The following is a 57,671-nucleotide window of genomic DNA, read 5'->3' as shown; positions in this document are numbered from 1 at the left end:
GCTATTTTTGCGGATGGTGTTCTACAACTTCTGTGTGAGGCGGCTAAAGAAGAAGAGCTAGAGCAATCTACTCTAGTAGCACAAATTCAGCAAATTTTGGCTTCTATCACACCCCGTAATATTCGGCGAGTCAATATCAACAGTCGTATCGTTCGGGAGCAGCAATTGCTTTGGTTAACGGAAATTTATCGCGATTGCGAAAACCAATTGCTTTGGTCGCAAGAAATTACACTAGCTCAACCACATATTTTCCAGCAATTAATTACAGATTTTAAAGAAGCCCAAAAAGAAGTAAAAACTAATTTACCCAAGACCCAATTTTCTCGTTCTTCAGTACTTATTAAAAAATCACCCAAAAAAAGGATACTAGCCACAGTTGGTGTATGCTCGCTGTTATTGCTAGGTTGGGTTGTCTATGCCCAGTTAGGTCATAAATTAACTAACCTAATGCAATCAAAAAACTTGAATTTGTTGACGACAAACACGAAGGAGAGTTCACCCCGTGTTGCGGTAAATAGCCTTTCTACCCCTGTTGAAGACGCATTTGGAGAAGCTGTGCGAATTGCTAACCTAGCCTCAGATGGAGGCAAAGTAGCTAAAACTTCAACTCAGTGGTTAGAATTAGCTGCTCAGTGGCAACGAGCTTCAGATTTAATGAGTATGGTACCACTCGATCATAGTCGTTATGAAGAAGCTAAAATTCGCACTCAACTATACAAAGAATATAGTGACATAGCTAAAGCAGAAGCGGAGAAAAAGAAAATTTAGTGTTTGGGGTTGGCTAGATTTTTAGTAAAACAAAATTACATGTAGAAATTAAGGAGTCATTACTGAAATAAGGTGAGTTAAGTAGTGTGCAAGTTAAACATGTTGCTTGGTTGGGTTGAGCAAAACTAAACCCAACCTACAAAACATCGTAATTTTACTGGATTTTATAAAAATTAAATACAGCCATTGTCATATTCTGGTTTATCTGAAAATAAATTGACCCCATTTTTTGCTAACTCCCCTCCAGCATAACCAGCAGCTAAAACTATGCCATAAAAAGCGACTCCAGGAACAGCTAGGGGTAGAGCTGCTGCTGCAACTCCTCCTGCTATCGCACCTCCTAAAATTCCCCCTGTATTTTCCATCAAATTATGTAATTGTCCACATCTTTTTCTACCTGCTTTACACCAATGTGCAAAGTGTTCGCAATTATTTCCAAATAAATTATAATCAGGTTCACCTAGCTTACTTATAGCTCTTTTGAGGACTACATCATCAGAAAAACAAGCATTTTTTTTATATTGAGCAAAGTTATCAAATGATAATCCTCTAATCTGTCCTCTTTTAAATTTTCCTTCAAAGTGAATCACCACATTTTGGTAAATTCTATTTTTATATGGAATTTCTCCGCAATATATTCCATGATGTTCATGAGTCCCACAATAATATAAAATATGGTCGCCTGGAACAATGTTCACTGGATTCATATAAAAACATTCCAAGTATATTCTTAATACTTAGATTGCCCATTTGTTCCAGGAATATAAAATAAATTTTAAAGTTTAAAACAAGAAATTAAGTTTTCATTTAAAGTTTCCATGTAACCTACATTTGTTTAATTTCCAATCTTCTCTTAAAATAGTTTCTTTAGATAACAAATATTATTTCAAAAACTCCTATCGAATTAGATTGTGTAGAGACGCAAAATTTTACGCCTCTACAAAGATCAAAAACCTATTTTAAAAACTCATTTCTAACATGCGTTGAATTGGTCGTAGTGCCGCAATCCGTATTTCTTCTGACATGGTAATTTCAGGAGTGCGATTCTTCATTGCTAAATAGAGTTTTTCTAAAGTATTTAACCGCATAAATGGACACTCGTTACAATTGCAGTTATTCAACGGTGGGGCGGGAATAAAGCGTTTATTAGGAGCCAGTTTTTGCATTTGGTGGATGATACCTGGCTCTGTAGCCACAATAAATTCATTTGTAGGACTATTTTGACAATATTTAAGTAAAGCTGCTGTAGAGCCGATAAAACTGGCGTGGCGCAATACACTACTTTCACATTCTGGGTGAGCGATCGCCTCTGCCTCTGGATGAGCAATTTTTAATTGGACAATTTTCTTTTCGGAAAAGGTTTCATGGACGATACAGCTACCTTGCCACAGTAGTAAATCGCGTCCAGTCTGCTCCATGACATACCTGCCCAAATTTCTGTCTGGAGCAAAAATAATCGGTTGTGACTGGGGTATTTGCTGCACAATCTTGACGGCGTTGGAACTCGTGCAGATAATATCGCTCATGGCTTTAATTTCCGCAGAACAGTTGATGTAAGAAACCACCAAATGATTTGGATGTGCTGCTTTAAATGCGGCAAACTCTTGTGGTGGACAACTATCTGCTAACGAACAACCAGCATCTAAATCTGGTAAAAGCACCAATTTATCAGGATTGAGTATCTTTGCCGTCTCTGCCATGAAGTGAACACCAGCAAAGACAATGACATCTGCATTGGTTTTCTCTGCGGCTTTGGCTAATTGTAATGAATCCCCAATAAAGTCAGCGATATCTTGAATATCTGGGTCTTGATAGTAATGCGCCAGGATCACCGCGTTGAGTTCTTTTTTGAGAGTCTCTATGGCAGCAAATAAATCTAGCGGTAGTCCACCCGGTTGGGTTTTGTTTCGTTGAGGTAGTGCAGTGGTAAACACAGTTAAGGGGTGCTTTAAGTTGCAAGTTTTTGTCCTGTGGATTCAATTATAGTAGTTTTTACCAAAAATAGTAGATGGTGGATGTCCCTACAGTTGTGTCCAAATCCGGCGGAGTTTCATATGCTGGAGATAGACGGCAAGGAAAGTGGCATGACCAGTCAGAAAACTCAATCAAAAACCCTAAAAATTGCTGTAGTTGGAGATGTTCACGATCAATGGGAATTAGAAGATGGCATGGCACTCAAGCATCTGGGTGTTGACTTAGTGCTGTTTGTGGGTGATTTTGGCAATGAGTCGGTGGAAGTAGTCAAAGCGATCGCCTCCCTCGACATTCCCAAAGCAGCAGTAATGGGAAACCACGATGCCTGGTACACTGCTACGGAATGGGGTCGGAGGAAATGTCCCTACGATCGCTCTCAGGAAGATTGGGTACAGCAACAACTCGATTTATTGGGCCCTGCCCATGTTGGTTACGGTAAGCTAGATTTTCCCGCGTGGAATTTAACGGTGGTGGGGGGTCGTCCTTTTACGTGGGGTGGCCCAGAGTGGAAATTTGCGGACATCGTGCAAGAACGTTATGGTGTCACGAGTCTGGAAGAATCGGCTGATCGCATCGTTCAAGCGGTAAAAAGTGCGGCTCATGAGACGATTATTTTTCTCGGTCATAATGGGCCCAGTGGATTAGGCGATCGCCCAGAAGATCCCTGCGGTAAAGACTGGCATCCCATCGGCGGTGACTTTGGTGATCCAGACTTAGGTGAGGCCATTTCTCAGAGCCTCACGGCTGGTAAAACTATTCCTCTAGTGACATTCGGTCACATGCACCGCACCCTCAGACATACCAAAAAAATGCAGCGTAAAGCTGTCTTTAGAAGTCCCGAAGGAACAATTTACTTGAACGCGGCAACTGTACCCAGGATTTTGGAAAATCAGGGCGATAAGCTGCGTAATTTTTCGATTGTTTCCCTAGAAGCGGGTGAGGTTTCCCAAGTCTCTCTAGTGTGGGTAGGACATGATTTCCAGGTGACTTCAGAGGAAATTTTGTACGAGCGTTCGCTTAGTGTGTCGTAGATAGTTGCCTTCAATAGTGCAATCTGCGTAGATGATGAGATATAGTATTATCTGTCAGCTTGTTAATGGTCGGCAAAAGCGCTATGATAGCTTACTGTCGTCGGTTCATTAAGAGCTAGACAGTTTTATTGGAGAGGTGGCAGAGTGGTCGATTGCGTCCGACTTGAAATCGGATGAGGCTAAAACCTCCGGGAGTTCGAATCTCCCCCTCTCCGTTGAAAAAATATTGTGTTTTGTTTGGTTAATTAATATCCTCAGCAATCAATAATTTCTTTTTGAATTAATTGAAAGCCTGTGAGTGCGATCGCTATTGCTTCTACAGCAGAATTTCGCTGCCGAATAGTGAGTGTAAATATTTATATGACGAGTATTTATTCTTGCACTTGTTCAAATTTAAATCCACTTTCTTTGGGGCCGCCACCACCTCTAACTACTCTCACAAGCACAGGTTCTTGTTGGCGATCGCCTTGCTCATCAAATTGTAGTGGATATCCAGAAGTTTCACTCTGTGCAAGACTCAGAGATTTGAGGTTTTCTAAAACACTTTGACGAGTTGGATTGCTAGACATAGATATAGCCTGAATAAAAGCTCGAGTCGCATCATAAGTTGTAGCTGTACGCCAACTAATCTGCCCTCCCCATCTCTGGCTAGCTTGATCTGCAAATTTTTGGGAATTTTCTTCCCCTGCAAACCAGGGTACAGCTAAAACTAAACCTTCACCAGCTTCACCGGCTTGTCTTAAAGTCTCTGTATTATATAAAGCATCTGCGCCCAGTACAGGTAATTTTTTACTGCCTTGATTTTCTAATTGTTTTTGAGCGCGCATAATTTCCATTGCCACAGAAATTGATTCTGGTTCTGGGAACAAAATCATGGCGTCGGCTTGATACCGATACGAACTACGTAAGACTTCAGCATCAGCATCTAACGGATGATGGCTCATATTTATCGTTCTGACAACTTTACCACCATTTTTTTGGAATTTTTTTTCAAACTCTTGATATAAGCTCTGACTATATTCATTTTCAGGATTATGGAAAATTACAACTTTTTCATAGCCTTTATTTAGAGAATGTTCTGCTAATTTTCCACCAATTTTTGTGTTAGAAGTTACTGTTCTAAAAAAGACCGGACTATTCAGGAAGGTACTTGTGCTGGATGGAGAAACCATAGCTATGTTAGCCTTTTCATACACAGGTATTGCCGCTTGACTATTTGTACTGGTGTAGTGTCCAATAACTCCTAAAATCTCTAGGTTTGTCGTTACATCTTGAGCAATTTTTTCAGATTGAATAGAATTATTATTATCATCAGCCATGATTATATTTAATAACCTATTATTAACTCCACCTGAAATGTTAAACTCATCTTGTGCTTGGGCAACCCCTCGCAAAAATTCAGCAGCAATATCTCTCCTAGTAGACACAGGTAAAGCTACTACTAAACTCAGGGGATTACCATTTTGATATGCTTTAGCATTATTATAAAATATATGTAATTCTGGATCTGTAGGAAAAGCTTGTATAGCTCTTTGGAAAGAATTAACAGCTTCAGTATAATTTTGAGTTTTAAAAGCATCAAAACCCCGATCACGACTGATATTCTCATTACCTCCAAAGAGGGTACGCTCTCCTTGATTAAATAGTGTTGCTTCTATTTGCTCAGTAACGAATAAAGGCGTAATCAGTCTCCGATATTGCCACACGACTAATGGCATTAGTAGTAATGGTATAGCCAGAATTAAGATAAATAGCTGGTGTCTTTGTGTTGCCAATTTTTGGCTAGCATAAAGAAATTGGTAATCTAGAGCAGTCAATTCATTAGCTTTTGCCCATGCTTGAGCTTGTCTTAATTTCTGTCCACTTAAAAGTTTAGAATTATCCTGACAAGAAGAACTTTTCCATGCTATGAGTTCCTGCCGATAAGGTCGTAAATCTGTTAATGTTTTATTAATCCATTCTTTGTTAAAAACTTCTTTATAAATAGGGTTGTATATCTTTAATTTACCTTGTTTTTCAACTACTAATCCTGAAAGGCGTAATTCCATTTGTTCAGGACTATCATCAGCAATAATTTCTCCATGTTGCAAAATTTGATGATAAAGTCCTACTAACTTAACTGTAAATTTTTCATTCCGCACAATGCGATCACTGATTGTTCTCAAATGCTCTGGATCATCTTGATCTTGCCAATTTTCGATAATCCGCGACTTTACTAATTCTTCTACGCCAGATACCTCCATTTCATCGGCAATGATGTTACACAGCTTTTGGGTAAGAAATGGTTGTCCACCTGTCCAAGTTAAAATTTCCTTCAGTACGTTTTCGGGATCGCTAACTTTTCCCTCCAAACCTTTAGCTAATAGCTTGGATTTAATAAATTGAAATCCATTTAATTCAATTGCCCTACCGATATTAAATGGTGTACGTCTTTTTTCTCTCATTAAATACGATGGTGTCGCCACTCCCAATAAACAAAATGTCAGGCGGTTATAGTTTGGATTATCAGCACGCTGGTTATAGCAAAATCTGATTAAGGCAAAAAAGTCATCAGGAGAAAAATTTTTTAAACTAAGAACGCTATCTATTTCATCGATAAAAATCACAATTTTTCCAGAAATCTTCGTGAGCAATACTTCTTCAATAAATTTGCTCAAGCGTCCCACTGGGGATAAAAGATTGCGTCGATGCCACCAACTAGTTAAATCAAAATGTTCCGATAAATTTAAATTTTTGACTAGACTATCTATCACCCCTGCATACCATTGTCCTGGTGTTATATCTGTCCCAATTTCGTTGAGGTCTATAGCTGCACAAGTAATTTTATCTGCCTGCAATCGTTCCATAATTCTCACCCGCAGGCTAGATTTGCCCATCTGTCGGGAATTGAGAACGTAACAAAACACACCTTCTTTTAAACCGTAATACAAGTCATCATCTGCCTGTCGTGTGACATAAGTAGGGGCATCAGCAGGTAAGCTGCCTCCCACGTGGTATTCATAGTTTGGCAAAGAAGCTGGATTCATAAAATTACCACAACCCCAAGCGATCGCTAAAATATAAGTGATATAAATCACACAAAGACTGTACAGAATTGCCTGTATATTTTACTAGTCTCATACTCCGCAGTTTGTATGCTTTGTCTGGATCTATTCTGACGGGGACATTGGCACTAACTACCTGCTGCATCGCTGCTAGTAGTTCTGGATTGTCCTGTAATGTTGACCAATAACGCAGTAAATGATCGCTATATAAACCTTCTTCTGTAGGAGCAATGTGTAAAAATTTCTCTAACGTTAATTCGCGTTGCGCTATTTTATACAATGCTTTTTTTACCAACCAAGGATGTCCGCCCACCATTGCCATAAGTTGAGTAATTTGCTCTTCATGCCAATAAAGTTTGAGGTGTTGTGCAAATTTCTGGATTTGCTCCTGGTTTAATTCTGGTATTTCTACGGGTTTACCGACATTAAATGGTGACCTATTTCTATCTATAGGAATGTAATCTTCTTGAGCATAGGCAATTACCAAGCGTAGCTTTTGCCAAAGAGGCTGAGTCCTCCCCTTCTCATACCAAGCTCGCAGCAAGGGCAAAAAATCACAGGCGATCGCCGGATATGAAAAAATCACATCAGTATTATCCAAGCCTAAAACTAAGGGACTAGGAATTACTGCCAACAGTCTTTCCAAATAGTTGGTACAGTTACTATTGGCACTTAACGTACCGCCCCAATGTTGAGCTAAGTTGTTTGGTAAATTTAACCCCTTAGCTATGCTGCTACAGAACCACTGCAAGAACCTTTCTAGACTATTGAATACTTCTTGTTCTGGCTCCTGAAAGTCCACTCTGACAGCTTGATAGCCTTGCTGAGTTGCATAATTGAGAATTTGGATCATTAAGTAAGTTTTGCCCCATTGCAAAGGAGCCTTAACTCGAATTAATGAGCCTGGACGCTCAATTTCTCGATAGCAACCAGCATAAAAAGCTGAATCGAAAAATAATAATTCTTGTTTGGAGACTAATTCTGAATGTAGTAAATCTGCCAAATCCCACCAATTTTTCTGTACTGTTTGTAGGGGTACAGCAAGTCCTCCCTGGGTATTGTCGTAAGCAGCAATAATCCCCACTACAGCTTGAGCTTCGGTATCAAACACAGGGGAACCACTGTAGCCACCAATAATTTGTTGTGAGTCTGCCATGACTCGTAACCGTAACATACATAAATTATTAAAATCGGCATGGGGGTTAGCATCGGTAATACTACCCTCAATAGTTCCACCGCAGGGGAAGTCTAGCCTGCCATAACCAATGGAGCGAAATTGTTTCCCCGGTTCAAAAGTCAATAACAAAGGTGCAGCTTCGCCTTGATATCCAGGTAATTGCAATACAGCAAAGTCGTCATGGGAGCTACTTCCCAAATAAACTAACTCAACTTTTTGCCCATTAACTCTGACATTTTCCCAACCATCGGCATCTTCAACTACATGGGCGCAGGTAAGTAAATGTCCTGTGGATGAGATAAAAAAGCCTGTGCCTCGGATAATATCTTCAGGCGTGGCGATCGCAACGGTACAAGCTTTAACTAAATCCCAACTCATGTAAGTTTTTTTATTTACGGTTTATTTTCTTCTGGTGCTAGTTTCCAAGTGATTTTCACCTTCAATGATGCTTGTGCAGAGGATTCCACCACATACACCGAGCCTTTGGCAGTAAAATTTAAACCAAATTCCACTTCACCACTCACAGGCTGTGATTCTTGCTGCAAGGTGCGGAATGCCCTGGTAATTGGACGACAGCCGTTCACAATCAAATCCTGAACTGCATCAAAGCTGGCTTCTACTTTTTCTATGGGTAAATCACTAGGAGCCGATACACGACCCACTGATACATCTGGTATCTCAACTGCTACCAAAATTGTGCTGCCATCTGCTGTATCTAATTCTAAAAGTTTACGGGCCATGATTTAATGAGCTTGTGAATAAATATCAACAACGTAGTAAATTTAACTACTTTTTACAATAAATTGATATAAATTTTTTGGTAAAAAATGTTCTGGGTAGAAAATTTACCTAAGGACAATATCTAGAAAAATTATACTAATAAATCAATTTTCCCGCAGAATTAGCTTATAACTACACCTTGCTACCCCATGAGTTCCCTATCTTCTCGATTTGACAAAATTCTAGTTGTGGATGATTCTCCTGATAATGTGTTTTTGATCAAAACGATTTTGGAGGAGGAAGGCTACACGATTAGTACCGCAGAGAATGGTGTCTCGGCCTTGACACAACTGGAAACATCGCCTTGCGACTTGGTATTACTGGATCTAATGATGCCAGGTATGGATGGATACGAAGTTACTAGGCGCATTCGTGAAGATATGAAGTTGCAAGCATATATTCCCATCCTGCTGATTACTGCCCACGATGCGCCCAATGTAGCGCAAGGATTAGACTTGGGTGCTGATGATTTTATCCGCAAACCTGTGACTGTAGACGAATTACTCGCAAGGGTGCGATCGCTCTTACGTTTAAAGCGCAGTATAGATGAACGTGATGAAATTGCCCGCCAGCGTGAAGATTTTGTCTCCCGCCTCACTCACGACTTACGCACGCCTTTAGTAGCAGCCGATCGCATGTTAATGCTATTTCAGCAGGGTGCTTTGGGAAATTTATCACCACAAATGGCAGAAGTTATCACCATCATGGCGCGGAGTAATCTCAACCTGCTGTCTATGGTGAATACCTTATTGGAAGTTTATCGCTTTGAAGCCGGACGCAAAACCCTGGCATTTCAACCTGTTGATCTCAGTCAGTTGCTAGAAGAATTAGTTGGCGAACTGACACCTCTAGCACAAGACAAAAAACTATCTCTGAAACTGGAGTTGTCTGAGGATGCTACCAATACTATAGTGATGGGCGATCGCTTAGAACTACATCGTTTATTCACTAATTTAATCGGTAATGCCATCAAATTTACAGAATCTGGTTCAGTGGCTATTCGTCTTACTAGTGTACTTTGGAGTAGCAAAATTAGTGCCTCTGAGTTTACTGCCTCTGCTAGTATCAAGGACTACGTTACCATTGAAATAGCAGACACAGGCACAGGTATTTCCCCTGAAGAACAAGCCAATTTGTTTGAAAGATTTCGTCAGGGAAGCCATAAAAGCTCTGGTAGCGGCTTAGGATTATATCTTTCTCGTCGCATAGTCGATGCACATCACGGTAGTATTCTGGTAAGTTCTGAGTTAAATAAAGGTAGTGTATTCATGGTTAATCTACCCATTAAACAGTGAAAAGTCACAATGATAAGTTATGAGTTATAAACATACAAAGTTACATAATTCGTAATTTATCATGTATTTAATATAAATGCTTGAGCATCGATATAAGATAAATATCTTGTTATAGTAAAACTAACAATTTAAAAGTCCAAAAAAGAAAATATGATTACTAAGAAATTATCAAACTTAACGGCAATTATCGACAAACAACGTGATTTTTTTCAGACTGGTCAAACGAAAAATGTAGATTTCCGTCTTACACAACTTAAAACTCTTAAGCAAGCAATTCTGGAAAATAAACCAGCAATAGTTCAAGCACTGCAAGCAGATTTATCTAAACCAGAATTTGAAACTTATATTTCTGAAATCAGTGTTACCAAGGAAATTGACGCTGCTATTAAAAATCTTAAAAATTGGTCTAAGCCACAAAAAGCAGCAGTTTCATGGGACTTCTTTTCCTACTCAGCCAGAGTGCATCCAGAACCTTTAGGAGTTGTTTTAATTATTGGGCCTTGGAACTATCCTTTTCAACTAATTATCTCACCCTTAATAGGTGCGATCGCTGCTGGAAACTGTACAATTATCAAACCTTCAGAAATTGCCCCTCATACTTCTAGTTTGTTAGCTGAGATAATTGGCAAATATTTTGACCCAGCATATATTGCCGTAGTAGAAGGAGGGGCGGAAATCAGCCAACAACTACTAGCAGAAAAATTTGACCATATATTTTTTACTGGTGGTACAGCCGTTGGTAAAATTGTGATGGCAGCAGCAGCCAAACATCTCACACCAGTGACCTTGGAATTAGGTGGTAAAAGTCCTTGTATTGTCGATACTGAGATTAATTTAGAATATACAGCTAGACGTATTACTTGGGGAAAATTTCTCAACGCCGGACAAACTTGTATTGCACCTGACTATCTTTTAGTTAATCAAAAAATTAAACCAGATTTAATCAAGTCCATAAAAAAATGCCTCACAGAATTTTATGGAAATAATCCCGCTAACAGTCCAGATTACTCTAGGATTATTAGCCAAAATCATTTTGAGAGATTAAATAAATTGCTCAAAGATGGTGAAATCATTACTGGTGGAGAAACAGACCAATCAACACGTTATATTGCCCCTACAGTAATTGATCATGTCTCCTTGACAGATCCCATCATGCAGGAGGAAATTTTTGGCCCCATCTTGCCTGTAATTGAATACACTGATATTACAGAAGCGATCGCCTTAATTAACTCTAGGCCAAAACCCTTGGCGTTATACTTATTCACGCAGAATAAAAACCTGCAAAAGCAAGTCTTACAGGAAACTTCATCTGGTGGAGTTTGTATTAACGACACAATTATGCAAGTGGGAGTTTCATCTTTACCATTTGGTGGTGTAGGCGAAAGCGGTATAGGCAGTTATCACGGTAAGGCAAGTTTTGACACCTTTTCCCATCGCAAAAGTGTATTAAAAAATTCCTTCTGGCTGGATTTAAAATGGCGATACGCTCCCTACAAAGACAAATTATCCACAATCAAGCGGATGATGGGTATTTAAGCCAAACTGCTACTATAACGCTCTTCCGCCCAAGGTTCACCCCGCCGATGGTAGCCATTACGCTCCCAAAACCCAAGTTCTTCTTCACCTAAAAATTCCAAACCATTAATCCATTTGGCACTTTTCCAGGCGTAGAGGTGGGGTACAACCAGCCGCATTGGGCCACCGTGTTCTGCGGGTAACGGTTCATCAAATAATTGCCAGGCAAAGAAATTTTCTGCGCGCACAAAGTCTGCCATAGCAATATTGGTAGTGTAACCGCCATAGCAGTGTTCCATCACATGCACTGCTTGGGGATCTACCTCAATTAAATTCATGAAATCGGTTACCTTGATGCCAGTCCACTTCACATCCAGTTTTGACCAGCGCGTTACACAATGAAAGTCGGCTGTAAACTCGGATTGAGGCAGTTTCATCAAATCTGACCACGTAAATACCGCAGGTTTTACCAAACCCGAAACCCGAAACTCCCAGTCTTCTGTACTAACTTGGGGTGTTGCACCGTAGGTTAACACGGGAAAACCCTTAGCCAAATGTTGACCTGGGGGAACGCGTTTTTGCTCTTCTTCGTTTGGTTTATGAAAAAATTTTCCTGGCATATTCTCAAAAAAATAAGTCTTGTGATTGGCAAGTCGCTGATTCATGGGTGACGGGTAATGGGTAATGGGCAGCCCCAATTACTCATTACCAATTTTCTTTTAACCCAATTAGCTTTTGCAGACTACTTATTATTGATAATGCAATCAGAAAAGCAACGAAAAAGCGCTCATACACTATTAAAAAATTTGAACGGTAGCTTTTACCGCTCAAATCTTCGGTGCTGTCCCTGCTTTTACTCAATAGGGAATTATTATTCTTCGTCCTCTTCTTCAGTGGTTGGATAGACAAAGGTAGAACGTCCAGTCAAAATTGACTTGCCCAGAGACAGGGCTTTTTGAGCTTCCACAACAGCTTTGTGTCTCCAAGTAGCTCGACGTTTATCTCGTTTGGATTTGGATGTTTTCTTCTTAGGAACAGCCATAATAGCGGATATCGCAATTCTTGACAACCTTTTTATTCTAAGCGATCAAATTGACATTTATTTAGGGATTAGAGACTAGGGGCTAGGGACTAGATACTAGAAACTTTTTTCCTCCTTTTCCCGCAGCCCCGCATCTCCCTCTACTTCTGCGCCTCATCAGCAGGGGAATTAGTCACATTTGCGGGACTAGCAGTTGGAGGAACAATAGTGGCTGCTTGGCCTACATTGGGTCTGTCCGGCTGGTTGTCAAAGAATAAGAGCGATCGCGCTGTTTTGAAGTATGTTGCCCAACGTTGGGCATCGGGGCGTGTGCGCCATTGCTGGCGACTGACATCTAAAGCCAATATGGGCGCGATCGCTCCATAACTTTGTACGGTGACGATAATTGAAACATCTGTTACTAAAATATCTTGGTCTAAGCTACGTTGAGCTGCTGCTCTGGCAACCGCTTCTGCCCTCCGCAGTATGGTTTCATAAGCTTCATCTTCCATACGGTCAATACTCAGGTCAACTCTGGCGGTATAAGCGCGCACTACCTGGGGTGTGATCGCTTCTGTCAACATCCACACTGAAACTGGTGAAAAAAGTAAAACCATTAACGGAAATATCCGGATTTTTTTGGCAATTTGGCCAATAAATAGAGAGGGGATGATCGATGATGGTTGGTGAGCAACACTCCTGTGCATAACCTGAAAACTCCTAATTAATCAATTGATAATTTGAATTTGTGTAAGCAATATTTGCTAGAGAAGATGTAACTAATTTAACTTAGAAAACGGTAATTTGATAATAATCTCCTAGACCATAAGACATAGGTTAGCTTTGTTTTTTCAGCAAAGCCAACCGCAATTTTAGGCAAACAAACGACCACCTACAAACAGCGGGATGGCAAATTACTGGGCGATCGCCATAGGCATCAATCAATATCAGTTATTTCAACCGTTACGTTGCGCTCAAGCAGATGCCGAGGCGCTAAATGATTTTTTAGTTCAAGAAGGAAGTTTTGTCAGGCAACGCTGCTTGTTAATGACAGAGACTTCGCCACCAATTGGAGACAGATCCACCTATCCCACCAAGGAAAATATTCTGCTGTTGCTTGAGGATTTGGCAGCCGCCTGTTGGCAACCACAAGACCATCTGTGGTTATTCTTTTGCGGTTATGGGATTAATTACAAGGGTCAAGATTACTTAATGCCAGTGGCAGGAAATCCAGAATTAGTAGAGGAAACTGGCATCGAAGTGCGATCGCTGATGCAAAGTCTGCAAATGACTGGACTGAATACATTGCTACTGCTGGATATCCACCGTGCTTTTGGCACTCAAACCGATACTCTTGTGGGCCAAGAAACCATAGAACTGGCTGAAGAACTACAACTGGCTACAATTCTTTCTTGTCAACCAGAGCAATTCTCCCATGAAAGTAGCGAACTAGGCCACGGTTTTTTTACAGCAGCAATTTTAGAGGCTTTGCGTTCCGGTAATGCCAGCAATTTGGCTGATCTAGAAAGCTATCTGAGTGTTCTCACTCCAGAATTATGTCAACACTACTGGCGTCCTACACAAAACCCTGTAACCGTAATTCCCTTTAATCAGCTAGCAATCTTGCCGCAATTGGAGATGCAAAAAAATAGTAAAGTTATCCCCAGCACCATAGAACCTAGCGCCGCAGAATCAGTGATTTTTCCTGAAGAATCCTTCGCTGTTGCATTAGCCACACCTTCTTTGGGAGCAAAACCCACCGTAAATTCTCCCCAACCGCCAAAAACGAATATTTGGCAAGCAGCCCCAGTAGTCGAAACAACCCTTGGGAAAATATCTCAGCCGGTGAGTTGGAGAAACTTGATTCCAGAGTTCAATAAATTAGAAACACCACAATTTTCTGGTGTAGCAACTGATTTGAGCAAAGGACAATATGGCAACCAGCCAGTCCAATTGGTCACATCATCTCCAGAAATGGCTACAGGCGGTCGGTTCATCCCCAATACACCTAAACCTAATATTTCTCGTTTGCCACAAAATAAGTCAGCTACTCCAATTTGGCAACAGTTTTTATTTTGGGGTGGCGGCACTATGTTGATAGTGGCTTTAATTTTTGTCGTTATTCTTCGCAATCAGGCACAATTTTTATCAGTCAAACATACACCACCAGCATCACCCTCTGCACCCACTGCTGTGATCCCTGAGTCTGAGACACCCCCCGTAACGCCTCCTCCGAACAACCAATCTAGCGCCCAAATAGCCTCTATTTCTGAGTCTAAAAAGCGAAATCAAGCAGTATTAGACCTAGCAAAAATGTCTCTGAGGCAAACTCAAGCTAGTGATCTCAGCTTGGCCATCGCTACTGCACGCAAAATTCAACCAGGTGAACCGCTTTACGAACAAGCCCAAGAAAATATTAAAATTTGGACTCGTATGATTCTTGATTTAGCAGAGGGTCGTGCCCAGCAAAAACAATATACTAATGCCATTGCAGCCGCTAAATTAATTGCCAAAGATCAGTCACTTTATCCCCAAGCACAAACAGCAATTAATCAATGGCAGTTAGAAGCTAAACAATTTGTAGGTAACAAAACTGTTTTAGATGCGGCCAAGTCCTTAATTAGGCCAGGACAGGCATCAACATATAATCGTGCCATTGAAGTTGCCAAAAGAGTCCCAGCAGCACAGCCAGGCTTTGATCTCGCGGAAAAATCTATTAATGACTGGAGTGAGAAAATTTTAGAGTTGGCTAAAAATCGAGCTAATCAGGGCAATCTCAAAGCGGCTATTGAAACGGCTACTTTAGTTCCAGAGGTGACAGCAATTTACGAAGATGCTCAAGAAGCCATCCAAAAATGGCGGGCAAGAATAGATAAAAAATAAAAAAGCTAGGAGTTAATTGCTAACTCCTAACTCTCTTCACTGAAGACTCAACACTGGTATTTAGCAGTACTGAGAAATATCCTCGCCACATTCGTCAGCAAGATAACACAGTGCGCGGAAGCGTAAACCAACCACTTCTTCATATAAGGGATTGAGTTTACACATGGGGGGGATGTGAAACAGGGTTTTGCCGAATAATTTAACATCACGCTCAAAGGGACATTGAGCAGGAATCAGTTTGCACAAACGATGAGCTAATTGGCGATTGTTAACCGGAATACTTTCTATTCGCTGCCTTAGGGGCCGGAGAATATCACCGTAAGACTTAGAAGCCGAATGGTTGGGCTGGGTTACAGGAGCCTTACTCGTCTGTGTTGGGTTAATCGATACCCAGCTTGTGAGAAAAATATTTTTTTTGGTATCATCAAATACCTTCATGGTTATTCCTCTGTATTAATGAGGTTATTCACCTTTCTGATGAATATATACAATGTGGCAATGACCTGTCCCGGAGAAATCTTTTCCTGACTGAGTTACAATAGGATGTTACAGTAGCTACTTAAGTCAGAATCCAATTTATTACTACGTCAAGTTAATCGCAGTTTATGCGGGATCGGTAGTGTAAAAATGTAATCTTCTTCGTAACTTGACACAGATTAAATTTTAATAAAGACATCTGTCATTGGACAGGTTTTATTGTAACATTTACAAAATTTAATATAAGCAAATCTGAAAATTATTTTTGCTAAGTATAAATATCAGCAATACAAATAGTGGATTGAGAGGCTGAACATTGTAGGGATCAAGCAGCCTGTGGTCATATATGGCCCTTGGCAATGCCTCAGAAAAAACAGTGTTTGTCTGGGAATTGGCAATTTACGGAGTGCTGGGGCTAACTTAATTATAGTCCTCGTAGTCCTCTAGGCTAGTTAATTGCGTTGACCTTTGGCAGTGTCATTTTGTCAGCCTTTTTTCTCAATGACATGCTGGCGCCGATTTTTACACTGTGGCTACCATGAGTGGCAATGGGGGAATTTATCTGGATTCAACAAAAAAAGCCTGCGTAGGCAGGCTTCGTCTATATAGCCGTATCCTTCAGGGTGACGGCAATGTTTGATTGATTATGATGCTACTTGAGCTGTAGTGCGAGTCCGCCGTCTTCTACCATCAGCAACCTTTACAGGTGGTTCATCAGGAATTTGCATCAACAAAGTCACCGTTGGTTGACATTGCAGTTCTCGACGGATGGAACGTTGCAATTCTCGTTCTAATGTGCCTTGCAACCCACCCCAGTCTACTTCTGTTTTTTCGCCTTCAGAGGGTTGGGCAAATTCTGACCAACGCACACTGAGCATTTCTTCGATACGTTGTTGTACCCACTTTTGGACAAGCGATCGCTCTACACTGGTAACTACGCCACGCATATGTATTTCTGGTTTGGCCATAAGTTTGCCGTTCCAATCAATGGCCGCGGCAATGGTAACCAGTCCTTCTTCTGACATACGTTGCCGTTCTTGCAAGACTTTGGCACTTACCATACCAGAACTTGTCGTATCCACAAGTTCGATACCGGACGGTACTTTACCAGCAACACGAATCGCTTCTTGAGTCAGTTCTATGACATCACCATTCTGGATGAGTACCATGTTTTCGGCAGGGATACCCATACTCTGTGCCGTTTGTGAGTGCTTGACTAGCATCCGGTGTTCACCGTGAACAGGTACGAAGAACTTGGGACGAGTTAAGGCAATCATCAGTTTTTGTTCTTCCTGACAGCCGTGTCCTGAGACGTGAATACCTTTGTCTCGACCATAGACTACATTGGCGCCCTGAATCATCAATTTATCGATGGTATTGACTACAGCAATGGTGTTGCCAGGAATCGGGTTGGCGGAGAATACTACTGTATCTCCTTGACGGATTTTAATGTGGGGATGTTCTTTGTTGGCAATGCGGGTCATGGCTGCCATTAGTTCACCCTGGGAACCAGTAGTCAAAATTAATACGCTTTCGTCTGGTAAGTTACGGGCTGCGTTCAAGGGTTGGAAAATTTTATCTTCACACTTGATGTAACCTAAGTTACGAGCATGAGCAATCAAGTTCAGCATGGAACGACCCACAACCGATACGACACGGTTATGCTTCTGTGCTAACTGCAAAATCATGTTGATGCGATGCACACTTGAAGCGAAGGTGGTGACAAATAATCTGCCGGTGGCTTGACCAAATACCCTGTCAAGGTTGGGATAAACTGAACGTTCCGAAGGAGTGAATCCTGGTACTTCTGAGTTGGTGGAATCGCTCAATAAGCACAGTACACCTTGTTCACCGTGTTCTGCTAGCCTTTGTAAGTCAAAGTTTTCGCCATCAACTGGTGTATGGTCAATTTTAAAATCACCTGTGTGGATGACTATTCCTAAAGGCGTATGGATAGCCAGAGTAAAGCTATCAGCCATAGAGTGGGTGTTACGGATGTATTCTACAAAGAAGTGTTGTCCAATCCGCACAACATCACGGGGTGCGACCGTTCTTAACTCGGTGCGATCGCGTACTCCTGCTTCTTCCAATTTACCTTCTAGCAAGGCCATTGCTAGTCTGGGCCCATAAATCACAGGGATATCAAATTGCTTGAGGTGAAAAGCAATACCGCCAATATGGTCTTCATGACCGTGGGTCACGACCATGCCTTTAATTTTGTGACGATTTTCCCTGAGATAAGTGGTATCTGGTAGGACAATATTCACTCCCAGCATTCCTTTTGTGGGGAAAGCCAAACCCGCATCTAATAAGATGATTTCGTCTTCATACTCGAAAACACAAGTGTTTTTACCAATTTCATGCAAACCGCCCAAAGGAATAATTTTGAGGGCAGAATTAATTTCGTTATTTACCATTTTCTCCTGAGATTGTTGTTGGTTTTTCGGTGTTAATAAATTCAAATTTAGCGATCTTGTATGAAAAAAATACTAGCTTTCTATCTAAAAGCAGCTAAATTTTATTTGAGATGTTCAGTTGTTTGTTCAATAAAATGGACTCGAAATTAAAGGATTCAACATATATCTATGACAGTCTTAGCACAGGCATTTAAAGTGTAGATTATTTAAAATTATGCTCATTTATTGATATAGCATTTCTCACTTTGGTGCAGTATAGTTTCACAGGCTAGAGTGGTTTACTCCATCGATATAAAAAGTGTTGTCTGCGTTTTTGGCAACTATTTCAGTTAGCAAGCATTCCACAAGCTGCTATCTAGATTAAGTCTAGTTTTTCCAAAACTGCTTTTAATTTGTCACTCACATCTGAATCAGCTTCGCCTAGCGGTAGACGAGATGAACCCACCTCCCAACCTTGAAGTTTCAGCGCTTTTTTAACTGGAATGGGATTTGTAGTTAAAAATAAAGCTTTAAACAACGGAAACAGTTGCAAATGAATCTCGCTAGCCAGTGCAACTTTCCCTGCACTAAAAGCTTGGATCATCTGCTGTAGTTGGTTTCCTACCAGATGAGAAGCTACACTAACTACACCCTTGGCCCCAATGGCTAACAAGGGTAGGGTTAAAGAATCATCTCCAGAGTAAATCTGAAATTCTTGTGGTGTCAACCGCCGGATTTCACTTGCTTGGTCTAAATTTCCACTAGCTTCTTTGATGCCAACAATATTGCTAATTTCCGCTAACCGGGCAACTGTTTCTGGACTGAGGTTTTGACCAGTACGTCCAGGGACATTGTATAACAGTAATGGTAGGTCGGGACAAGCTTGGGCGATTGCTTGAAAGTGCTGGTAGAGACCTGTTTGTGGCGGTTTGTTGTAATAAGGTACAACTTGTAAGGAACCATGTACTCCTATTTTAGCTGCTTTTTCGGTGGCCGCGATCGCTTCTTTGGTGGAATTAGAACCACATCCTGCTATCACCTTAGCCTTGCCTGCCACAGCTTGCAATACTTCCACAAATAGCTGATATTCTTCCTCCCAACTAAGAGTGGGGGATTCTCCTGTCGTTCCACATACTACCAACGTATCTGTACCGTTGTTAGCTAGATTTGCTGCTAGTTCGGCCGCTACATCATAGTTGACACTACCGTCTGTTTTGAACGGTGTAATCATAGCGGTTAAAACTCTGCCAAATTCTCCCACCCTGTTTTCACTCCTGATTACCCTTTTGGTTTTTTGTATCTTGGTGGTTTTCTATTTTAATAACCTATTCATCAATTTGTTTCAAGCGTATTTTGCACATTATATTTGATGTTTCTGTATCTTAATTAGCGCCTACTGCTAGAAATCTTATTTCTTATTTCTTTAGCTAGAAGCATATACCTTCGCTGGTTGTAGGAGATTTTTTTCTACTAATAATTCAGCAATTTGGACTGCATTCAAGGCTGCGCCTTTACGAATTTGGTCACCACAAAGCCACAATTCCAAACCGCATGGATGAGAAATATCCTGGCGAATCCTCCCTACCAATACTTCATCCCGCCCAGTGGCTTCCATTGGCATGGGAAAATAATTGTTTTCCCAATCTTCTAATAATTTTACTCCAGGAGCGCGGCTTAAAATTTCTCTAGCCGTATCTGGATTAAATGGTTGGGAAAATTCTAGATTAATTGCTTCTGAATGAGCGCGTAGTACGGGAACCCGTATACAAGTAGCAGTAATTCTAATTTCTTGATTATCAAAAATTTTCCGAGTCTCGTTGACCATTTTCATTTCTTCCTCACAATATCCCGCATCATTTAAGGGGGAGTTATGGGGGAATAAATTAAATGCCAATGGGTAAGGCAATACTTCAGCTACTGGCTGCTGTCCTTGTAAAATCGCACTAGCTTGGGTTTTGACTTCTGCCATTGCTTTGGCGCCTGCACCACTAGCTGACTGATAAGTTGAGGCGACAATACGTTTTATGGGACTGATTTGATGCAAAGGCCAGATTGCCACTGTCATCAAAATTGTCGTGCAGTTGGGGTTAGCAATAATACCTTGGTGATCAGCCGCTGCTAAGGGATTCACTTCTGGCACTACTAAAGGCACTTGGGGGTTCATCCGAAAAGCACTGGAGTTATCTATAACTACTGCACCCTTGTTTACAGCTACGGGGGCCCAGGTTTTGGATATAGAACCACCTGCACTAGCTAGCACCAAATCGATATTTTCTAAGGCGCGATCGCTTACGGCTTCTACTGGTAAATTTTCCCCTTGAAACGGCAGCGATCGTCCGACACTTTGCGGCGATGCCAACAACTTCAAATCGGCAACCGGAAAATTCCGACTTTCTAGTAATTCCAGCAACTCCGTGCCTACAGCACCAGTTGCTCCCAAAATAGCTACACGATAGGATTTTGACAAACTAGCTCCCTCCTTCGAGAGGTTATGTTATGTGCGATGTTTTAAAACAATTCAGAATATATGCTGAGTTAATTTAAAGATAGCTATAGCAAACTTTGAATAAAAATTTTTTCTAATTTTAATTCTTTTCTGAAGACGGTAGTTTGATTTTTTATTTTACATTCATATTAGGTAACGGTAACATTTTTTTATAAATTATAAAAATACTATATATATCACTATTATACAGCAACCTGGGGTCGATGTATATTCCCCGAATCAAATTCAGGGGCTTTACACATCACGTCTGTTGACAGGCGAGGATTCTTGGGCTAATCACCGCCCTTTGAGGATTCCTCCCTACTAAGGTCTTACACGATTATGTCTAATCCGTTCGCGCAGCGTCTCCGTAGGAGATACATACTAGAATATCAAGTGCTATCTAGTTACCCTTTTTACCCTTTTAATGGATTACTCCTCAAGCGTTTACCTATTCCAAGGTACGTTCCCGTATGCCCTACGGTACGTGGATTACTCCAAATTGTTTTCTGAAAATCATTCAGCCTTGTTGAAGACTGACTGCGCTGTTTTAAGAGTTTTCGCTGCTCGTGGTCTTTATTGTTTTCTAGACTTTCGTGTGGCACTGTTTCAGCCATATTTGTCGGACACGTTCTAGCGGCTTTTCAGCCTGAAACCATTTATATTTTACCAAAATTCGCCCTACAAGGGCGAGGCTTTAAACCCAATTTTTCGGTAAAGTGTCAAGACCTTTGCCATTGGCAGTAAACTGTATATCTACATGAAGAGCGGCTAGATCAGTCGTGTCAGCTTGTGGACTGGTGAGGCAGGCTCCCCATGAGCGCAGGTCAAACCCCGAAGGATTAGCGCCGACGCTTCCAGGTTTTTCCCACAGAGTACCAGGAAGAAAATGTGATATTTTGTTAGCATTTTTGGATTGGCGCTCATCCATATAATATGGAATTTTAAAACATCCCTTGTGGGTACCTCCCATCTCCAGCCAAAAAACATTAACCCACAGAAGCGTTAAATTGCTTCTTGTGCGTCATTGGAGCCAAACATACCGGAAATATAGAGACGAAGCATGAAAGTTACCCAGGAAAAACTTCCCGCCAGCCAAATTGGCTTGGAAATCGAGATTACGCCAGAAATTACCAAGCAAACTTACGAACAGGTAATTAAAAATTTAGCTAGTACTACCAATATTCCTGGGTTTCGTAAAGGCAAGGTGCCTCGGCAGATATTGCTCCAGCGCCTAGGCGTAACTCGTATCAAAGCAGCAGCATTGGAAGAACTGGTTCAAGATGGTGTCGAGCAAGCACTCAAACAAGAAGAAATTCCGGCAATTGGTCAGCCACAATTGCGGACTTCGTTTGAGGAATTGATTAATAATTATGAACCTGGAAAACCTCTAACTTTTTCTGCGGCCGTAGATGTAGAACCAGAAGTTAATCTGGTACAGTACACCGACTTACAAGCCAAAGCCGAAGAAATCAAGCATGATTCCAGTCGAGTCGAAGAAGTCCTGCAAAAAGAACGAGAAGAATTAGCCACATTGATTCCCGTAGAAGGACGTGCAGCCCAAATTGGTGATGTCGCCGTAGTTGATTTTAAAGGTGTACTGGCTAAAGGCGAAGGCGAAGATGAAACAGCCGAACCCACCCCAATTCCGGGAGCCGAAGCCACCGATTTTCAACTAGAGTTGCAAGAAGATAAATTTATTCCTGGCTTTGTTTCTGGCATGATAGGCATGAATCCTGGAGAAACCAGAGAAGTTTCTGCTCAGTTCCCAGATCCTTATGCTGACGAAGAATTGGCAGGGAAACCGGCAGTTTTTACGGTGACACTACACGAATTAAAAGAAAAAGAACTCCCAGAGTTGAATGATGACTTTGCTCAGGAAGTCAGTGACTTTGATACATTGGCTGAATTACGGGCGTCTTTAGAAGAGCGATATCAAAAAGAAGCCGAGGAAAAAACCAAATCAAACCAGCAGGAAGCATTGTTAGGCGAACTGCTGAAGTACGTAGAAGTTGACTTGCCAGAAACGCTAATCGATCAAGAAATTGATGCCATGCTGACGCAAACAGCAATGCGACTGTCTCAGCAGGGATTAGATGTGAGAAAGTTGTTTACCCAAGATATTATTCCGCAATTACGCGAGCGATCGCGCGATGAGGCCATTGAACGCCTCAAACGTTCTTTGGGATTACGGGAAGTCGGTAAACGTGAGTCCATCGAATTGACACCTGACGAAATTGAAGCCAGAGTCAAGGAACTCTTGGAACAGTATGCAGACCAAGACATTGACCCAGTAAGAGTGCGTTCAGTGGTAGAAAACGAACTGTTAACTGAAAAAATCGTCGATTGGCTGCTCGCACATTCAACCGTCGAACTTGTTCCTGAAGGCTCTTTAAGCCCCGCAGAAGAGGAAACAGCAGCAGAATCAGCAACAACTGAGCCTCAGACTGAGGAAGTAAGCGCCGAAACTAATACTTGATTCAGGCTGAGTTATGGAAGTTGTCTCCCAGGAAAACCCCCGCAGTGGCTCTTCTTAGCAACTTCTCGCTGAGTAAAACTTTTTCCTACTCAGCACTCAGCACTGACTGGAAGTGCAAGATGTAAAGAATCTGCAACAAAAAGTGCCATGTGCGATCGCCTTAGCTGGATGCGGCTTTACACGAGAGCAATATAGATGAGGCATAATGGTTAACACATGGCTCAAATTAAATTGCATCCGTTAAGCAGGCAGCCATCAACGCTGCCAAACCTGTCCTAAATTATTGTCAAATGTTCTTATATGCTTTTATCGCAGTCGGGAAATGACCCCATTAGCAGTGTTAGTCAAATAAAAATACACTCCCACTTGAGCGGCCCTACTAATATTGTGCCTATGGTGGTAGAACAGTCAGGAATGGGAGAAAGAGCTTTTGACATCTACTCCCGCTTGTTGAGAGAGCGGATTATATTTTTAGGCACTCCCATAGACGATGCTGTGGCCAATTCAATTGTGGCTCAATTGCTCTTTCTAGATGCCGAAGATCCAGAAAAGGACATCCAGCTGTACATTAATTCTCCTGGTGGCTCCGTCTACGCAGGCATGGCAATCTATGATACAATACAACAAATCCGTCCCGATGTTGTTACTATATGTTTTGGATTAGCCGCCAGCATGGGGGCATTCCTACTGGCAGCAGGCTCTGCTGGCAAACGTATGTCTCTACCAGACTCCCGGATCATGATCCACCAACCATTGGGGGGCGCTCAAGGTCAAGCGATTGACATTGAGATTCAGGCAAGAGAAATTCTTTACGTTAAGGCTAAACTGAATCAGTTACTGGCTCATCATACTGGTCAAGGTTTAGAAAGACTTGAGGCAGATACTGAACGCGACTTTTTTATGTCGGCAGAAGAGGCGAAAAATTACGGTTTGATTGATCAAGTCATCTCCAGACAAAATCTTCCCACCGCTGGGGAAAACGTCACCATTCTGAAATAAGAGGCTGGTATGTCTAAGTACGACTCCCATTTAAAATGTTCGTTTTGTGGCAAGTCTCAAGAGCAGGTGCGTAAATTAATCGCAGGGCCGGGAGTCTACATCTGCGATGAATGCGTTGACTTGTGTAATGAAATACTGGATGAGGAGTTACTCGACACAAACAGTGCCGCGTCTCCACCAGCGCCAAGGTCAGAACCACCTCAAAAACGCCGTACCCGCTCTTCCAGTCTCTCATTTAATCAAATTCCCAAACCTAGAGAGATTAAAAACTATCTAGACGAACACGTTATTGGTCAAGACGAAGCCAAAAAAGTGTTGTCAGTTGCAGTTTATAACCATTACAAGCGGCTGGCGGTTCTGCAATCTAAAGGCAGTGGTAAAAATGCCGCAGACGATGCAGTAGAACTGCAAAAGTCTAATATCCTGTTAATTGGCCCTACTGGTTGCGGTAAAACTCTTTTGGCACAAACCCTGGCAACAATCTTGGATGTACCCTTTGCTGTAGCTGATGCCACGACACTAACAGAAGCAGGGTATGTAGGGGAAGATGTCGAAAATATTTTGCTGCGACTGTTGCAAGTGGCAGATTTGGATGTAGAAGAAGCCCAACGAGGGATTATCTACATTGACGAAATTGACAAAGTTGCCCGCAAAAGTGAGAACCCTTCGATTACACGCGATGTTTCTGGTGAAGGCGTGCAACAAGCTTTGTTGAAAATGTTAGAAGGGACAATCGCCAATGTCCCGCCCCAGGGAGGACGTAAACATCCTTATCAAGACTGCATCCAAATTGATACCAGTAATATTCTGTTTGTCTGTGGCGGTGCTTTCGTCGGTTTAGAGAAGGTCGTAGAGCAGAGATCAGGCAAAAAGTCAATGGGGTTTGTACAACCAGGAGAAACTCCCTCCAAAGAAAAGCGGACTGCTGATACTCTCCGTCATCTAGAACCAGATGATTTAGTAAAATTTGGCATGATTCCCGAATTTATCGGACGTGTGCCAATGGTAGCAGTGGTAGATCCGTTGGATGAAGAAGCCCTGATGGCGATTTTGACTGAACCACGCAGTGCCTTGGTAAAACAATACCAAAAGCTGCTGAAGATGGATAATGTCCAATTAGACTTTAAACCAGATGCTTTGCGGGCGATCGCTCAAGAAGCCTACCGCCGGAAAACTGGTGCTAGGGCGCTACGGGGCATTGTCGAAGAACTAATGCTCGATGTCATGTATGAGTTACCATCTCGTAAGGATGTAACCTGCTGCACAGTCACCCGAGAAATGGTCGAGAAGCGCTCAACTGCTGAACTGATAGTACACCCATCTTCTCTACCGAAGCCTGAATCGGCTTAATAGTCATTAGTCATTTTTGACTTATACGACTATCAAATTTATCCTCCCCTTGCTAACCACAACATTTGATTTTTATATTTTTCCGTCCCTTAGAGTTATCAGGGTCGTCTAAACCAAAAATCATCAGTGACTAACTTGTGGTTTAATTGCAAAAACATTAAACTTTTGCAATTTAATTTTTGAAACATGGCTTATATTAATGTTCGTGGCGTAGAACACTATTATGAATGGGTGAAAAAACCATCTGCATCTGGGGTAAAACCAGTCATGGTATTTATTCATGGTTGGGCTGGTTCAGCTAGGTACTGGAAAAGTACAGCTGATGCTTTAGTAGATGAGTTTGATTGTTTACTATATGATTTACGGGGATTTGGGCGCTCTCAGGGAAAACCTACCATCACCCAAGCCAGTGAATCTGTAGTTGAGTCTGAGTCAACACCAGAAAAATCAGCAGCTATTCAACAGCTAACCTATGAACTAGAAGAGTATGCTGAAGATTTGGCAACTTTGCTAGATGAGTTGCATCTCCGACGCGTTTATATTAACGCTCATTCAATGGGTGCATCTATCGCTACATTATTTATCAACCGCTATCCCCAAAGAGTGGAACGGGGAATTTTGACTTGTAGCGGTGTTTTTGAGTATGACGAAAAAGCTTTTAGTGCTTTTCACAAATTTGGTGGCTACGTAGTTAAATTTCGTCCCAAGTGGTTAGATAAAATACCATTTGTTGACCGGATGTTTATGGCGAGATTTTTACATAGCCCTATACCCAAGACTGAACGTCAGGAATTTTTACGAGATTTTCTCGAAGCCGATTATGATGCAGCCTTAGGTACTATTTTTACTTCAGTCAGTAAGGCACAATCGGAATTAATGCCACAAGAGTTTGCCAAACTGAAAGTACCGATTTTGTTAGTGGCTGGGGAGTATGACCAAATTATTCCGGCTGAGATGGGGCGGCTAGCAGCAGCACAAAGTAACAAAGTTGAATTTGCCATGATTCCTCATACAGCGCATTTTCCCATGTTGGAAGATGCACCAACTTACTTGCGACGGGTGCGAGAGTTTTTGCACATTCCCACACCAGAAGTACAGGTGGGTTAACTTAGTCCGAAAGGTTCGCCATAGCTTTCATTAAAATAAACTTGATCAAGAGGAAAACGTCCGCCATATTGCTTGGCTGGTTCATCAGCATAACCAAGTGCTAGCAGACAACAAACATCCACTTCCTTGGGAATTTGGAATGCTTCCTTGACTTGATTGCTGACAAATCCTTCCATTGGACAGCTATCCACACCAAAGCTTTTCGCCACAATCATCATATAAGCTACCGCTAACATCGTGTGACGGTTAGTCCAAGTTTCCATTGAGGCAAAGTTGGGATGATTAGTAAAAAATTCGGGGATGCTAGAACGCATATAATTGGCGAAGTTATCGGTCATCATCCCATTCTCTTCCCCTAGATGGATGACAGCATCAATATTATCCACATTATCGGCACGGCGATCGCCACAACAAATTAACACAACTGGCGCTTCTCCTACTTGGCGCTGGTTAAAAGCACATTCTTGGAGTTTATCTTTATTTTTTTGCTCCTTGACCACAATAAATCGCCAAGGCTGGAGATTAAAGCCTGATGGTGCTTGTATTCCTAACTCAAGTATTTCTTGCAAAATTGCCGGGGGAATCACGTCGCTTTTAAAAGACCTAGCTGCACGGCGCTGCTTGATTGCTTCTACTAAACCGACATAAGGTTGCATTTCTACAAACATAATTCTGAGTTATTCATTAAAGGTGTGGCCTATACCATCTTCCTCCTATCTAAATTCTTTCTCTTCTACCTATGGGTCAACTCAAGCCTAGTTCGCGTTTTAACAAGTTAATTGAGCTAGTACCAATGTAATTTTCTACTTTAATCAGTTTAGGTGGACGAATAATGTCGTCTAAAGATGCTTGGACAGCCGCTTGGACAGCCGGAAAACTAGCTTGGTCACTGATTATGACTTCAGCCCGCTTGACGATCGCTTGCAGTTTGTAAGCATCTTTGGGTTGGGAAGTCATCACCAATAGTTCATCTCCTCGCAAACCATGAAGAATGACTTCTGCGGCCCGAGCAATTCCCGAACTCAGGCTGACTATACCTACACAATTTTCCTTGGGTAAGGTTTTGAGCAGATTCAGTTCTTTGGTGTAGTCGTAAATATCCAGAGGAATCACACGTACAGCTTTCGGGGCGGCGATCGCTTCCACATCACCGATAAAATACCGACTTGTGACTACTGTTGCTGAGTTAGTTTTATCTAGTACAGCGGTTAGTTCTTCCATCGCTACCAACTGTACTGGTATTTTTAAAGCCAGTTCCAACTCATACACCATCAATTCCCCAGCACCAATGTCATGAGTGGGTACTGCAACCAGCACTTGGGCGCTACAACGCAAACGCCAATCAATTTCTGCTAAAAATAGCTCTCGCGCTTGATTGAGCGAGTAACCTTGAGACAGCATCTCATCTAGGGCTTGCTGCACCAGTTTATATGCGTCTTCAGGATGTTGTTTTTTAACAATGGGGGATTGTAGCCTGCTACCGCCTTCATGACCCTGGGCGCGCACGTAAATTCCCGAACCAGCTAGACTTTCCACAAACCCGTCTTCTTCCAACTGGCGGTAAACTTTGCTGATGGTATTACGGTGTAACCCAGTTTGCATAGCTAGCGCTCTTGTGCTTGGCAACTTGTAACTAGGTGGATATTGCCGAGAAGCGATCGCAAACCGAATTTGATTAAACAGCTGGGTTGATGCGGGAATTTCACTGTCTGGCTGAATACGGAATTGAATCATCACTAAACCTCTTGAATACTAATAAGAGCAAGTGACTAGTACAGCACGGCATAAATAGGCATACCATTTAAAATCGTCAAACAGCCTGTTTGATAAGCCTTTTGACTTTTGACTTTTGACTTTTGACTTCCGCCTTGCGGTGCTAGGTGCATTGATTACGTGTCAAATATTTGATTTACACAGGGAATTTTGGGGGAGAAATTTCTGATGCACGCACTTTTGCTAATTGATAACTTTTGACTAGTAATAGCCTAGAGATACTGGCATAGTTATATCAAATAATCACATATCTAATGACACAGCACTGGTAAAAGTTTTTATGACAGAGCAAGTAATAAATACCACAACGGTTGAACTTTCGCAAGATAATTTCCAAGTATCGGCTTACTTAGCACAGCCCCAAGCATCTGGCTCTTACCCAGGAATTGTAGTTTTACAAGAGATTTTTGGTGTTAACATTCACATTCGTGAAGTTACAGAACGAATTGCTAAACAAGGATATGTGGCCATCGCCCCGGCACTTTTTCAGCGTCAAGCCCCTGGTTTTGAAACAGGTTACACTCCCGAAGATATTGAAATTGGCAGAAAATATGCTTGGTCGCAAACTAAAGCATCAGAGTTATTGAGTGATATTCAATCAGCCATCGACTATCTCAAGTCTCTACCCCAGGTGAAACCAGATAGCTTTGGCTGTATTGGTTTTTGTTTTGGAGGTCATGTAGCATATTTAGCTGCCACCTTACCAGATATAAAAGCTACTGCTGCCTTCTACGGTGCTGGCATTACTACCCGCACACCAGGGGGTGGCGCGCCTACAATTACCCGTACCCCAGAAATCAAAGGCACAGTGTATGCTTTTTTTGGCAAGGAAGATGCCAGTATTCCCCCAGAACAAGTGGATGAGATAGCCGCAGAGTTAGAAAAATATAAAATTCCCCATCAAGTGTTTCGCTACGATGGAGCTGACCACGGATTTTTTTGTGACCATCGCGCCAGCTATAATCCTAAAGCCGCAGCTGATGCTTGGGAGCAGGTCAAGCAACTGTTTGACACTGTGTTGAGGACTTAAATCGCAATGGGCGTTATGCCAGCTATTTTGGTCTTTTCTACCAGCCAAATCCTCATGCCATAATTAACAAGCATATTCAACTAACACTCCCAATAGATCGGACTTTGTTAGGCGTTTAGTAAAACTCCAGTGGCATCCAATCAAATAACTATTTATCTTCAATCGTCATGAACTCCGAATCGAAACTTTCTCAACCAGCCAATTCGTCTTTTACAATGGACGATTTTGCCAAAGCACTAGAAACCCACGACTACCAGTTTCAGAAGGGACAAGTCGTACATGGCAAAGTGTTTCAACTTGACCATGATGGAGCTTACGTTGATATTGGTGGCAAATCATCCGCTTTTCTCCCCCGCGAAGAGGCTTCTTTGAGAGCAGTTATCGATTTAGCGGAAGTGTTGCCGTTGCAAGAAGAATTGAAGTTTTTGATTATCCGCGATCAAGATGCAGAAGGTCAAGTTACCCTTTCTCGCAAACAGTTAGAAATTCAGCAAATTTGGGAAAAATTGGCGCAAATGCAAGAAGGCGGCCAAACGGTGCAAGTCAGAGTCATGGGTGTAAATAAAGGTGGTGTCACTGTTGATTTGCTGGGTTTAAGGGGATTTATTCCGCGATCGCACTTAGCAGAGCGTGATAACTTAGAAGCACTAAAAGGTCATACCCTCACTGTGGGTTTTTTAGAAATTAACCGCAACACCAATAAACTCATTCTTTCCCAGCGCTTGGCGACTCGTTCTAGCAGTTTCAGCTTGTTAGAACTAGGTCAATTAGTAGAAGGTAAAGTGACTGGTATCAAACCATTTGGAGTATTTGTAGATTTAGATGGTCTCAGCGCCTTACTACACATTAAGCAAGTCAGCCAAAAATTCATTGAATCTCTAGAAAAAGTCTTTCAAGTCGGTCAAACAATTAAAGCTGTAATTATTGACTTGGATGAAGGTAAAGGTCGGGTTGCTATTTCTACTAGAATTTTGGAAAACTTCCCTGGTGAATTACTAGAGAATTTTGATGAAGTTATGGCTTCAGCCGAGGCGCGCGCTCATCGAGCTAGTAATAAAACGGGTGAGTGAAACTAATCCTCTAAGTAAGTAGGCGGGAATAAATCAAACTACGTTAAGCAATGTAAAATTGTTGTAATTCAGTTCGTAGTCAGCAAATATAGCCTTTAGTCGAGGACTAAAGTCCTCACTACAAACCTTTAAATGCAAAATTGAGAGAATTACTCATTCACAATCCGTAATATCGCGCTGCGGTGGGCGTTTGTAAGTAAACGTGAAACTATCACCACTAGCAATCACTCGCCGCATCTCATCATACAGAGGATAACTGCCCACACCACTCAGATTTGCCCAACCTCGCGCTCTCGTTAAAGCCACAAACAACTGATTGCGGCAATTTACATTATTTTCATGACGAGCCACATAATCGCAACCAACCACATAAACCATATCAGCCTCTTGTCCTTTGGCACGATTGACGCGGGATATTGTGACTCCTCCCTCATGCCAAAATTTATCTGGGTCATGTTTAGGCCATTGGGGGGTTAAATCATTTAACTTCATCGCCGTAGGGATATAAACATCAATATCCTGTGCCATTAAGAAACCAGCCACATAGGTTTCTAATTCCATCGCCTCGTAAGTGGGGCCTAAAATGATCACTAAAATATCACGACTGGGATTAAGTCCATCGTGGACAATATTATGCATAATGTTCTCAGCCAGAGCCATCATTTCTTCTGGACGAGAACTATAAGTGTCAAACTCTAATACAGGTTCTCCCCACATTTCTGGAATGGGATTTGGTGAATATTCTGGCGGTCGATGGATAGTTAATGGCTGACCAATACGTCGGAAATCGCCCTCGACTTCGTAACCAATTTTCTGCCAATCATCTTTGTTAGTTAAACCTGTCAGCATTCCTTGAGGACGGAGTAAACCCATGCCAATTGCATGGGCAGCCGTAAGAATTGGCCCTGGTGTACGATAGCAGTGGCGCATAATCTCAGACCTTTTAATGCCGCCTTTGTAGCTACCACTAACAGCTTTACGAAAATTTGCTTCAGCACCAAACAACTCCCATACTGTGGGAATTTTCAGGTTATCTAAACTTTGAGATTCATCATAAGCCCAAATCAAACGCCGTTGCTCTGGATGTTCAGCATCCACAGGTCGCAAGGCTTGATAAGCTAACCAATATATGGCTTGTTTATCTTGATATTTTAAATCGTCTTCGGCTACCAAATCTTGACCTTCATCAATCAAGATGGCATCAAACATCGGTTCAATCTTAATTTCTTCTTGTAGCCGTTTACTTAAGTCTATTAAACTGCGATTTGGCTGTTTCTCCCTTGTATTTTGTGGCGTTTTAGATTTTTTGCCGTGGTACTCGCAAATTGTACTGTAAAAACCGGGTTGTTCCTTGGCTCCCCAAGCATGAAGTACGCGCAATTTCTGATTATTCATGGGGTCGTACTGCAACTCACCGCAACTAAAACGGCGTATCCACTGATCTAATAACCCAATCATTAAATCGTAGAGCGATCGCGTGAAAAAAACCAAGGCAATATCCCAATCTGGGTGCTTGAGATGCATATGTGCGGCTTTTTGACACAGCAGCACAGTTTTACCTGAACCTGCAATCCCACGAATACGCTGGAAACCAGGGGGAATTTGTTTACCAATATGTTCTTGCTGTAAATCGATTTCGTATAATTTATTTCGCAAACTATCGATGACACTAGAACGGGTTTTGCCGGTGGTGGAAACTCGGTGGCGCGGATTTTTGCGAAGTACAGGTGTTCCACCAATCACAGAAAGTAGCAATTCCCAGTCTTTATCTTCTAAATTTTCTCCGGGAACTACAACCGCAGATTGTTGAATGCGTTCCACCAAGTTAACTTTATCTAACTGGTCTTGAAAAATCATTGATGGGCTTGGTGATTGCTCAAAACCTTTTTGCTGCCATTGTTCTTGGGTAATCAGAGGTAATGCAACTATTGCCCTACCATTGACTTTACGCCAAATTGCCGGCTCGCGATCGCTATATGCTATTAATGCTCTTAGCTGATTTTCTGCTTGCTGGCAAAAATTAAATTCTGTAGTTTCAGAGTTTTGTAATTGCCACTTTCCACCATCGACAGCAACAATTTGATCAATGGTAACAGTTTGAATTTCGATGACAACTAAACCCAATTCTCGATCAACAATCAAGATATCTGGCTCTTTGCGAGTTTCCCCCACCTGCGAGAAAATCGGATAGCGCCAATAGCCGATACAGTTCCTCTCAGCAAAAGCGCTGCGAACAACATCCCATAGTTTTTGCTCAATCTCATCACTAGCTTTTAGCGGTTCTGTGGTGATGAATTTGCTACCCTGTGCTTCGTTCCCAACAGCCATTTACTACCCGCCTCAAATGGTTATTGCTGCCAAGCTAGCATTGACTAAACGCTGCACACCAGTGCAGATACACTGATGCGGTATTTAACTAGATAGATAAAGTTCTAATTAATTGCGTCACCAAGATAAACACTGGTGCGATATACCATATAAACAAAGCCTTGCTGATTATGCAACTGCTGATATAAATCTTGTAAGTCGGTGATAACTTGATTGTATGCTGCACCTTCATGCGGTACATAAGAAGAACTCATCGCCCTACCAATCAGTCCAGCTAAATCTAACTCGTGGCGATAAGTAAAGGTATATTCACGAATATTAATAAAATGAGAAGTTACTAATAGTGGTTCTACCGATTGCATCCGTGATTCTGCTGGATGATTGTTAGACGCTGCACGCACTATGCGGCTATACTCCGCCGTCAACTCATCATCTTTATCACGGTTATTCCACACCACAGCTAACCGTCCTGATGGTTTTAAAATGCGGTGAAACTCCCATAAACTAGGTTCTGGGTTAAACCAGTGAAAAGCTTGAAAACAGGTAACTAAATCAACAGATTTATCAGGTAATTTTGTTGCTTCTGCTGTTCCATCCCGCCACTCTACCAAAGGATGTATTTTAGCAGCTTCTCTCATAGCTGTATTTGGTTCAGTAGCAATAATATTAACTCCACGTTCAGCCAATAATCGTGAAGAAATTCCTGTACCAGCACCAATATCTGCGGCTTTGAGTTGCGAGGTAGGAGATAAGCCTTCTAGGATAATATCAATAGCTGCATCGGGATAACTAGGACGATGTTTTACATAATTTTCGGCTCTATCAGAAAATCGATTCAGTGGATTTAGAGTATGTAGAGGTGTTTTATCAGTGTGGATTTCGCTCATATTTCACAGTTTAATTAATTCTCGTTCTGTTATTTTCAACATATAACTAAATCAGTATTTTCAGAATTAATCTGTAGAGACGTTGTATATAAAGCCTCTCATATCACAACTATTTTATGTATAAACTTGCTAATATACTATTTCTTTCTAACCAAGCTGCTAAATTAGCTATTTCAGAAAAATCAAATAATGCTTCTCCTAAATCTTCTAATTCATCAGCCGATAAATCTCTTATCTGTGTCATTAATGAATCATTAACTTCACCAAAACGTTTTTTAATCTGGCGATTAACTATTTTTAACGCTTCTTTTTGCACAATATCTTGATAAATGACTGACTCTTTCATGATATCCTCCCGTAAAAGTTTTCTTTAAAAAGATATTGACCTTGCGGGAAGCAGCTGACACATCTAAGATTATTAATTATTCTTATCTGAAACTATATTGATATAAAATTAGTGTGAATACTGATTACTGTATAAAATAATTTGGCTATTTTAAGTAGTGACAGGAGAATAAATATGGATATTTCACAGTTTCAACCTATTATTGAAAATCTTCTCAATCAAAGTTTGGCTCCAAATAATATTGAGCAAGTCAAGCATATATTACAAATGATCATTAAGGGTGTAGATGTACTTGGTAAGGTACTCAAAATTACAGATTTTATTATTGCAAATTACCCAGAATTTATTTTATTAGCAAAGCAGTTACTAGATTTGATTATTGCAGGAGCTTCTATTCATGACATAGCATTACTTCTATTAAAATTTGCTATTTCTCATGAAATATCTATAGATATTGTTATTCGCTTCTTACAAATGATAGGAGGAATAGTGGGTATTTTATAAAAAGATACTTTTGCCGCAAAGTAATTTAATAATTATAATTCACTTAATGTAGACATACTCAATTACATAGTTTATCTTACAATTTATCTAAAATCATGAAGCAATATCTACTAAATACTATCAATGAAACAACTTATAAAACTATTGATATTCTTACGCAAATAAAGAATAAATCAATCAATAGTGTTGGCGAAACAGTAGAACAAGCTAAACAATCTCTGAATCAAACTTTAGGTGATACAGCAAATAACGTCAATCAAATTACTAATAAAGCTGTAGGCGCAATCTCTGAAACTGCAAAGCAAGCAGAAAATTCATTTATAGATAAAAGTCATCAATTGGTAACTTCTGTAGAGGATAATTTTCAAAAAGTAGAGCAATTTAGTACTACTATTCCAACTGAAATTGAACAGGTTATTAATTCTTTAATAAATAATCAACTGGTTCATATCAAGTCTTGGATTGATGTTCATCCGATGATTTCTTGGATACTAAAATTTTCCGTCTGGAGCATTAATCATCCTCTTTTTGGTTTTATAACTATTTTGCTGATACTTTTTAGTATTTGGCAATTATTTAAAGTTTTCAACCGACTTATAGAGAAAGGTTTATTAGCTACATTAACAGTACCCTTCAAATTAGTTGCATCATTACTTAAGTTGAGTATTAAACCTTTAACTTTTTTAAGCAGTAATTCTCAAGACACATTGAAGCTGGAGACTAAGCAAGACCGACTGAATAAACTTGTAAGCAGGCTGGAAATTCTTAAGCAAGAACAGAATGATATTCTACAAGAAATTTCAACTATAGTTTCAGCTAACAAATTAAGTTAATCTACAAAAAACAGCCGCCTCTATATAAGAAGCAGCTGTTTAAAATTATTTGACTGATTACAGAATATTAGTAATCGAAGTCACCGCCACCCATACCGCCAGCAGCAGGAGCAGCATCTTTGGGTTCAGGCTTGTCAACAATGATACATTCGGTTGTCAACACCATCCCAGCGATGGAAGCAGCATTTTGCAGTGCAGAACGAGTCACTTTGGCAGGATCAACAATACCAGCAGCCAATAAATCGACAAATTCGTTGGTTGCAGCGTTGTAGCCAATGTTGAAATCTTTCTCTTTTACACGTTCGGCGATTACAGCACCATTCTGACCAGCGTTTTCAGCAATCCGCTTCAGAGGCGCAGGCAAAGCCCGAACTACAATCAAAGCACCAATCAACTCTTCATCTTTGAGATTGGCTTTTGCCCAAGTTTCTAACTCAGGAGCAAGGTGAGCGAGAGTTGTACCACCGCCGGGAACAATACCTTCTTCCACAGCAGCTTTGGTGGCATTGATAGCATCTTCTAGGCGCAGCTTTTTATCTTTCATTTCGGTTTCAGTGGCTGCACCCACTTTCACCACAGCTACACCACCAGAGAGTTTAGCAAGGCGTTCTTGCAACTTCTCTTTGTCGTAAGAAGATTCGGTTTCATCCATCTGACGACGGATTTGTTCGCAACGAGCTTTCACAGGAGCTTCGTTACCTTCAGCAACAATTGTGGTGTTGTCTTTGGTAATGGTGATCCGGCGAGCTTTACCTAGGCTTTCCAGCTTGGTATTTTCTAGCTTCAGACCAGCGTCTTCAGTGATTAGTTGACCACCAGTGAGAACGGCGATATCTTCTAGCATTGCTTTACGGCGATCGCCAAAGCCAGGAGCCTTAACAGCCGCAACGTTCAGCACACCCCGTAGGCGGTTAACCACCAAGGTTGCTAAAGCTTCTTTCTCAATATCTTCGGCGATAATCACCAAAGGACGACCAGCACGAGCTACTTGCTCTAGAACTGGTACCAAGTCTTGTACCAAAGCAATTTTTTTATCGGTCAGCAGCAAGAAAGGCTCATCGAAAATCGCTTCCATGCGTTCAGCATCGGTAGCGAAATAAGGAGAGATATAGCCTTTTTCAAAGCGCATCCCTTCGGTGATTTCCAATTCAGTGGTCATAGATTTCCCTTCTTCCAGGGAAATTACGCCTTCTTTGCCCACCTTATCCATTGCTTGGGCAATCATCTGACCGACTTCTTCGTCGTTACCAGCTGAAATAGAACCAACTTGGGCGATCGCTTTGGAATCTTCTACTGGACGAGCGTGTTCAGCAATCTTTCCTACGAGGAAGGTGGCAGCTTTATCAATACCACGCTTCAACGAAATCGCATTAGCGCCAGCAGCAACGTTCCGCAAGCCTTCTTTGACCATAGCGTGAGCCAAAACGGTCGCAGTGGTAGTACCATCGCCCGCAGCGTCATTGGTCTTAGAAGCGGCTTGACGAATCAAAGCCACACCTGTGTTTTCAATGTGGTCTTCTAATTCGATTTCTTTGGCGATGGTTACACCGTCATTGACGATTTGTGGTGCGCCAAATTTCTTTTCCAGAACCACGTTACGACCTTTAGGGCCAAGGGTAACAGCTACAGCCTCAGCCAAGATGTCAATGCCTCGCTCCAGGGCGCGACGAGCGTTTTCGTTGTAAATAATGCGCTTTGCCATAGGTCTATAAAATCAGGGAGTTAAGTCAATTTTTTCTTGAATTGGGCATTGGGCATTGGGTATTAGGTGTTATTCTTCCCCAATCTCCTGCGGATTTGCCAGTCCAACGCCAGTCGCTCTTGGGGAAACCCCCATGACCGCGCTGACTGCTCTTTGTTGGGACAACAAGACTGGGCTGGCTCACCTACTCCCGTACCCTTCGGGAAGCTACGCTCACGGCGAAGCCTACTTTCCATTCCCTATTAGCTGACGACTGCTAAGATGTCTTTTTCAGACAGCAGTACATATTCTTCGGTGCCAAGCTTGACGTCAGTGCCAGCGTACTTGGAGTACAGCACTTTATCTCCGACCTTAAGGTCTAATTCTTGGCGGCTACCATCATCGTTACGCTTGCCAGGGCCAAGGGCGACAACTTCACCTACTTGGGGTTTTTCCTGAGCATTGTCGGGTAAATACAGACCACCTGCGGTTTTTTCTTCCGGGGCGCTCACTTTTACGAAAACGCGATCGCCTAGGGGTTTAACTGTAGAAACGCTTAAAGTTACGGCTGCCATAAATATTTATTTTCTCCAGAGTTAGCACTCTCAACTCCTGAGTGCTAATTTACCGAACAGCAGCATCTCATGGCAACAATGCCTTAAGTACGGGTTTCCGAACTAGCAAATCGCAGGATTACTTAGGTACAAATACTTGCTTATGTCTATGTTTCCGGATTTGTTCGGGAAGTGACAAATATTTTTATATAGATAAATTTATTTGCAAAGCGGGGAATTTGTTATAGAACTGTAATGAGGGTGCCGCTCGATGAGTAACATTACAGTGATCCAGTGCAGCCGTCAAATCCCTAAAACCACTCAGCCTCTAAACAACCAAGCCTTAAGTAATTGTGTAGAAACGTCAGGACTGGCAAAAATTCAGCCACACAAGCGACACATTTTTTCCTGTGCTGACCAGACAGCAGTTAACTGCTGTTCAAAACAAGTTAGTCTGGAAACTAGGGAGTAATTGAAAAAGCGGCAAATTCAAGAAGCTCAAACTTGAAATTACGCTTTTTACAGTTGTCCCGGTTCCATTGTCAGGACTAAAGCCAATTGCTTGCGAGTTTGTGGTTCTAGACCGATAATGGTTGTCTACCCAGACGGTGCCTGGTATTGCCAAGCCAACTTATAAGTTATTGAGCGGAACATCCCAGAACACTTAATAGGCAGAACGGTGGTGAAAGAATATGCATTTTTAACCCATCTTTTGCCGGAAACGCCCCTACTTGCTTGTGAACATTTGATAGAGGCTTAACATCCGCAGGATATAGTAAAGCAGTAAGTCGATGAAAGTGCGGGTTCTTTGGAAGTTAGGGTCATCTCAAGCCAATACGTAACTTGTGAATCGGAAGGATTATTATTTAATCAGTGTTTTTTCACCCGCCACTTTCAAAGCGATATATAATAACGCATTATAAATACTACTGCTCTACGTATCCTTACCGGAAATTTGCCAATGAGCTGGTAGTCTCACATAAAGTGATCACCACTTTTGAGATAGCCAGAAAGCAGAGGCAAGTTAAGTGGGAACAGGACAACATCTCAACAATCCACCATAGAGGATAACCACTCAAGACCTTGATGGACCGAAGCGCGACAAGTGCCACTGCTATGAAAGAGCCCAGCATGAAAGATCACAAAAGACTTCTACTGATTGATGATGACCCTAACCTCATCTTGCTGGTGAAGGATTACCTGGAATTCAGAGGCTATGAAGTCAACACTGCCGAAAACGGAAGAGAAGCTCTGGAAATTCTTGAACAAGATGTTCCAGACATGATCATCTGTGACGTAATGATGCCGGAAATGGACGGATATACTTTTGTCGAGCAAGTGCGACAAAACGAGCGTACCGGCTGGATTCCCGTTCTCTTCCTATCAGCGAAAGGACAAAGTGCAGACCGAGTTAAAGGTCTGAATAAAGGGGCTGATGTATATATGGTCAAGCCCTTTGAACCAGAAGAACTCGTAGCACAAGTAGAATCTTCGCTGAAGCAAACCATCCGTTGGAAAGAACACCAAGCCAAAGGAGGAGAAAACGGTTCCCGTATTCAGGTTCCCTTCGATGTGCAGTTAACCCCAACCGAACTGAAAGTAGTACAGTTTGTTGCTAGGGGTTTAGCTAACCGGGAAATTGCTGAAGAACTAAACGTCAGTCAGCGCACAGTTGAAAGCCATGTGTCCAATATGTTGGGCAAAACCAATCTCCACAACCGCACTGAACTAGCACGGTGGGCGATTGAAAATCAAATGGCTTAAATAGCTATCAGCCTTCAGTCGTCAGCTTTAAAATGTTTAACTGATTGCTGATAGCTGATAGCCCCATCACAAATCTTCTACTTTGGGAGTAGATTGATCAACATTCTCTCCCGACAGTTCATCTAGGTACGTTCAGGTGGTTTGGATTGAGAACAATTTTTCACAGTTCCAGTGCCAAACATAACTACATCCCATCAAAAATTAGGCGATACAAGGACAGGGTATATTACCAGCCTTAACTACCTTTATTTGTGAGGGTGCCATCTACCATCATCATTCTGGTAACTCTACCATTTCGCGGACATTGCCCCGAACGCCCCCTAAGCCTTGGGCAAATTGGCGGTCTTGATGATGAACTAGCATGGGCATTCCATATTTGGGAACCATCACGATTATTCCCTGACGGTCAATATTTTGCTGTGGCAGGTATTGCAAGCGGTATTGCATCAACAGCATGGCCAAGACAATTTTTATTTCCATCATGGCAAAAGGCGCGCCAATACAGATGCGAGAACCAGCACTGAAAGGGTTGTATTCAAACATCGTAGGTTCATATTTCTCCCAACGTTGCGGATCAAATTTCTCTGGGTTGGGATAAACTTCGGGCAAATGATGAGTATGGTAAATGCTGACGAAAACTTCTGTTCCTTGAGGTAAGTCATAGCCCCCCAAAGCGGTTGGTTGCGATGTTACCCGCGCGTTCCAGGGTACAGGTGGTAAAACGCGCATACTTTCTTTGATGACTCGTTCCAGCAAAGGTAACTGCTGTAAATTTTCAACAGTTGGTGGTTGTCCTTGCAAAACTGTCTCTAATTCATCTAATAAATCAGCAGCTATATCTGGATGTTGTGAAAGCAGAAACAACGTCCAAGTTAGGGCATTAGCACTGGTTTCATGTCCAGCCGCAAAGATGACGCTGACGTGTCCTAAGAGTTCGTCTTCAGTCAGTCCTAAACCGCTTTCAGCATCCCTGGCTTGGATTAACATTGAAAGTACGTCTCCCCCGTCTGTGGCATTGGCTTGCTTACGCCGAATGAGAGTACGCATTTCTTCATCTAGTTGCGCCATTAAAGTCAGCAACCGATGAAAGGGTAGCCCTGGTAAGTCAAATGGGAGGATGGCGATCGCAGGTGAACCAAGTAAAGTACCAATTTTTTGTAATAAGGTGGCACTATTACTGCCCTCTTCACCAATATCCGCGCCAAACAAGGTTTTAGTAGCTACGCGCAAGGTGAGAAGTCGCATAACCTCAGCTATATTCAGAGGTTGATTAATCGGCAATTTTTCGATTACTGATTGGGTAATAGCAACAATGTCGTCACGGTAGGACTCAATACGCTGTTTGTGAAAAGCTGGCATTAATAGCTGGCGGTGCTGACGATGAGTATTACTGTTGACACCAAATAACCCCACGCCAAAATGCTTTAGGGTTTCTGTACGGGTAGAATCATTCCGTTGACGGTACAAGCCGCCAGTCAAGGGAAATTTATAATAAACCTCGTGCTGAGTTGTGACTTCACGCACATTTTCCGCCCCATAAGCAAACACAGTACCAGGACAGTTGGGTTGAGGTGAGTAGAGATTAGTTCCTCCACCTGCTGCTAAGGAGACGACGGAACCATAGGTTTGAAATAAATGACGCGATAAGCCAATGGAGTCTTTAACAAAGCGTACAAGTAAAGCGGTACGTCCAAATATGGGTAGGGGTTGAGGCCCAGGTACGGTCAATTTTGCTTTATTTAGGGTTATTTGCATCGTTTGTTAAACACCAGGAATATCTGCCATGCTAGTTTATTATTCCTGAGGAAAAAATTAAATTTCCTGTTGATTTTTTAGGTTATTTTGACAAATAAACATAATCAGTACTAAACATCTTCGTCATTTAGTATTGTTAAACCTAGGATAGTAGATAAAGCTACTGACAATTTATTTAAATAATTCTCATCCAAATGACCAATAATTCTTAATATTCTTGATTTATCAACAACTCGAATTTGTTCACAAAGCACTACAGAATCTTGACTTAATCCACCTATACCAGCAGGAACAAAAACATGAGATGGTAATATCGCCCGTCTAATTTTTGATGTGAATGGTGCAATGATGGTATGAGGGCTAACGGCGTTTGCCCGATCAATTTGCACAACTACTACAGGTCTTATTCCTGCTTGTTCTGTACCAACCACTGGATTGAGATCGCAAAGAACTATATCCCCACGTTTGATATCTACCAATAAATTTCCCCACGCGCTAAACGTTCTTCATAATCTTCCAAGTTAGATAAATAGTCAGAAAAATCTGATTCAGCCATGTTTAATGATTCACTAAACTGAATCCATAATTCCCAATTATCTCCGCTATATTTAGTTAAAAGAAAGTCAACAAAATCACTTACCTCTTGAACTAAAGATTCCGGCATATTGCGGATTTTAGCAATTGTTTTATCTTGTATATTCATGATGAATATGTATGTTGCAATATATCTATCCTTTATCTATGATAAGCTCTGCTACTTATTGTGAACAAAAAACCCGCTAATGCGGGTTCTGTTTATCTAACTATTAAAATTCTGCGCTTTGGGGTGTGCGGGGGAAGGGGATGACATCGCGGATATTGCCCATACCTGTCATAAATTGTACAAGTCTTTCAAAACCTAAACCAAAGCCAGCGTGAGGGACGGTTCCATAACGACGTAAATCGAGATACCACCACAAGTCTTCTGGTTGCATTCCTTGGGCTAAAATGCGGCGTTCTAAAACTTCTAGGCGTTCTTCTCTTTGAGAACCACCAATGATTTCACCAATTTTAGGGGCGAGAATATCCATTGCGCGGACGGTTTGTTCATCATCACTCAACCGCATATAAAAGGCTTTGATTTGCGCTGGATAATCTGTAAGAATTACTGGCTTTTTAAATAATTGTTCAGCTAGGTAACGTTCGTGTTCTGATTGTAAATCTAACCCCCAACTGACAGGATATTCAAATTTGACATCGGCTTTTTCCAGAAGTTTAATTGCTTCTGTGTAAGTTAAACGTTCAAATTGATTGTTAATGATATTGTCGGCTGTGGCTAAGACTGTATTATCAATGCGTTGATTGAAAAATTCCATGTCCTCTGGGCATTTTTCTAACACATATTGAAATACATACTTGAGGAATGCTTCGGCTAAATCCATATCTCCATTTAAGTCACAGAATGCCATTTCTGGTTCAACCATCCAAAATTCGGCTAGGTGGCGGGAGGTGTTGGAATTTTCGGCGCGAAAGGTAGGGCCGAAGGTGTAGACGTTGGAAAAGGACATAGCCATGACTTCGGCTTCTAACTGTCCGCTAACTGTTAAATATGTGGGTTTACCGAAAAAGTCTTGGCTGTAGTCTATTGCTTGACTATCTGTGCGGGGAATATTTTTCAGATCTAAGCTGGTAACGCTGAATAATTCACCCGCGCCTTCGCAGTCGTTAGCGGTAATTACAGGTGTATGTACCCATAAAAAGCCTCTTTCTTGGAAAAATTGGTGAATAGCAGCAGAACAAGCATTTCTGACGCGGAAAACTGCACCAAAGGAATTAGTCCGCGATCGCAAGTGTCCAATTGTGCGTAAAAATTCAAAAGAATGGCGTTTTTTTTGCAGGGGATAAGTTTCGGGATCAGCTTCCCCGTAGACTTTCACTGTTTGGGCTGTTATTTCAATACGCTGTCCTTTACCTTGGGAAGCTACCAATACCCCATGCACTTCTACAGCCGCACCTGTATTGAGTTTTTTAATAGTAACTTCGTAGTCTGGCAAATCCTGATTAATGACGACTTGCAAATTTGCTAATGATGAACCGTCATTGACTTCTATAAACGCAAATCCTTTTAACTCACGTTTTGTTCTTACCCAACCTTGAATCACCAGGGACTCATCAGGTTGACCACTCCGCAAGATTTCGGCAATTCTTCTATTTTCCATAGTATATAAATTTTATTTCGTCAACTTAGAGAGGACACATATTAAAGAATATTAACAGTTAAGTTAATGCAAAACCCAACTGAGGAATTAACCAACACAGGACTTTAATATCCAGCCTATAATAACGCCCATGCCGCCAAAGCGGACTATTTGCCAAAAAGGTTTCTTCAGACTCCGCCAAGAAAATAACTGGCTTTCTAAGTTTATTTCTAGGACTTCTAACTGCTGTTTGATGTGCTGTAATTCAGCTTTGATTTCCGGGGTTTGATGTTTATTTTGGTTTAATTCGTGGCGACGCTGTTGCCATTGTGCCTGTTGCTGGCGATCGCCTTGTATTTGATGGTACCGTTCCTTTAAGAAGACAAGTGATCGCTCTAAATCCTCTAGTTCTTGCTCAAAATCTGGTTCCTGATTTTCCTCTGGTGAAGGCTGAGATGATTGTTTAGGCGGCTTCATTGACAAGTAGTAAAGTAGAGAGAGATAAATGCAACTTTGCCAATAGTTATGTCTCAACCTACCGAGTCGCTTCAAACCAGTCAATTGAATGAATTTAGCACTCTAGAACTAGCCCAAGCCCTCATGGAAAAGCTAAGTATTTCCCCTAACGATTGGCATCGCCTCAAGTCTAACCGCAATTCTCGCGCTAGTGAACAAGCAGCCGCAGCTCTGTTATATCTTGTCAAAAATCAGCCCCAAGAAGCCATAGTCAGATTAGAACAAGCCGTTGGTTGGTTAGATCGCTCAATTTCTGCACCTCCTTGTCCGAGTCATGGGGATAAGGGAGTGGGGAACTCGGGGCCCCCTCTGGGGATAAGGGGTAATGGGGAGTAGGGAGTGGGGGAAATACTTCCTAACCTCTAATCCCTAACTCCCAGCCCCTAACGTCGTAAAGACAACCGGGGGCGATTTTCCATTTGTTTACAAAGCCTCAATTCTGTGCCTTTGTGGTTCCACTCTACTTGATCGAAAATTTGATGCAGAAGACATAAACCACGCCCGCTTTCTGATTCGTCGGGTGGTAAATAATCTATTGGGTCTTCTTCACTAGCAGGTGTAGTAGGTACAGGTGCAAAACCTTGTCCTTGATCTGATATAACCCACCAATATTTATTATCTATTAAGGAAAAACGGACTACAACTGTTTTACTGGGATCAAGATTATTGCCATGTTTGGCTGCATTTACTAAGGCTTCTTGGAGTCCTAAACGCAGTTCTGCTTGCAATTTTGCAGGAATTTCTGCCAATAATAAATCTAAGATTGGACAAAGGTAAAGAGTTGAGGCAAAACTAATTGTGCCCCAATAGCGTCCAACTGGACGAAGGGAAATGGTAATCACAAGAGAAACCCCGTAGCTTTCAGTTAGCTAGACATCAGTTTGCTTTTACAGGCACCCTGATAAAAGTTGAGGTGGTCATGCTGCCTTCAAACTTGCGTCTTTAGATACTAAATTTTGAAAATGCTATGGAGCATTGACTCTGTTTATGAGGTTAGATTGCTGATACATAAAACGGCTGGGAAGGACTGTTAATGCAGTTAGCAACTAAAAGTGCTGGGCATTTTTTAGAAGAGTATTGGGATACCCTTTTTGTTGCCGATTCGTACTTGAAACAATCTTATTTCATGTTTTTGAGAGTTGATGCAACTTTTAATCTTTGTAACAAAATCGTTTTTATTTTTAGGTTAATTCGATTTTAGCATTTTTAGTATGCACTAGACTACGAATTTGCAATTTGAGTTTTTATCTAGGATTTAGTACCCCTATGCAAATGTGATAGCACAAGAAAGGCGGCAGCTTCCACATGGGCTGTTTGGGGAAAAAAGTCAGCGGGTTGTATCCGTGTAATAGTGTATAGCCCATCTTGGCACAACAATTTCAGGTCACGAGCGAGAGTGGCTACTTTACAACTGACGTAAACAATGCGATTAGGTTGCGATTGCAATAAAGAATCGATAACGGCGCGATCGCATCCTTTACGTGGCGGATCAAGTAACATCACATCTGGTATTGTTCCCATTTTTGGCAGCAAATTCTCTACTGCGCCTACTTGAAATGTCACATTATGAATTTCATTGTGCTGGGCATTGACAATTGCCTGCTTTACAGCTTCTGGTTGGACTTCTAAGCCTGTAGCTTGGCGTACTTGTTTCGCTAAAGGTAAAGTTAATGTCCCAATACCACAATAAGCATCAACTAGCAACTCATGTCCTTGAAGATTGAGTTCTGACTGAATTACTTGTAATAATGCTTCTGCGGTTTCTGTATAAACCTGAAAAAATGTATCTGGACGGACTTGAAATTCTAAACCGGCGAATTGTTCTCGCAGATAAGGAACACCAGCAATGCAACGAGTTTGAGATCCAAAAATAGCATTGGTGCGATCGCTATTACGATTTAATGAAACTCCCACCAACTGAGGATAGCGTTTTAACCATTCCTGGGCTTGGTGATTAATTTCTGGCAAATTCCAGTCCTTAACGACTAAAGTCAACAAAATTTCGCCAGTGCGTCTACCAATGCGTAAACTTAAATGTCTAATCTGTCCTTGATGGCGTTTTTCATCGTAAATTGACCAACCTAGCTGTTGAATGTCTTGTTTAACTTCAGCCAATAAAGGATTTAATCGCACGTCTTGGACTGGACATTGATTCAAGTTAACTAATTGGTGACTACCTTTTTGGTAATAACCAGCTTGTACTTGACCTGTAGCGGACACTCCCAGAGGATAGGTAGCTTTGTTGCGATAACCCAAAGACGAAGCCGCCGTCAGCACCGCATCTACGGGTGGATCGACAAAACCACCAATACGTTGTAAAGCTTGGATAACTTGATTACGTTTAGCAGCCAACTGAAATTCATAATTAATATGTTGCCACTGACAACCACCGCACTTATCAGCCACAATACAACTCGGTCGCACCCGATGAGGAGATGGTTGCAACAGCCGCTGGAGTTTGCCGTGAGCATATTTAGGTTTAACATGTACCAAACGCACCATCGCGCGATCGCCTGGGACAGTATCCGGGACAAACACCACCAGTTCCTCAAAACGCCCCACACCATCACCCGTATCACTCAGGTCTGCGATCGTCAGTTCAATTAATTCACCCTGTTGTTTCATCATTGTCTATTATTCATTAGTCATTGGGAAAATCACTTTCTCTTGTCCCCTTGTCCCCTTGTCCCCTTGTCCCCTTGTCTCCCAACTCCCCACTCCCTAGTCCCAAACATTGCAATTCAATACATCACATCTCATATATCTTTCTTTGTGTACCTCAGACTCGTTAAACTAGCAAATAAATATTTCGCGTAATTGCAATAAATCATGACTGTAATTAGCCAAGTTATTCTTCAAGCCGATGACCAACTGCGTTATCCCAGCAGTGGCGAACTCAAAAGTATCAAGGAATTTTTGCAAACAGGCGTACAACGGACGCGGATTGCTGCGACTTTAGCAGAGAACGAGAAAAAAATTGTTCAGGAAGCCACCAAAAAACTTTGGCAAAAGCGTCCTGATTTTATCGCACCCGGTGGCAATGCTTACGGTGAACGTCAGCGTTCTCTATGTATCCGTGACTTTGGCTGGTATTTGCGCCTGATCACTTATGGTGTACTTGCTGGTGACAAAGATCCAATAGAAAAAATTGGTTTAATCGGTGTCAAAGAAATGTACAATTCCTTGGGTGTCCCCGTACCAGGAATGGTAGAAGCGATCAATTCCTTAAAAACAGCCTCCCTGGACTTATTAAGTGCAGAAGATGCTGCCGAAGCTGCACCCTACTTTGATTACATCATTCAAGCGATGTCTTAATACCCATTGGTGTTGCTTTTAGGAGTGTAATTCCGGTCTACTAGATTAAAATCCATAAGATTTCTAATTTGATCATACTCTCCCCACTTTTGGTAGTGGCTTTGGCAAGCTTTTTGTCGGGTTATTAACCAGTTGTGGGGAAACTTTATTTGCCCATCCATCGACATAACAAAAAACCGACAGCTTAAATCAAGACTGTCGGTGATTAGTGTGTTCCCTATTAATGACTCGGCTAGAGTTCAGTAATAATCTATTATTGCAAATCGGGAATTGAGGTATAAAGATCATAATCATCACTGGCAGTGATTTTTGTCACTTAATTTTTACCATTAATCTGCATCTACTGACGGAAATATATTTGGCTATGGGGTATAGATAGATAGAGACAAATTTTATCGAAACACTAGCCCATCTGAGGGAAAATGTCTATTCGTTTTGTTCATATTGTATCAGCAACTATCCTGCTATTAACATCCTGGGGTTGCACAGCAACACAATCCAACCAAACTTCTCCAGGTAATAGCATTGGAGCTACACCTACTCCTATTCAAAGTAGTTATAACTCTAAAAGCGGCAGACCTGAAACCAAAACTGCCACAATTAGTATTGAAGGGGAAGAAACTCCTATTAATCTGAGGCTTTACCAGGAATACAGCCAGTTATTTACTACCTACTATCCTGACGAAGATTTTATCAGCGAAGGGGTTAGTTCTGGTGAAGGTACAGGGGTCAGGTTTATTAGCAATTTCGACGGTAACAAAAATGAGGATGCTTATGTCAGCTTTTCCTTCCTCAACAGTTTTCAAACTCTAGAACAGCTAAGAAACTTTGTGAATGGAGCATCTGGACTCATAGCATCTAATGGATGGCAAATTGTCAACCAAACGCAAGATGCTTCTTACCCTTGGTCTCAAGAACAAATTGTTTTCCGCAAAGGGCAAGATATAACAGGAGTTATTTATCTTGGGCAACAAAATGGCAAAGTTTTCTATGCAGTTACCCATTATCCCCTGGAATACGGTGATGGATTTGCACCAAGAGCCGACTTTATTTTACAAAACCTGCAAGTTAGTGAATAGAGGTTAGAGGTTAGAGGTTAGAGGTTAGAGGTTAGAGGTTAGGAAATATTATCCCCTGTACCCTGCCTCTTCTTCCCAGTCCTCAATCCCTAGTACATGGTCGTTAATTTGAGTAATTAAATCGATACAATAAGGCTCTGTACTCGTTGGTGCATTATTTCCATGACCGCCACATCCTCTACACCTTTTTCTCCCCAAGAAATCGCTGCCGAAGGTCTTAAACCAGAAGAATATGCAGAAATTGTTCGCCGGTTAGGACGTCATCCCAACAAAGCCGAACTGGGAATGTTTGGGGTGATGTGGTCAGAGCATTGCTGTTATAAAAATTCACGACCTTTGCTCAAACAGTTTCCTACCACAGGCCCCCGCATTCTGGTTGGCCCCGGTGAAAACGCTGGGGTTGTAGATTTAGGTGACGGACTGCAACTGGCATTTAAGATTGAATCCCATAACCATCCCTCAGCTGTGGAACCTTTCCAAGGAGCCGCTACAGGTGTAGGAGGTATTCTTAGAGATATCTTTACAATGGGTGCGCGTCCCATTGCTTTATTAAACTCATTACGTTTTGGTTCCCTAGAAGATCCAAAAACCCAACGTTTATTTACTGGTGTTGTGGCTGGTATCAGTCACTATGGTAACTGTGTAGGAGTGCCTACCGTCGGCGGTGAAGTTTACTTTGACCCGGCTTACGCAGGAAATCCGTTGGTGAATGTTATGGCACTAGGTTTGATGGAAACACCAGAAATCGTCAAATCTGGGGCATCTGGTTTAGGTAACCCTGTACTGTATGTTGGTTCTACCACTGGACGTGATGGCATGGGAGGGGCCAGTTTTGCTAGTGCAGAATTAAGTGATAAATCAGTAGATGACCGCCCGGCTGTGCAAGTAGGCGACCCATTTTTGGAAAAGTCTTTGATTGAAGCTTGCCTCGAAGCATTTAAGACTGGGGCAGTTGTTGCTGCCCAGGATATGGGTGCAGCGGGGATCACTTGTTCTACATCGGAAATGGCAGCCAAGGGTGGTGTGGGTATTGAACTGGATTTAGATAAAATTCCTGTGCGAGAAACAGGGATGGTTCCTTATGAATACCTACTTTCCGAATCCCAAGAACGAATGCTGTTTGTCGCCCACAAGGGACGTGAACAAGAGCTAATTGATATTTTCCATCGTTGGGGACTTCAGGCTGTGGTTGCGGGGACAGTAATTGCTGAACCCATTGTGCGGATTCTTTTCCAAGGTGGAGTAGCAGCAGAAATTCCCGCTGAGGCGTTGGCAGAAAATACTCCACTTTATGAGCGGGAGTTATTGACAGAACCACCAGAATATGCACGTATAGCTTGGCAATGGACACCTGATTGTTTGCCTCCTTGTACAACTACTGGCATTGAAGTTCAAGGACGCCTGCAATCTTGGAGTGATATTCTGTTAACCTTGCTGGACACACCCACGATCGCCTCGAAAAGCTGGGTGTATCGTCAGTATGATCATCAAGTGCAGAACAACACCGTTATTTTGCCTGGTGGTGCTGATGCTGCTGTAGTGCGCCTACGTCCCTTGGAAGGTGAAACAGGGAAAACACCTAATTACCAAAGCGGTGTGGCGGCTACTGTAGACTGTAATCCTCGCTATGTTTATCTTGACCCCTATGAGGGAGCTAAGGCAGTGGTGGCAGAAGCAGCCCGCAATCTTAGCTGTGTGGGTGCAGAACCTCTAGCGGTGACAGATAACCTCAATTTTGGCAGTCCAGAAAAACCCATTGGTTATTGGCAATTAGCAGAAGCTTGTCGGGGTTTGGCCCAAGGGTGTCGAGAATTAGAAACACCAGTTACAGGCGGAAATGTCTCTTTATACAACGAAACCTTAGATTCCCAAGGTAACCCGCAACCCATTTATCCTACCCCTGTGGTAGGGATGATAGGGTTGATTCCCGATTTAAGTAAAATTTGTGGTCAAGCTTGGCAAGCAGCAGGCGATGTCATTTATCTGCTGGGATTACCTTTGACATCTCCCGTTAGCTTGGGAGGATCGGAATATTTAGCTACTATCCACAACACTGTAGCCGGAAAACCACCACGGGTAGATTTTGACTTAGAACGCCGTGTGCAGCAAGTTTGTCGCGGGGGCATTCGTGCGGGTTGGATACGTTCAGCCCATGATTGTGCTGAGGGAGGAATAGCCGTTGCCATAGCAGAATGTTGTATTGCTGGCAACCTGGGTGCCCGAATAAATTTAGAAATTCTCAGTACACAATCACAACGACTAGATCAAATCCTCTTCGGTGAAGGCGGGGCCAGAATTTTAGTTTCTGTCACATCCACAGACCAGGAAATTTGGGAATCCTACTTACAGGAACATCTGGATCAAAAATGGCAAAAAATAGGTACAGTTGGTAATTCTGACAGTTCTGAGGTAAGTTTGGGGGTTTTAACCACTGATAACCAAACCTTAATCAAGGTTAGTATTGAACATATGCAGGATCGCTACTCACAGGCGATCGCTAAACGTCTCGTAACCAACGCAAATACCCCTAGTTAATTAATTTGAATCCCCTACCCCTGGATGATTAACGTCTCTGAGCCTAATTACGGTACTGTTTTAATAAGTGGTTAAAGATTTATTAAGAAATCTGCAACTATCCAGAGACATAATCCCAGTGACTTGACACCCAAACCAGGAGCAAAGCTAGCATGATTCCCATCCATCCCGTCACTCCGGATGAATACCCCAATCAAACTGACAACCCAATTCATAGTCATGAACATCGTTCTGACAAGCCCGAAGAAGCTTGCGGTGTTTTTGGCATCTACGCACCAGAAGAAGATGTTGCTAAACTGACCTACTTTGGATTGTATGCCCTCCAGCACCGGGGTCAAGAATCAGCTGGCATTGCCACTTTTGAGGGTGCAAAAGTCCATCTGCATAAAGACATGGGTTTAGTGTCTCAAGTCTTTAATGAAACCGTTTTGGATCAGTTACCCGGTAACTTAGCTGTTGGTCACACTCGTTATTCCACTACCGGTTCTAGCCGCAAAGCTAATGCCCAACCCGCTGTGGTTGAAACCCGCTTAGGTTCATTAGGGTTAGCACACAATGGTAATTTAGTCAACACTGTGCAATTGCGAGCAGAATTACTCCAAACCAAAGCTAATTTAATCACAACCACCGATTCAGAAATGATCGCCTTTGCGATCGCCGAAGCCATCAACGCTGGTGCAGATTGGCTAGAAGGTTCAATTCAGGCATTTAAACGCTGCCAAGGCGCGTTCAGTTTAGTTATTGGTACTCCCGATGGCGTCATGGGTGTGCGTGACCCCAATGGCATCCGTCCCTTAGTTATTGGCACATTACCCGGTAATCCCATTCGTTACGTCTTGGCTTCGGAAACTTGTGGTTTAGATATTATTGGTGCCGAATACCTCCGCGACGTAGAACCAGGCGAGTTAGTATGGATTACTGAAGAAGGTTTGGCTTCTTACCATTGGAGTGAACAGCCGCAGCGTAAGTTGTGTATCTTTGAGATGATTTACTTTGCCCGTCCCGATAGCGTCATGCACAACGAAAGTTTATACAGCTATCGAATGCGGTTAGGGCGACAAATTGCCCTCGAATCAGCCGTGGATGCGGATATTGTTTTTGGTGTCCCTGATTCTGGCATACCTGCTGCCATTGGCTTTTCCCAAGCCTCTGGCGTACCCTACGCCGAGGGACTAATTAAAAATCGCTATGTAGGGCGAACCTTTATTCAGCCAACACAATCCATGCGCGAGACGGGGATTCGCATGAAACTTAACCCCCTGAAAGATGTGCTAGTGGGTAAACGAGTGATTATTGTGGATGACTCAATTGTCCGGGGTACAACCAGCCGGAAACTAGTAAAAGCCTTGCGGGATGCGGGTGCAGCAGAAGTACACATGCGAATTTCTTCCCCACCTGTGACTCATCCTTGCTTTTACGGCATCGACACCGACACCCAGGATCAGCTCATTGCTGCCACCAAATCAGTAGCAGAAATTGCCCAGCAGTTGGAAGTAGATAGCCTCGCCTATCTCAGTTGGGAAGGAATGCTTGAGGCTACAGGTGAAGACACCAATAGTTTCTGTTCAGCTTGCTTTACAGGCGATTATCCGGTGGCTATTCCTGAGCAGGTGAAGCGTTCTAAGTTGATTTTGGAAAAGGTCGTGGTTTAGGGACTGGAAACTGGGGAAATCGGGCCCCCTCTGGAGATAAGGGGCAATGGGGACTGGGGTGCAGAAATTTTTCAATGCCCCATGTCCACCCAGGCTAGAATTAATCAATCAAATAGTCATCAGGATTAATATCCAACACAATAAAAATTAGGGATAAAAATCAATATCGAAAATTTCGCTTTGAGAAAAAGGACAAATTTCCGGAAAAGTATCAATGGCTAATTGAGTTTCCCGACAAGCTGATTTTCTAGCCAGTTGATAATATTTATCAAATACTGTAGCTAAATAATTTTTTTCTAAACTAGGACTGTCTTCAAATATTAATAAGATTTGACGGCGTTGCTCATCAATAGTTGATAACCAACTATAAGACTGCTTTTCAGATTGATATTTCCATTTGAGTAAGTACATTAGTAAAATGATTAATCGATTTTGTAATTCTCGTTTATCACTTTTACCCATTGTTTCAATTTCTTCAATGAGATGCACCAAGTCTAATTGATGAAATTCTTTGTTATGTAACTGCTGTAAGGTGGCATCTATCCACAGTTGATAATCAGTATTATAGAGCGTTGCTTTTGACTCTGATTGCATAATCAATTCCTCGGACTTTAGTTATGTTGCATAAACTCAACTTTGGGTAATAAAGGATCTGTCACAATACCCACACCACTAAAACCCCAACGTTTAAGCAAGTTTCCTAACTGTGTACCGGGAATAGATTCCACGGCAAAGCGATTAGCTACCTCGGCTGCATGAGTGTTGAGATAGCTTAAGGCATCAAAATGTTCACGAAATAGTAATAGATAACCCGATGATTCGGCATCAGGACGGGCTATGAGATAACGACCATCAGTAGGCGATCGCACTAAATAAAAAATTTCAGATAACATACTCAATTAAGATTCTAGACGAATCCGGGGGTCGGCTACTTTAAGCAATAAGTCTGCTAGCAAGTTACCTATGTTCAGCAGTACTGCACTCATCACTAGGCTGGCCATAACTAAATACTGGTCTTTAGCTATTACTGCCTGTAAAGTCAATCTCCCTAAGCCGGGCCAGTTAAAGAATTGTTCGGCAATAAATGCCCCACCTAACAAACCAGCTAACTCAAAGCCTAACAAAGTAATTAGGGGGTTGATGGCATTACGGAGAGCATGAACGTAAATTACCCGATTTTCTGATAGTCCTTTGGCACGAGCTGTCTGGATGTAATCTTGACGCAGAACATCTAACAATTCACCGCGTGTGATTCTTTGTAAACCCGCAAAGCTAGTGATACTCAAGGCAATAGTCGGTAAAATCATGTGCCAGCCGACATCGATTATTTTACCGAACCAGGAGAAATCAGCATGATTAATGCTAGTCATGCCACCCACCGGAAATAAAGGCGAGGTGATTTGGGCAAATATCAGTAAAAACAGGGCAGTGATGAAGCTGGGAAATCCTTGTCCTGTGTAGCTAATTACCTGTAGAATCCGGTCAGTAGCTTTATTTTGCTTGACGGCGGCTAGAATCCCAAAAGGAATTGCTATTGACCAGGTAAGGAATAAAGAAGATATCGCTAAGAGCAAGGTGGCGGGAACTCTCTCCCACAACAAAGAAGAAACCGAGCGTTGATAAACAAAACTGGTACCAAAATCTCCCTGTGTAAAGATTCGCCACAGCCATAACCCAAACTGTTCTGGCCAAGATTTATCTAAACCAAACTGCTGTCTTAGTTCCTCAATTCTTTCTGGAGAAATTCTCGGGTTTTGCCGCAGGGTATCGATATAATCCCCTGGAGACAATTTCATGATGAAAAACGACAGCGCCGTTGCCAACAATAAGGTGAACAGTGCTTGTAATACCCGCTTGACTACATAAGCAAAAGTCTCGTTGGCGAATAGCCTAATTAGCCAATCCCAAGCTGTCTCCAATTGAATTTTCGTATAAGTCATGGCAGTTTAGTCGTTGGTCATTGGTTCTTGGTCATTAGTCATTGGTTGCGAAAAGAATGACTAATACTCAATTAGGGAAATAATCGGCACATCTGGGAGATTTTTTCGTCCTTGTAAATCCCGTAGCTCGATAATAAACCCAAATCCTACAAGTTCGCAGCCAATCTTTTGCACTAGCTTTGCTGTTGCACTGGCTGTGCCACCTGTAGCAATTAAATCGTCCACAATTAAAACACGGCTATCTGGCTGCAAAGCATCTTGATGCATTTCTAAACAATCTGTACCATACTCTAGTTCATATTCAATGGAGTGAACTGCTGCTGGTAGCTTCCCCGGTTTACGGACAGGAATAAAACCAGCCCCTAATTGATAAGCTAGCGGAGGCCCAAAAATAAACCCCCTTGACTCCATGCCCACAACATAATCTGCTTGCAGCCCAGATTGAATGCATTTTTCTGTAAAAAAGTCAATAGTATGTCGCAATCCGTCTGGATCGCGCAGTAAAGTAGTTATATCCCGAAATAAAATTCCGGGTTTGGGGAAATCTGGGATATCACGAATGAGAGACTTTAAATCCATAAATTATGAGGGAGTGGGGGGTGGGGAGTAGAGAGTAGAGAGTAGAGAGTAGGGAGTGGGGAGTCGGGAAATGGGGGGAGATGTATTTAGCACAAGCTGAAAGTATTTCCCCAGTAACCAGTACCCAGTCCTCAGTACCTGAAAAATCGTACACTATAATGTCATACGCTTGGGCTAAAGGTGCCTAGTTTGTACATCCATTGACGATACTTAGAATCTACACCAAGCTAAAGATATGCTGGTAATTACAAAATAGGAGAATAAAGTTATGTTTTGAAAGTTGAATTTAACTATTGGGAAACCTGTGAGTAGAACAACTAAGTGATGTAAAGATCAGGTAGACTTGCTACTGTTACAGGTCTAATTTTCTTATTTGGCTACTTATCTTAAATTAGTTGTACTAGTTTTATTTAGTTTGTTAGAACCGCACAAGGTATTTTAGAGAATGAATGTCTCCGCCAGCTTAACGCCGTTCAATAGTCCAACGCCCCCCTCAGTGCCGATGATTCTGGACACTTTACCAGACCCTGCGATCTCATCACAGGGTTGTCCCCCTAGAACCCGGTTGCAAGTTGATCTCATTTTACTGGCGATTGAAGCTTTAGAGCTAGGTGGTTCTGAAGCCATTCTGGCTTTTGCTGAAGAATTGGAATTGCAGGGAATTATTAAAAATCGGGTAAATTTATGGCGGATGCGTAGCTCGAATCCTATGCGAAGAGCGCATATCCGTCGTCCCTTGACCATCATGGAAGCAAAAGCTTTGGTGGTAATTGCCTGCTATATAGCGCGGCGGTTAACAGTTGTCATTCGTCAGATGTTGATGTTATATCAACAAATGAGTGAAAAGCAGATCCCACTAGAACAGAATTTGCGGCTATCTAATTATCTAGAGCGGTTTCGCGTACATTTTAAAAGTCGGATGAATGCTCGACGTTCTAACGTACTGGCATTAACTTCTGATGAAAAATTAGATGAGCTAGCAATGAATTTATTGGGACAATTATTATTTTGTACTGGCACAGCTGGAATGCAGCGATTTTGGATCAGTCTTTTTGACGGTGAAGTAGAATGAATATCCAACGTAAATACAGTCTACCTAATTGTACGTTGCTGTTAGAGGGTTTAAGTGATGCATCAAGGGCGACAAACTATCAAGAAATGCGTCCAGAATTATCAATATTGGTAAATGCAGAATGCTATATAAATGGCTATAATCAGCCTCTTGTGGGAGGGCGGGAATTTTTTGAAAGTTTGGTGAGGGCGGTTAGTGGCTATGCTCAAGAATTTTTGAGTAATGTCTCAAATCCACAGGCGCACAATCAAGAATCAGAATTAGTTGAAGTCCAAAAAATTAGCACTAACCAACACAGGTTAATAGTGCATTCTGAGGTCACTTCTGAGGGTTTTGAGTCTAACCCTAACTATAATAAACCGCCTACGCAAATAGACTTGAACACGGTGCAATTATTTGATCTAGTTGAAGCTGTAGATCAGTTTTTTGCGGACACCCAAACTCTACCAGAGTTGTCCCTAGAATTACAACCAGTTGCTAGACGTTACGGCAGTGGTAACCAAGCATTGCTCAAACAAGCAGTACCAGCGAGCATAGGGATTTCTAGTGTAGCAGTGGCCGCGATCGCCTTTAGTTTGATTCCCGCACCAGAAATGCGCCCACCAGAAACAAAGCCAGAGGAGCAAACTAGTACGACAGCACCCAGTTCTAATGCTGCTGCACCCACTCCCACATCATCAGAAGTAGCAAATCCAGCACCAACTCCGACTCCTATTAATGTAGCTAGTCCTACACCGGCTCCCACAACAGCACCAGCACCTACAGTTACAGATTTAGAAGCACTTTTAAATACAGTTACAGAAATTACTGATCCATCCCAACTACGCGCCTTAAATCGCCAAGTTTATAACCAAATTAATCCCACTTGGACTGAGCGCTCAGATGTTACACAAGATTTAGTTTATCGTTTGGGTGTAGCCGCAGATGGTGCGATCGTTGGTTATAAAGCGGTGAATCAAGGAGCAAACGAAGACATCGAGTTAACTCCCTTGCCTAACTTGCTTTACAATCCAGCTAACCGTTCTCCCATTAACAATGAACCCATAGCCCAGTTTAAAGTAGTATTTACTAACAAAGGGGTGCTAGAAGTTAGTCCTTGGCGGGGATATGCCAGAACACCAGATGTAATTGGTGCTAGGATTGCAGCCCCTAACGAAATTAAAACTTTAAATCAAACACTTTATGATAATGTGCGTAAAAACTGGAGTGGTACCCCTAGTTTTACGCAAGATTTAAGGTATCGTGTGGCAGTAAACAAAGATGGCATGATTGCCGACTATGAACCCCTTAACCAAGTTGCTTTTGACTATTTTCGAGAAACACCCCTACCTAATATGTTTCAAGAAATTTACGGTTCAAATGTAGCTGCACCTAATAACAAAGACCCTATGGCACATTTTCAAGTGATATTTAAACCTAGTGGTTCATTAGAAGTTACTCCTTGGCAGGGGTATCAGTGATTGGGGAACTCGGGGCAAAAGGGGGACAAGGGGACAAGGG

At 42.0% G+C, this 57,671-nt stretch carries 53 protein-coding genes and 1 tRNA gene (1 of these 54 running past the window's edge); 22 read left to right on the top strand and 32 right to left on the bottom strand.

Annotation, left to right across the window (positions count from 1 at the left end):
- A protein-coding gene (locus tag ACM0OS_RS12625) for a hypothetical protein (protein ID WP_414543535.1) crosses the window boundary here: on the top strand, positions 1-768 show its 3' portion. It extends 156 nt beyond the left edge of the window; 768 of the gene's 924 nt are visible here — the last part of the coding sequence; its start codon lies off the left edge, out of view; it ends in the stop codon at positions 766-768.
- A gap of 173 nt (positions 769-941) precedes the next feature.
- Here ACM0OS_RS12625 and ACM0OS_RS12620 read toward each other — a convergent pair whose 3' ends face one another.
- The gene (locus tag ACM0OS_RS12620) at positions 942-1,475 is read right to left on the bottom strand and encodes a lecithin retinol acyltransferase family protein (protein ID WP_414543534.1); all 534 of its coding nucleotides are present in this window, start codon (positions 1,473-1,475) and stop codon (positions 942-944) included.
- A gap of 252 nt (positions 1,476-1,727) precedes the next feature.
- The gene (gene nadA, locus ACM0OS_RS12615) at positions 1,728-2,702 is read right to left on the bottom strand and encodes a quinolinate synthase NadA (RefSeq protein WP_414543533.1); all 975 of its coding nucleotides are present in this window, start codon (positions 2,700-2,702) and stop codon (positions 1,728-1,730) included.
- A 150-nt stretch (positions 2,703-2,852) separates the two neighbouring features.
- Here nadA and ACM0OS_RS12610 point away from each other — a divergent pair, with 150 nt between their 5' ends.
- Together ACM0OS_RS12610 and ACM0OS_RS12605 are read left to right on the top strand one after the other, a co-directional pair.
- The gene (locus ACM0OS_RS12610) at positions 2,853-3,773 is read left to right on the top strand and encodes a TIGR04168 family protein (protein ID WP_414543536.1); all 921 of its coding nucleotides are present in this window, start codon (positions 2,853-2,855) and stop codon (positions 3,771-3,773) included.
- A 130-nt stretch (positions 3,774-3,903) separates the two neighbouring features.
- Positions 3,904-3,988: transfer RNA gene (locus ACM0OS_RS12605), tRNA-Ser, on the top strand.
- Positions 3,989-4,144: 156 nt separating this feature from the next.
- On the opposite strand, the gene ACM0OS_RS12600 is transcribed toward ACM0OS_RS12605, so the two are convergent.
- The 3 genes from ACM0OS_RS12600 to ACM0OS_RS12590 are packed head-to-tail and all read right to left on the bottom strand — an operon-like array spanning position 4,145 to position 8,734.
- Entirely contained in the window at positions 4,145-6,850 is a 2,706-nt protein-coding gene (locus ACM0OS_RS12600; protein WP_414543532.1) for an AAA-like domain-containing protein, read from the bottom strand.
- Positions 6,804-8,372, bottom strand: coding sequence for an AAA-like domain-containing protein (locus ACM0OS_RS12595; RefSeq protein ID WP_414543531.1), 1,569 nt, complete (start codon positions 8,370-8,372; stop codon positions 6,804-6,806). The genes ACM0OS_RS12600 and ACM0OS_RS12595 overlap by 47 nt, the downstream gene beginning before the upstream one ends.
- Positions 8,373-8,386: 14 nt before the next feature.
- Positions 8,387-8,734 (bottom strand): CU044_2847 family protein, encoded by a 348-nt coding sequence (locus ACM0OS_RS12590; protein WP_414543530.1) that lies wholly within the window; start codon positions 8,732-8,734, stop codon positions 8,387-8,389.
- Between the two features lie 189 nt (positions 8,735-8,923).
- Here ACM0OS_RS12590 and ACM0OS_RS12585 point away from each other — a divergent pair, with 189 nt between their 5' ends.
- Positions 8,924-10,069, top strand: a complete 1,146-nt coding sequence (locus ACM0OS_RS12585; RefSeq protein WP_414543529.1) for a hybrid sensor histidine kinase/response regulator — start codon at positions 8,924-8,926, stop codon at positions 10,067-10,069.
- A 150-nt stretch (positions 10,070-10,219) separates the two neighbouring features.
- Entirely contained in the window at positions 10,220-11,605 is a 1,386-nt protein-coding gene (locus tag ACM0OS_RS12580) for an aldehyde dehydrogenase family protein (RefSeq protein ID WP_414543528.1), read from the top strand.
- On the opposite strand, the gene ACM0OS_RS12575 is transcribed toward ACM0OS_RS12580, so the two are convergent.
- The 3 genes from ACM0OS_RS12575 to ACM0OS_RS12565 form a co-directional block, all read right to left on the bottom strand.
- On the bottom strand, positions 11,602-12,204 hold the full coding sequence (locus tag ACM0OS_RS12575; protein ID WP_414543527.1) for a sulfite oxidase-like oxidoreductase: 603 nt from the start codon (positions 12,202-12,204) through the stop codon (positions 11,602-11,604). The two genes, ACM0OS_RS12580 and ACM0OS_RS12575, sit on opposite strands and share 4 nt — an antisense overlap.
- A 251-nt stretch (positions 12,205-12,455) precedes the next feature.
- Positions 12,456-12,626: a 50S ribosomal protein L32 gene (gene rpmF / locus ACM0OS_RS12570; RefSeq protein WP_414543526.1), complete on the bottom strand. Its 171-nt coding sequence runs from the start codon at positions 12,624-12,626 to the stop codon at positions 12,456-12,458.
- Positions 12,627-12,766: 140 nt separating this feature from the next.
- Positions 12,767-13,312: a hypothetical protein gene (locus tag ACM0OS_RS12565; protein WP_414543525.1), complete on the bottom strand. Its 546-nt coding sequence runs from the start codon at positions 13,310-13,312 to the stop codon at positions 12,767-12,769.
- Between the two features lie 199 nt (positions 13,313-13,511).
- Here ACM0OS_RS12565 and ACM0OS_RS12560 point away from each other — a divergent pair, with 199 nt between their 5' ends.
- Complete coding sequence (locus tag ACM0OS_RS12560) at positions 13,512-15,488, top strand: caspase family protein (RefSeq protein WP_414543524.1); 1,977 nt, start codon at positions 13,512-13,514, stop codon at positions 15,486-15,488.
- Positions 15,489-15,548: 60 nt separating this feature from the next.
- On the opposite strand, the gene ACM0OS_RS12555 is transcribed toward ACM0OS_RS12560, so the two are convergent.
- The 5 genes from ACM0OS_RS12555 to ACM0OS_RS12535 form a co-directional block, all read right to left on the bottom strand.
- Entirely contained in the window at positions 15,549-15,926 is a 378-nt protein-coding gene (locus tag ACM0OS_RS12555; protein ID WP_414543523.1) for a Mo-dependent nitrogenase C-terminal domain-containing protein, read from the bottom strand.
- Positions 15,927-16,609: 683 nt separating this feature from the next.
- Positions 16,610-18,382: a ribonuclease J gene (locus tag ACM0OS_RS12550; RefSeq protein WP_414543522.1), complete on the bottom strand. Its 1,773-nt coding sequence runs from the start codon at positions 18,380-18,382 to the stop codon at positions 16,610-16,612.
- Positions 18,383-18,737: 355 nt separating this feature from the next.
- Positions 18,738-19,622, bottom strand: coding sequence for a 4-hydroxy-tetrahydrodipicolinate synthase (gene dapA, locus ACM0OS_RS12545; protein ID WP_414543521.1), 885 nt, complete (start codon positions 19,620-19,622; stop codon positions 18,738-18,740).
- 162 nt (positions 19,623-19,784) lie between these two features.
- Positions 19,785-20,828: an aspartate-semialdehyde dehydrogenase gene (locus ACM0OS_RS12540; RefSeq protein WP_414543520.1), complete on the bottom strand. Its 1,044-nt coding sequence runs from the start codon at positions 20,826-20,828 to the stop codon at positions 19,785-19,787.
- 715 nt (positions 20,829-21,543) lie between these two features.
- Complete coding sequence (locus ACM0OS_RS12535; protein ID WP_414543519.1) at positions 21,544-21,777, bottom strand: hypothetical protein; 234 nt, start codon at positions 21,775-21,777, stop codon at positions 21,544-21,546.
- Positions 21,778-21,909: 132 nt separating this feature from the next.
- On the opposite strand from ACM0OS_RS12535, the gene tig reads away from it, so the two are divergent.
- The 4 genes from tig (at position 21,910) to ACM0OS_RS12515 (ending at position 26,781) form a co-directional block, all read left to right on the top strand.
- Positions 21,910-23,325: a trigger factor gene (tig, locus tag ACM0OS_RS12530; protein WP_414543518.1), complete on the top strand. Its 1,416-nt coding sequence runs from the start codon at positions 21,910-21,912 to the stop codon at positions 23,323-23,325.
- A gap of 300 nt (positions 23,326-23,625) precedes the next feature.
- Positions 23,626-24,324, top strand: a complete 699-nt coding sequence (gene clpP / locus ACM0OS_RS12525; protein ID WP_414543517.1) for an ATP-dependent Clp endopeptidase proteolytic subunit ClpP — start codon at positions 23,626-23,628, stop codon at positions 24,322-24,324.
- A gap of 9 nt (positions 24,325-24,333) precedes the next feature.
- Complete coding sequence (gene clpX / locus ACM0OS_RS12520; protein WP_414543516.1) at positions 24,334-25,674, top strand: ATP-dependent protease ATP-binding subunit ClpX; 1,341 nt, start codon at positions 24,334-24,336, stop codon at positions 25,672-25,674.
- 186 nt (positions 25,675-25,860) lie between these two features.
- A complete protein-coding gene (locus ACM0OS_RS12515) occupies positions 25,861-26,781 on the top strand; it encodes an alpha/beta fold hydrolase (protein ID WP_414543515.1) in 921 nt (306 codons plus the stop codon).
- Here the strand turns inward: ACM0OS_RS12515 and ACM0OS_RS12510 are convergent.
- Together ACM0OS_RS12510 and ACM0OS_RS12505 are read right to left on the bottom strand one after the other, a co-directional pair.
- A complete protein-coding gene (locus tag ACM0OS_RS12510) occupies positions 26,778-27,449 on the bottom strand; it encodes a nitroreductase family protein (RefSeq protein ID WP_414543514.1) in 672 nt (223 codons plus the stop codon). The two genes, ACM0OS_RS12515 and ACM0OS_RS12510, sit on opposite strands and share 4 nt — an antisense overlap.
- Positions 27,450-27,525: 76 nt before the next feature.
- On the bottom strand, positions 27,526-28,515 hold the full coding sequence (locus ACM0OS_RS12505; protein WP_414543513.1) for a GntR family transcriptional regulator: 990 nt from the start codon (positions 28,513-28,515) through the stop codon (positions 27,526-27,528).
- 319 nt (positions 28,516-28,834) lie between these two features.
- Here ACM0OS_RS12505 and ACM0OS_RS12500 point away from each other — a divergent pair, with 319 nt between their 5' ends.
- Positions 28,835-29,584: a dienelactone hydrolase family protein gene (locus ACM0OS_RS12500; RefSeq protein WP_414543512.1), complete on the top strand. Its 750-nt coding sequence runs from the start codon at positions 28,835-28,837 to the stop codon at positions 29,582-29,584.
- A gap of 167 nt (positions 29,585-29,751) precedes the next feature.
- Positions 29,752-30,654 carry a S1 RNA-binding domain-containing protein gene (locus tag ACM0OS_RS12495; RefSeq protein ID WP_414543511.1) on the top strand — a complete coding sequence of 301 codons (903 nt, stop codon included), beginning with the start codon at positions 29,752-29,754 and terminating at the stop codon, positions 30,652-30,654.
- A 153-nt stretch (positions 30,655-30,807) separates the two neighbouring features.
- On the opposite strand, the gene ACM0OS_RS12490 is transcribed toward ACM0OS_RS12495, so the two are convergent.
- From ACM0OS_RS12490 to ACM0OS_RS12480, 3 genes are all read right to left on the bottom strand, one after another.
- A complete protein-coding gene (locus tag ACM0OS_RS12490; protein WP_414543510.1) occupies positions 30,808-32,982 on the bottom strand; it encodes a DEAD/DEAH box helicase in 2,175 nt (724 codons plus the stop codon).
- Between the two features lie 104 nt (positions 32,983-33,086).
- On the bottom strand, positions 33,087-33,869 hold the full coding sequence (locus ACM0OS_RS12485) for a class I SAM-dependent methyltransferase (protein WP_414543509.1): 783 nt from the start codon (positions 33,867-33,869) through the stop codon (positions 33,087-33,089).
- Between the two features lie 109 nt (positions 33,870-33,978).
- The gene (locus tag ACM0OS_RS12480; protein ID WP_414543508.1) at positions 33,979-34,215 is read right to left on the bottom strand and encodes a DUF4351 domain-containing protein; all 237 of its coding nucleotides are present in this window, start codon (positions 34,213-34,215) and stop codon (positions 33,979-33,981) included.
- 174 nt (positions 34,216-34,389) lie between these two features.
- Here ACM0OS_RS12480 and ACM0OS_RS12475 point away from each other — a divergent pair, with 174 nt between their 5' ends.
- Entirely contained in the window at positions 34,390-34,719 is a 330-nt protein-coding gene (locus ACM0OS_RS12475; RefSeq protein WP_414543507.1) for a hypothetical protein, read from the top strand.
- Positions 34,720-34,814: 95 nt separating this feature from the next.
- Positions 34,815-35,552, top strand: coding sequence for a hypothetical protein (locus ACM0OS_RS12470; protein WP_414543506.1), 738 nt, complete (start codon positions 34,815-34,817; stop codon positions 35,550-35,552).
- A 67-nt stretch (positions 35,553-35,619) separates the two neighbouring features.
- On the opposite strand, the gene groL is transcribed toward ACM0OS_RS12470, so the two are convergent.
- From groL to groES, 3 genes are all read right to left on the bottom strand, one after another.
- Positions 35,620-37,254 (bottom strand): chaperonin GroEL, encoded by a 1,635-nt coding sequence (gene groL / locus ACM0OS_RS12465; protein WP_414543505.1) that lies wholly within the window; start codon positions 37,252-37,254, stop codon positions 35,620-35,622.
- A 62-nt stretch (positions 37,255-37,316) separates the two neighbouring features.
- Positions 37,317-37,490 carry a hypothetical protein gene (locus tag ACM0OS_RS12460; protein ID WP_414543504.1) on the bottom strand — a complete coding sequence of 58 codons (174 nt, stop codon included), beginning with the start codon at positions 37,488-37,490 and terminating at the stop codon, positions 37,317-37,319.
- Between the two features lie 6 nt (positions 37,491-37,496).
- Positions 37,497-37,808, bottom strand: a complete 312-nt coding sequence (gene groES / locus ACM0OS_RS12455; RefSeq protein ID WP_414543503.1) for a co-chaperone GroES — start codon at positions 37,806-37,808, stop codon at positions 37,497-37,499.
- 1,065 nt (positions 37,809-38,873) lie between these two features.
- Between groES and ACM0OS_RS12450 the strand changes: the two genes are divergently transcribed.
- Positions 38,874-39,551 carry a response regulator transcription factor gene (locus tag ACM0OS_RS12450; protein WP_414543502.1) on the top strand — a complete coding sequence of 226 codons (678 nt, stop codon included), beginning with the start codon at positions 38,874-38,876 and terminating at the stop codon, positions 39,549-39,551.
- 273 nt (positions 39,552-39,824) lie between these two features.
- Here ACM0OS_RS12450 and ACM0OS_RS12445 read toward each other — a convergent pair whose 3' ends face one another.
- From ACM0OS_RS12445 to ACM0OS_RS12425, 5 genes are all read right to left on the bottom strand, one after another.
- A complete protein-coding gene (locus tag ACM0OS_RS12445) occupies positions 39,825-41,306 on the bottom strand; it encodes a cytochrome P450 (RefSeq protein WP_414543501.1) in 1,482 nt (493 codons plus the stop codon).
- Between the two features lie 110 nt (positions 41,307-41,416).
- Positions 41,417-41,785, bottom strand: coding sequence for a type II toxin-antitoxin system PemK/MazF family toxin (locus tag ACM0OS_RS12440; protein WP_414543500.1), 369 nt, complete (start codon positions 41,783-41,785; stop codon positions 41,417-41,419).
- Complete coding sequence (locus ACM0OS_RS12435; RefSeq protein WP_414543499.1) at positions 41,779-42,009, bottom strand: DUF2281 domain-containing protein; 231 nt, start codon at positions 42,007-42,009, stop codon at positions 41,779-41,781. The genes ACM0OS_RS12440 and ACM0OS_RS12435 overlap by 7 nt, the downstream gene beginning before the upstream one ends.
- Before the next feature lie 103 nt (positions 42,010-42,112).
- Positions 42,113-43,504: an asparagine--tRNA ligase gene (gene asnS / locus ACM0OS_RS12430; RefSeq protein ID WP_414543498.1), complete on the bottom strand. Its 1,392-nt coding sequence runs from the start codon at positions 43,502-43,504 to the stop codon at positions 42,113-42,115.
- Between the two features lie 87 nt (positions 43,505-43,591).
- Positions 43,592-43,960 (bottom strand): hypothetical protein, encoded by a 369-nt coding sequence (locus tag ACM0OS_RS12425; protein ID WP_414543497.1) that lies wholly within the window; start codon positions 43,958-43,960, stop codon positions 43,592-43,594.
- A 48-nt stretch (positions 43,961-44,008) separates the two neighbouring features.
- Between ACM0OS_RS12425 and ACM0OS_RS12420 the strand changes: the two genes are divergently transcribed.
- Entirely contained in the window at positions 44,009-44,335 is a 327-nt protein-coding gene (locus ACM0OS_RS12420; RefSeq protein WP_414543496.1) for a DUF6439 family protein, read from the top strand.
- Between the two features lie 47 nt (positions 44,336-44,382).
- Here the strand turns inward: ACM0OS_RS12420 and ACM0OS_RS12415 are convergent, their stop codons facing one another.
- Positions 44,383-44,841 carry an ATP-binding protein gene (locus ACM0OS_RS12415; protein ID WP_414543495.1) on the bottom strand — a complete coding sequence of 153 codons (459 nt, stop codon included), beginning with the start codon at positions 44,839-44,841 and terminating at the stop codon, positions 44,383-44,385.
- 406 nt (positions 44,842-45,247) lie between these two features.
- Positions 45,248-46,627, bottom strand: a complete 1,380-nt coding sequence (gene rlmD / locus ACM0OS_RS12410) for a 23S rRNA (uracil(1939)-C(5))-methyltransferase RlmD (protein WP_414543494.1) — start codon at positions 46,625-46,627, stop codon at positions 45,248-45,250.
- 201 nt (positions 46,628-46,828) lie between these two features.
- Between rlmD and ACM0OS_RS12405 the strand changes: the two genes are divergently transcribed.
- From ACM0OS_RS12405 to purF, 4 genes are all read left to right on the top strand, one after another.
- On the top strand, positions 46,829-47,314 hold the full coding sequence (locus ACM0OS_RS12405; RefSeq protein ID WP_414543493.1) for an allophycocyanin: 486 nt from the start codon (positions 46,829-46,831) through the stop codon (positions 47,312-47,314).
- Between the two features lie 422 nt (positions 47,315-47,736).
- On the top strand, positions 47,737-48,393 hold the full coding sequence (locus tag ACM0OS_RS12400; protein WP_414543492.1) for a hypothetical protein: 657 nt from the start codon (positions 47,737-47,739) through the stop codon (positions 48,391-48,393).
- A gap of 162 nt (positions 48,394-48,555) precedes the next feature.
- Positions 48,556-50,928 carry a phosphoribosylformylglycinamidine synthase subunit PurL gene (gene purL / locus ACM0OS_RS12395; RefSeq protein ID WP_414543491.1) on the top strand — a complete coding sequence of 791 codons (2,373 nt, stop codon included), beginning with the start codon at positions 48,556-48,558 and terminating at the stop codon, positions 50,926-50,928.
- A gap of 152 nt (positions 50,929-51,080) precedes the next feature.
- On the top strand, positions 51,081-52,580 hold the full coding sequence (gene purF, locus ACM0OS_RS12390; protein ID WP_414543490.1) for an amidophosphoribosyltransferase: 1,500 nt from the start codon (positions 51,081-51,083) through the stop codon (positions 52,578-52,580).
- A gap of 147 nt (positions 52,581-52,727) precedes the next feature.
- Here the strand turns inward: purF and ACM0OS_RS12385 are convergent, their stop codons facing one another.
- The 4 genes from ACM0OS_RS12385 to ACM0OS_RS12370 are packed head-to-tail and all read right to left on the bottom strand — an operon-like array spanning position 52,728 to position 55,099.
- A complete protein-coding gene (locus ACM0OS_RS12385) occupies positions 52,728-53,174 on the bottom strand; it encodes a DUF29 domain-containing protein (RefSeq protein ID WP_414543489.1) in 447 nt (148 codons plus the stop codon).
- A 17-nt stretch (positions 53,175-53,191) separates the two neighbouring features.
- Entirely contained in the window at positions 53,192-53,473 is a 282-nt protein-coding gene (locus ACM0OS_RS12380; RefSeq protein ID WP_414543488.1) for a hypothetical protein, read from the bottom strand.
- 6 nt (positions 53,474-53,479) lie between these two features.
- Positions 53,480-54,520: an ABC transporter permease gene (locus ACM0OS_RS12375; RefSeq protein WP_414543487.1), complete on the bottom strand. Its 1,041-nt coding sequence runs from the start codon at positions 54,518-54,520 to the stop codon at positions 53,480-53,482.
- A 60-nt stretch (positions 54,521-54,580) separates the two neighbouring features.
- Positions 54,581-55,099: an adenine phosphoribosyltransferase gene (locus ACM0OS_RS12370; protein ID WP_414543486.1), complete on the bottom strand. Its 519-nt coding sequence runs from the start codon at positions 55,097-55,099 to the stop codon at positions 54,581-54,583.
- A 445-nt stretch (positions 55,100-55,544) separates the two neighbouring features.
- On the opposite strand from ACM0OS_RS12370, the gene ACM0OS_RS12365 reads away from it, so the two are divergent.
- Together ACM0OS_RS12365 and ACM0OS_RS12360 are read left to right on the top strand one after the other, a co-directional pair.
- Positions 55,545-56,171: a DUF3038 domain-containing protein gene (locus ACM0OS_RS12365; protein ID WP_414543485.1), complete on the top strand. Its 627-nt coding sequence runs from the start codon at positions 55,545-55,547 to the stop codon at positions 56,169-56,171.
- Positions 56,168-57,631: a DUF4335 domain-containing protein gene (locus ACM0OS_RS12360; protein ID WP_414543484.1), complete on the top strand. Its 1,464-nt coding sequence runs from the start codon at positions 56,168-56,170 to the stop codon at positions 57,629-57,631. Before ACM0OS_RS12365 ends, ACM0OS_RS12360 begins: the two co-directional genes overlap by 4 nt.
- The last annotated feature ends 40 nt before the right edge of the window (positions 57,632-57,671 follow it).

It is taken from the genome of Nostoc sp. CCY0012 (assembly GCF_963920855.1).
Lineage (GTDB): Bacteria > Cyanobacteriota > Cyanobacteriia > Cyanobacteriales > Nostocaceae > Cyanocohniella.
The sequence above is the reverse complement of the archived record's forward strand: the minus strand, read 5'-3'. Positions and strand labels throughout refer to the sequence as shown.

Coding starts and splice junctions, on each gene's coding strand:
- ACM0OS_RS12475 (WP_414543507.1), top strand. CDS start 34,390: ATGGATATTTCACAGTTTCAACCTATTATTGAAAATCTTCTCAATCAA.
- tig (WP_414543518.1), top strand. CDS start 21,910: ATGAAAGTTACCCAGGAAAAACTTCCCGCCAGCCAAATTGGCTTGGAA.
- ACM0OS_RS12385 (WP_414543489.1), bottom strand. CDS start 53,174: ATGCAATCAGAGTCAAAAGCAACGCTCTATAATACTGATTATCAACTG.
- ACM0OS_RS12365 (WP_414543485.1), top strand. CDS start 55,545: ATGAATGTCTCCGCCAGCTTAACGCCGTTCAATAGTCCAACGCCCCCC.
- ACM0OS_RS12450 (WP_414543502.1), top strand. CDS start 38,874: ATGGACCGAAGCGCGACAAGTGCCACTGCTATGAAAGAGCCCAGCATG.
- ACM0OS_RS12360 (WP_414543484.1), top strand. CDS start 56,168: ATGAATATCCAACGTAAATACAGTCTACCTAATTGTACGTTGCTGTTA.
- ACM0OS_RS12610 (WP_414543536.1), top strand. CDS start 2,853: ATGACCAGTCAGAAAACTCAATCAAAAACCCTAAAAATTGCTGTAGTT.
- ACM0OS_RS12485 (WP_414543509.1), bottom strand. CDS start 33,869: ATGAGCGAAATCCACACTGATAAAACACCTCTACATACTCTAAATCCA.
- ACM0OS_RS12555 (WP_414543523.1), bottom strand. CDS start 15,926: ATGAAGGTATTTGATGATACCAAAAAAAATATTTTTCTCACAAGCTGG.
- ACM0OS_RS12510 (WP_414543514.1), bottom strand. CDS start 27,449: ATGTTTGTAGAAATGCAACCTTATGTCGGTTTAGTAGAAGCAATCAAG.
- ACM0OS_RS12500 (WP_414543512.1), top strand. CDS start 28,835: ATGACAGAGCAAGTAATAAATACCACAACGGTTGAACTTTCGCAAGAT.
- ACM0OS_RS12470 (WP_414543506.1), top strand. CDS start 34,815: ATGAAGCAATATCTACTAAATACTATCAATGAAACAACTTATAAAACT.
- ACM0OS_RS12585 (WP_414543529.1), top strand. CDS start 8,924: ATGAGTTCCCTATCTTCTCGATTTGACAAAATTCTAGTTGTGGATGAT.
- ACM0OS_RS12590 (WP_414543530.1), bottom strand. CDS start 8,734: ATGGCCCGTAAACTTTTAGAATTAGATACAGCAGATGGCAGCACAATT.
- ACM0OS_RS12380 (WP_414543488.1), bottom strand. CDS start 53,473: ATGTTATCTGAAATTTTTTATTTAGTGCGATCGCCTACTGATGGTCGT.
- ACM0OS_RS12425 (WP_414543497.1), bottom strand. CDS start 43,960: ATGAAGCCGCCTAAACAATCATCTCAGCCTTCACCAGAGGAAAATCAG.
- ACM0OS_RS12495 (WP_414543511.1), top strand. CDS start 29,752: ATGAACTCCGAATCGAAACTTTCTCAACCAGCCAATTCGTCTTTTACA.
- purL (WP_414543491.1), top strand. CDS start 48,556: ATGACCGCCACATCCTCTACACCTTTTTCTCCCCAAGAAATCGCTGCC.
- rpmF (WP_414543526.1), bottom strand. CDS start 12,626: ATGGCTGTTCCTAAGAAGAAAACATCCAAATCCAAACGAGATAAACGT.
- ACM0OS_RS12445 (WP_414543501.1), bottom strand. CDS start 41,306: ATGCAAATAACCCTAAATAAAGCAAAATTGACCGTACCTGGGCCTCAA.
- ACM0OS_RS12400 (WP_414543492.1), top strand. CDS start 47,737: ATGTCTATTCGTTTTGTTCATATTGTATCAGCAACTATCCTGCTATTA.
- ACM0OS_RS12370 (WP_414543486.1), bottom strand. CDS start 55,099: ATGGATTTAAAGTCTCTCATTCGTGATATCCCAGATTTCCCCAAACCC.
- ACM0OS_RS12575 (WP_414543527.1), bottom strand. CDS start 12,204: ATGCCAGGAAAATTTTTTCATAAACCAAACGAAGAAGAGCAAAAACGC.
- ACM0OS_RS12480 (WP_414543508.1), bottom strand. CDS start 34,215: ATGAAAGAGTCAGTCATTTATCAAGATATTGTGCAAAAAGAAGCGTTA.
- ACM0OS_RS12565 (WP_414543525.1), bottom strand. CDS start 13,312: ATGCACAGGAGTGTTGCTCACCAACCATCATCGATCATCCCCTCTCTA.
- ACM0OS_RS12435 (WP_414543499.1), bottom strand. CDS start 42,009: ATGAATATACAAGATAAAACAATTGCTAAAATCCGCAATATGCCGGAA.
- ACM0OS_RS12460 (WP_414543504.1), bottom strand. CDS start 37,490: ATGGAAAGTAGGCTTCGCCGTGAGCGTAGCTTCCCGAAGGGTACGGGA.
- ACM0OS_RS12535 (WP_414543519.1), bottom strand. CDS start 21,777: ATGGATGAGCGCCAATCCAAAAATGCTAACAAAATATCACATTTTCTT.
- ACM0OS_RS12490 (WP_414543510.1), bottom strand. CDS start 32,982: ATGGCTGTTGGGAACGAAGCACAGGGTAGCAAATTCATCACCACAGAA.
- ACM0OS_RS12560 (WP_414543524.1), top strand. CDS start 13,512: ATGGCAAATTACTGGGCGATCGCCATAGGCATCAATCAATATCAGTTA.
- clpP (WP_414543517.1), top strand. CDS start 23,626: ATGCTTTTATCGCAGTCGGGAAATGACCCCATTAGCAGTGTTAGTCAA.
- ACM0OS_RS12420 (WP_414543496.1), top strand. CDS start 44,009: ATGTCTCAACCTACCGAGTCGCTTCAAACCAGTCAATTGAATGAATTT.
- ACM0OS_RS12620 (WP_414543534.1), bottom strand. CDS start 1,475: ATGAATCCAGTGAACATTGTTCCAGGCGACCATATTTTATATTATTGT.
- purF (WP_414543490.1), top strand. CDS start 51,081: ATGATTCCCATCCATCCCGTCACTCCGGATGAATACCCCAATCAAACT.
- ACM0OS_RS12375 (WP_414543487.1), bottom strand. CDS start 54,520: ATGACTTATACGAAAATTCAATTGGAGACAGCTTGGGATTGGCTAATT.
- rlmD (WP_414543494.1), bottom strand. CDS start 46,627: ATGATGAAACAACAGGGTGAATTAATTGAACTGACGATCGCAGACCTG.
- ACM0OS_RS12550 (WP_414543522.1), bottom strand. CDS start 18,382: ATGGTAAATAACGAAATTAATTCTGCCCTCAAAATTATTCCTTTGGGC.
- ACM0OS_RS12515 (WP_414543515.1), top strand. CDS start 25,861: ATGGCTTATATTAATGTTCGTGGCGTAGAACACTATTATGAATGGGTG.
- asnS (WP_414543498.1), bottom strand. CDS start 43,504: ATGGAAAATAGAAGAATTGCCGAAATCTTGCGGAGTGGTCAACCTGAT.
- ACM0OS_RS12580 (WP_414543528.1), top strand. CDS start 10,220: ATGATTACTAAGAAATTATCAAACTTAACGGCAATTATCGACAAACAA.
- groL (WP_414543505.1), bottom strand. CDS start 37,254: ATGGCAAAGCGCATTATTTACAACGAAAACGCTCGTCGCGCCCTGGAG.
- groES (WP_414543503.1), bottom strand. CDS start 37,808: ATGGCAGCCGTAACTTTAAGCGTTTCTACAGTTAAACCCCTAGGCGAT.
- ACM0OS_RS12505 (WP_414543513.1), bottom strand. CDS start 28,515: ATGATTCAATTCCGTATTCAGCCAGACAGTGAAATTCCCGCATCAACC.
- ACM0OS_RS12405 (WP_414543493.1), top strand. CDS start 46,829: ATGACTGTAATTAGCCAAGTTATTCTTCAAGCCGATGACCAACTGCGT.
- ACM0OS_RS12595 (WP_414543531.1), bottom strand. CDS start 8,372: ATGAGTTGGGATTTAGTTAAAGCTTGTACCGTTGCGATCGCCACGCCT.
- clpX (WP_414543516.1), top strand. CDS start 24,334: ATGTCTAAGTACGACTCCCATTTAAAATGTTCGTTTTGTGGCAAGTCT.